The sequence below is a fragment of the Dyella solisilvae genome, assembly GCF_003351225.1.
GTDB classification, from domain to species: domain Bacteria; phylum Pseudomonadota; class Gammaproteobacteria; order Xanthomonadales; family Rhodanobacteraceae; genus Dyella; species Dyella solisilvae.
Map to the genome: position 1 here is coordinate 336253 of NZ_QQSY01000003.1, position 56345 is coordinate 392597.

The window sequence follows — 56345 nt, forward strand, 5'->3', positions numbered from 1 at the left end:
TTGCCACGCCTTGACGGCGACATGCCCGTTGGTCTCAGGGGCGAAGGTGAGGATCATCTCGGCCGCATCGATGGCGGTATCGAGTCGTGGTCGTCCCTTGGCTACGCCGTCCTCGGCCACTACGCGGGTGAGCCCGGCGAGGTCGCGCACCTCGTGGCGCGTGTCCCAGCTGATGCCCTTGCCGCCGTTGCCCAACGTATCGAGCAGGGGACCGACCGCGGTGAACTTGCGGTGGATGTCGGCATAGTTGCGCTCGACGATGGTCATGGATGGCGCCGTCTTGCCGGGGATCAGCTCGCATTCGCCAAGACGCCAATCCTTGGGCTCGAAGGCTTGGCCCAGTTCGCCAGGCGTGTCATGCAGCAGCGGCGTGCACACGAGATCCTTGCGCGTGCCGAGATAGGGACCCGCCAGTTCGCTGAACTTGTGCGCGATGGACTTGTAGATCTCCCAGTCCGTGCGACTCTCCCACAGCGGTTGCACCGCTTCGCTCAGCGGATGGATGAACGGGTGCATGTCCGAGGTGTTGAGGTCGTCCTTCTCGTACCAGGTGGCGGTCGGCAGCACGATGTCGGCGTAGAGGCAGGTGGTGCTCATGCGGAAGTCCAGCACCGTCAACAGGTCGAGTTTGCCCTCTGCCGCCTCGCGCACTTGCACCTCCGCGGGCTTGATGGCGGTGTTCTCGTCGCTGAAGACAGCGTTCTGCGTGCCGAGCAGGTATTTCAGGAAGTATTCGTGTCCCTTGCCGGAGCTGCCGAGGACGTTGGAGCGCCACACGAACATGTTGCGTGGGAAGTTTGCCGGGTTGTCCGGGTCGTCGCAGGCGAATTTGAGGGCGCCCGTTTTCAGGCTTTCCACGACATGGGCGATCGGATCCTCGCCCAGTGCTTCGGCCTGGCTCACTACGTCCAGGGGATTGGCGCCCAACTGTGGCGCTGACGGGAGCCAACCCATGCGTTCGGATTTTGCGTTGAGGTCGAGCAGCGAGAGCCCGTTGTAGCGGGCGCGATCCGCCGTAGGGGCGAGTATTTCGTCAAGCGACAGCTTCTCGTGTCGCCACTGGCTGGTGTGGTTGTAGAAGAACGACGTGCCGTTCATCTGTCGGGGCGGGCGCGACCAGTCGAGTGCGAAGGCGAGCGGCGCCCAGCCAAATTGCGGCCTGAGCTTCTCCTGGCCCACGTAGTGCGCCCAACCGCCGCCGCTCTGGCCCACGCAGCCGCACATCACCAGCAGATTGATGATGCCGCGGTAGATCATGTCGTTGTGGTACCAGTGATTGAGCGCGGCGCCCACGATCACCATGCTCTTGCCCCGCGTGCGGTCTGCGTTGTCGGCGAACTCGCGGGCGACCTGGATGACCAGATGCCGGGGAACGCCGGTGTGCTTTTCCTGCCAGGCCGGCGTGCAGGGCAGGTCATCGTCGTAGGACGTGGCCACGTTCGGCCCGCCCAATCCCTGGTCGACGCCATAGTTCGCCATTTGCAGGTCGTAGACCGTGGCCACGGGCGCCACGTAGCCGTCGGCGAGCGTCACATACCTGATGGGGACGTGGCGCACGAGCAGATCCCTATGGTCGGCGCCGAAGTAGGGGAAGCCGACCTCCGCGATGGCGTCCTGCCGTCCCACCAGCGAGAGCCGGGGATCCACGTCCTTGCCGCTGGCGCCGTCCTTGAGTTCCAGGTTCCAGCGACCCGCATGGCCGTCCTGCCCGCGTTCCCAGCGGAAGCCCACGGTACCGTTGGGCGCGACGATGGCTCCGCTGGCATCGTCGATCAGTAGCGTCTTCCAGTCGGCGTGGCCGTGGTCCGGCGCCGAGGTCAGCTGAGATGCCCGCAAAAACTGGCCTGGCGCAAGGCAGTTGCCGTGTGGCTTGAGCACGACAAGCATCGGCATGTCGGTGTAGCGCTTGATGTACTCGCGGAAATAGCTGGACTTGCCGGTGGCGTGGAACTCCTTGAGCACTACGTGGCCCATGGCCAGTGCAAGCGCCGCATCGGTCCCTTGCTTGGGCGCCAGCCAGATGTCGCCAAACTTCACCATCTCGCCGAAGTCGCTGGAGATGGCCACCGTCTTGGCGCCCTTGTAGCGCACCTCCGTGTAGAAATGCGCGTCCGGCGTGCGCGTCTGCGGCACGTTGGAACCCCAGACCATGAGGTAGGTGGAGTTGTACCAGTCGGCCGACTCGGGTACGTCGGTCTGTTCGCCCCATATCTGCGGGCTGGCTGGCGGCAAGTCGCAGTACCAGTCGTAGAACGACAGGCAGGCGCCGCCGATCAGGCTGAGGTAACGCGCGCCGGCGGCATACGACACCATGGACATGGCAGGAATCGGTGAGAAGCCGATAACCCGGTCGGGGCCATAGCGCTTGATGGTGTAAGCATTCGCGGCGGCGATCATTTCCGTGGCCGTGTCCCAATCAGCACGCACGAAGCCACCTTGTCCGCGGATGCTCTTGTAACGACGCGCCTTCTCCGGATCCTGACTGATCGACTCCCAGGCGGCGATCGGATCCAACGTCTTTCGCGCCTCTCGCCACATCTGCATCAGGCGGCTGCGCACGAGCGGATGCTTCACGCGCTGAGCCGAATACACGTACCAGCTATACGAGGCGCCGCGCGCGCATCCGCGCGGTTCGTGGTTGGGAAGGTCGGGTCGGGTGCGGGGATAGTCGGTCTGCTGGGTTTCCCATGTGATCAGGCCGTTCTTGACGTAGACCTTCCACGAGCACGATCCCGTGCAGTTCACGCCGTGCGTCGAGCGGACGACCTTGTCGTGCTGCCAGCGTTGGCGATAGGCGTTCTCCCAGCGACGATCTTCGTTGACGACGGCGCCATGCCCGTCGGCGAAGGTCGATGTCACGCGGGAAAGGAATCTCAGGCGGTCCAGGAAATGACTCATGCTTGTCTCCGATAAGCGTCGGCCGCCTTGCGCGCGGCGCCGGTATCGCTGCGATGAAACTGTAGGCAGGCGGGCAAAGCCGCTCCATTCGCCGAATGAAGGCTTGTGGCTGGGTGGATCGGCGTAGCCGGCCCTGTACGGCGCTCCGCCACCAGGACTAGTCCCGCCGGCGGACGAGAACCTGCCGCCGTGGCCCCGACCGTTCTCACCTACGAGCAGCCGGAGCCATGGACCACCATCAGCAAGGCATATCCGCCCTCTTGCGCGAGTAACACCACCAGGTGATGACCAGGCAGCTAAGGTAGAAGGCGATGAAACAGTAGAGCGCGGCGTCCGGCGCTCCCGTCAGACTGAGCGAGGTGCCGAAACTCTTGGGGATGAAGAATCCTCCGTACGCCCCGATGGCGCCGGAGAACCCAAGCACCGCAGCCGACTCCTTGCCGGCATCGAGCGCGGCCTGCTTCAATGCCGCCTCGCCTTGGCCCCTGGCGGCGCGTTGGCGATCGGTGAGGAAAATGATCGGAATCATGCGGAAGGTCGACCCGTTTCCGATGCCCGTGAGTGCGAACAACACGATGAACAGGGCGAGGAACCCATCGAAGCTACCGCCTTGCCCTTGGTGGGGCAGGAACGCCAATACGCCAAAGACGGCCAGGATCATGCCCAGGAACGTCCAGAACGTGACGCGGGCGCCGCCGACCTTGTCCGAGATCCAGCCGCCGATCGGGCGCGCCAACGCGCCAGCCAGTGGGCCAAGGAACGCATAGGCGGTCGGGTTGACGCCGGGGAACTGCGATTTGGTCAGGAGTGGCAGACCGGCAGAAAAGCCGATGAATGAACCGAACGTGCCCACGTACAGCCAGCACATCAGCCAGTTGTGCTTGCGGCGGAAGATGATCGCCTGGTCGGCAAATGACGCCTTGGCGTCGTGGATGTCGTTCATGCCGAACCACGCTGCGAGCGCGGCGGCGGCGATGAAGGGCACCCAGATGAAACCGGCGTTCTGCAGCCAGATGCTCTGTGTGTCGCCGTTGGTCAGGAACGTGTGCGGTTCCCCTGCGAGGGCGCCGAAGACGCCAGTGGAGATCGCCAACGGCGTCACGAATTGCACCACCGACACACCGAGATTGCCCAGGCCTGCGTTGAGGCCAGTGGCAACGCCCTTCTTTTCCTTGGGAAAGAAAAAGCTGATGTTCGCCATCGACGATGAGAAATTGCCGCCACCCAGGCCGCACAACACCGAGAGAAGCAGCAGCGTGGGGTAACCCGTGTTGGGGTCACGCAACGCAAAGCCCATGCCCAGGGCGGGAATCAGCAAGCTGGCGGTCGACAGGGCCGTCCATCGGCGGCCGCCGAAGATTGGAACGATGAACGAATAGAACAGGCGCAGCGTGGCGCCGGACAGGGCGGGTAGCGCCGTCAGCCAGAACAACTGGTCCTTGCTGAAGTGGAAGCCTGCCTTGTCCAGGTTGACGACAGTGACGCTCCACAGCGACCAGATGATGAAGGCCAGCATCAGCGCGGGTATCGAAATCCACAGATTGCGATGCGCCACGCGTTCGCCGGAGGACTGCCAGAAGGCCGGATTCTCCGGCTCCCAGCGGGTGAGCAGATACGATGACATACCTAACGGCTCCGGATGGGTGGGCCGGATGCACTCCGGCCCGACGTGAGGAAGGGGAGTGAGCGGGATGGCTAGGAAGCGTGTGCCTTGAGCGCGTGCGCGATGCGTTCCCCGCGGAAGCTGTAGTACATGCTGATCAGGCTGATGCACACCGTGCCGTACATGAGCATGAAGCAGGTGGAGCGCACCCCCGTGGCGTCCGACATCGCGCCGAACATGATCGGCAACAGGAATCCCGCCATGCCGCCAGCGAGTCCGACCACGCCGGACACCGCGCCGATGTTGTCGGTGTAGTCGTCGGAGATGAACTTGAATACCGATGCCTTGCCCACCGCCATGGCAATGCCCACGATGAACATCAGCACTGTGAATACGGTGGGCGAGAGACCGATGTGGAAGTTCCTGGGGCCGCCGATCGCCTGCACCACGAAGGTGGTTTGCGGATAGCTGAGGATGAAGAACACGACCCAGCACGCCCACATGACCCACCAGGTCGTGCGGTAGGCGCCGTAGCGGTCCGAGATCCAGCCGCCAATGGCGCGCAGCACGCCCCCGGGCAGTGAGAAGCAGGCAGCCAGGAACGCGGCCACCTTCATGTCGAAGCCGTATTCGCCGACGTAGTACTTGGTCATCCACAGCGCCAGCGCGACGTAGCCGCCGAACACGACGGAGTAGTACTGCGAGTAGCGCCAGACGCGCGGATCCTTCATCACCGCCAACTGTTCGCGAAGGCTGATGGTGCGACCCGTCAGGTGCGAAGGGTTGGTGGCCGAGGCCAGCCAGAAGAGCACGGCCGTGGCGAGCATGGCCACCGAATACACCTTGGGAACGATGGTCCACGTGCCGGCTGTGGCGATGAGCGCGGGGGCCACGAACTTGGTGAGTGCGGAACCCGAGTTGCCCGCCCCGAACACGCCCATGGCCAGCCCCTGGCGTGACTTGGGGAACCAGCGAGCCACATAGGGTGTACCGACGGAGAAGGACCCGCCGGCAAGGCCAACGAACAAGCCGAGCAGAAGGAACTGCCAGAGCTGCGTGGCGTAGGAGAGAAGCCAGATCGGTACGACCGTGGCCAGCATCAGCAGGAAAAACACGATGCGGCCGCCGTAGCGATCGGTCCAGATGCCTAGTGGCACGCGGATCAGCGAGCCTGTAAGCACCGGCATGGCGGCGATCAGGCCAAACTCGGTGTCGCTGAGGCCGAGCTGGCTCTTCAACGGAATGCCGAGGATGGCGAACATCATCCATACGGCAAAACAGATGGTGAAGGCGAAGGTGCTGGAGATGAGTACCGGGTAGGCACGCCGGTCCAGCGGCGTTTGACGGTCGGAAGCGAGATTCATGGATGCCTGCCTTTCACTGTGGGAGTGCGCAGCCCAATGGCATGGGACAGGCTAGGAAGCGCGCGTGGCCGCGACTATTCGTCCGTCGACGGGCGTGGCCGCCGGGGGCGCGGCGTCGGAACTAGTTCGATGGAACAATGGCAGCTGGCGCGACCGTCAACTTATGCTTGCCTGGGAGCGGATCCCTGTGCATGGATATACGTCGACCGGACCTTCACCGTTGGCCCCCTAGCGTTCATCGCATGATCAATTATTCCCAGGCACTGGAACGGCTTAGCGAGCATGTCCGCCCATTCCGGGGCGAGATGTGTGTGTTGGCCGAAGCCTGCGGGCGGGTGCTTGCGGGGGGCGTGAACAGCCCCATCGACCTGCCTTCCTTCGATCACGCCGCGATGGACGGCTATGCATTGCGCTCGAGCGATTCGCTCGCCCCCGGCTCCGAACATGTGGTCGGTGGTTCGCAGGCGGCCGGCGACGTGGCGGCCGGAGTGATGAGCGTGGCCTGCGAAATCATGACCGGCGCCCAGCTCCCCGAGGGGCTGGATACGGTGGTTCCGGTGGAATGCACGCAGCTGCTGGCTCAGGGCGGTGATGGCAAGCCGGCACGGATCCGCCTGCAGGAGACCGTGATGCCTGGCGCCAATGTGCGCCGCGCCGGCAGCGATGTTGCTGCGGGCGCCCGTGTGTTGGGCGCTGGCCTTCGCATCGAGCCGTCCCACGTGATGCTATTGGCGGCGCTCGGTGTCCCGCGCGTCGAGGTGGCTCGCCAGCCGCGTGTGGCCATCGTGTGCACGGGCAAGGAACTCCAGCCCGATCTCGGCCAACCGTTGGCGCAGGAGCGTATCTACAACTCCAACGGACCTTACCTGTGCGCGGCCGTGGCCGCGATGGGGGGGCTGGTGCTGTCGTGCGATACGGTGGACGACACGGCGGACAGCTATGCAGAGGCCGTGCAGCGCGCGCGTGAGGCGGGCGCTGACCTCATCATGAGCACGGGCGCCGTATCGATGGGGCGCTACGACTTCGTGCCGGATACGCTGCAGAGGCTCGGCGCCGAGCTGCTGTTCCACAAGGTGGCCATGCGCCCGGGCAAGCCGTTGCTCGCGGCGCGCCTGGATGACGGTGCGCTGGTGCTGGCGCTGCCGGGCACGCCGATGGCCGTCGCGGTGGGTTTCCGTTTCTTCGCGGTCCCGGTGCTGCGGGCCATGCTGGGCATGGGCCGCGAAATGACGTGGCATGCCAACCTGGAAACGCCGCAGCAGCCGAGGCCTGGCCTGCGGCACTTCCTGCGCGCCACGCTGGCGCTGGACGCCGAAGGCCGCCTGCATGCCACGGTTGCCGGCCCGCAGCAGCCCTTCCGCATTCAGCCCTTCGCCGACGCCGGCGCCTGGGTGATCCTTCCTGAAGATGCGGGCGAATGTCCGGCCGGCACGAAGGTTGAAATCGCGAGCCTGCATCCTGGCCAGAAGCTGGCCCTGGCTTCCACGGCACTCCTTGGAGCATTGGCATGAAGTTGCAGATCGAAGGACAAAGCCTGCGTGTGCGGATTGGCGAGAGCGAGCTGGCCCAGTTGCTGGCTGGTCAAGCCGTCGAGTTGCGCACCCGCTTCGCCCTGGCATTCACGATAGTCTGCACGCTGCGGCTCGCGCCGATCGGCGAAGCCGGATTCACAGGGCAGCCCGAGGCATGGTTGATTGAATTGCCGGATGCCGCCGTGCGTGAGCACGCGTCGCGACTGCCAACGCGCGAGGGGCTGACCTTTGCCTTGCCCACTACGGAAAGTGGCGAGGTGCTCGAATTGTTGTTCGACGTGGACGTGCGCGACAGCGTCCGGCAGCGACGTTCTTCCTGAGAGACATGGATCGTCTGGTAACCATTCCAACCACGGCCATGCACGATTCCCAAGGAGACATGACGGCATGAAGCGTTTCCTCATTTCCTGCTTATGGATTGGCCTCGCGCTGCTGCACCCCTGGTCGAACGCGTCCGCCGAGGAGCAGCACATCACCGTCGCCGCCGCCGCGGATCTGCACAACGCGATGGACAAGCTGGTCGCGTCCTATCGCGAGAGCCATCCCGGCAGCACGGTGGAGGTGGTGTATGGCGCCTCCGGCATGTTGTTGAACCAGATCGAGCAGGGCGCCCCCTTCGAGCTGTTCTTTTCCGCGGACAGCAGTTATCCCCAGCAACTGGTTGCGCATGGCAAGGCGGGAGGCGCGCCGGTGCCCTATGCCATGGGGCATCTGGTCATGTGGAGCGCGAGCATCGACATGAGCCAGGTGAAGGTCGCCGACCTTAGCCAGCCGCGATTCGGCCGCATCGCGATCGCAAATCCCCAGCACGCGCCCTACGGCAAGCGCGCGGAGCAGGCGTTGCGAGCGGCGGGCGTGTGGGACGCCGTGCAGTCACGGCTGGTGTATGGCGAAAACATTGCCCAGACCGCGCAATTCGCACAAAGCGGCAATGCCACCGTGGGGCTCATCGCCGAATCATTGGCGAAGGCCTCGCCGGTCAAGGGCAGTTATGTACTGGTGCCTTCGTCGATGCACGAGCCACTGCAGCAGAGTTTCGTGCTGACGCAGCGCGGCGCCGGCAATGCACTGGCGAAGGATTTTGCGCAGTACGTGCAGAGTCCTCCGGCGCGAGCGATTCTGGCTGGCTACGGCTTCAGCCTCCCAGATACCGGTCACTGAGAGGGCGACGACCTTGTTCTCCGCGCAAGACCTGCAGGCGCTTTGGCTCACTTTGCGGCTGGCCGCGACGGTGACCGTGTTGCTGCTGGTGCTCGGCATGCCGCTGGCGTGGTGGCTGGCGCACACGCATTCACGCTGGCGGCGACCGGTCGCCGCCGTGGTGGCGCTGCCTCTGGTGCTGCCGCCGACCGTGCTGGGTTTCTACCTGTTGATGCTGCTCGGTCCCGAAGGCGCCGTCGGGCGTCTCATTGCCGCCGCGGGGCTGTCGGCCTTGCCGTTTACCTTCCGCGGACTGGTGGTGGCGTCGATGCTGTATTCGTTGCCGTTCGTGGTGCAGCCACTGCAGAACGCGTTCGAGGCAATCGGCCAGCGTCCACTGGACGTGGCGGCCACGCTGGGGGCGGGGCCGCTGGACCGGTTCTGTTCCATAGCGCTGCCGCTGGCCTTGCCTGGCGTAGTGACGGCGACGGTGCTGGGCTTTGCGCACACCGTTGGCGAGTTTGGCGTGGTGCTGATGATAGGCGGCAATATCCCCGGGCAGACGCGGGTGATGTCGATGCTCATTTACGACCATGTGCAGGCAGGCGAGTACCACCAGGCGCACGTGCTGTCGCTCTGCCTGTTGCTGGTGTCGTTCCTCGCCTTGCTGGCCATGTCCCTGTTGCGCCCCGGCAGGCACCCACATGACTGATTCGCAGCGTGGTCTCGACGCGAAGCTGGCCTGGCGTCGCGGCGCGTTGGCGCTGGATGTGGACTTCGCCTTGCCCCCGCGTGGCATCACCGCGTTGTTTGGTCCGTCCGGCGCCGGCAAAACCACCTGCCTGCGCGCCATCGCGGGCCTGGAGCGTGGCGCGGCGGGGCGAGTTTCGTTCGGCGATACGGTGTGGCAGGACGATGCGCATCGCGCGTTCCTGCCGGCGCACCGACGCCGGATCGGCTATGTGTTCCAGGAAGCGAGCCTGTTCACCCACCGCTCCGTGGCCGGCAACCTGGAATTCGGCTTTCGCCGCGCCGGGCGGCCAGCCCATCTGGACCGCGATGGCCTGATCGACGAGTTCGGCGTGCGCGCCTTGCTGCATCGGCGGGTGGGCGCGCTCTCAGGTGGGGAACGACAACGCGTGGCCATGGTGCGGGCGCTGCTCGCCGATCCGTGCCTGTTGCTGTTTGACGAGCCGCTGTCGGCGCTGGATGCGCTGGCGCGCTCCGAACTGCTCGGCTGTCTGGAACGGCTGCACGCGAAGCTCTCGGTCCCGATGGTCTACGTCAGCCACAACATCGATGAGGTGGCGCGGTTGGCCGATCACCTGGTGCTGATGGATGCCGGACACGTGGTCGCGCAAGGCGCGCTGCAGACCACGCTGACCCGGCTGGACCTGCCGCCGTCGCTTGCCGGGGCGATGGGAGCAGTGATCGAGGGCTCGGTGGTGGGTTACGAAGCGCACGACCAGCTGATCGAGGTGGACTTCCCGGGTGGCCGCCTTTGGTTGCCCTATCGCCATGAAGTGGTGGGGCAGGCGCTGCGCTGCCGCATCGGCGCGCGCGACGTCGTGCTGGCGACGGCTCCCGGGGGCGGCAGCAGCGCCCTGAACGACATTCATTGCCGCGTGGTGGCCATGGCCGACGCGGACCATCCGTCGCAATGCCTGGTGCAGCTCGATGCCGGCGGTTGCCCGCTGCTGGCGCGCATTACCCGGCGATCCTGGCACGCCCTGGCGCTGGCCCCGGGCAAGGAAGTCTGGGCGCAGGTCAAGGCCGTGGCGGTGGGCGCATGAACGGACGGTGGCCTGCTGTTGTACAGCCTCGATACGCTCACCATAATCGTGGCGACGGCCACTGCCACGTTTTGTCATGCCTATGACCGAGCCCATCGGTGTCGCCGAAGCCGACACGCTGATCGCACGCCACATGCCACCTTTCGGCATCGAGCGCGTCGGGCTGGACCAGGCCGCGGGTCGCATCCTCCGCCAGACGGTGCTGGCCGAGCACGATCACCCCCCGTTCGATCGCGTGATGATGGACGGCATCGCCGTGCGCTGGCGCGAGACGCCGGCGCGTGCCTATGCGACAGCCGGTGTGCAGTTGGCGGGCATGGCCCGGCAGACGCTGGCGGGCGAGGACGCCTGCATCGAGGTCACCACCGGCGCCATGTTGCCGGCCGGCTGCGACTGCGTGATTCCGGTGGAGCAGGTCGAGCGCGAAGGCGAGGCCTATCGGCTGGTCAACGGCTACCAGCCCGCGCGTGGCCAGTTCATCCATGTGCGCGGTTCCGATTGCCCGGCCGGCGCCACGTTGCTGGCCAGCGGCATGCTGATCGGCGCGCCCGAGATGGCTTTGCTGGCGGCCAATGGCGTGGCCACGGTCGCCGTCGGCGCCATCCCGTCGATCGCCATCGTCTCTACCGGCGACGAGCTGGTGGCGGTGGACGAGCCGCTGGGCGAAGGGCAGATCCGTCGATCCAACGATGTCGCCATGGCGGCCTCGCTGCGTCGGCATGGTTTCGACCGCGTGGTGCGCGAGCATGTCGTGGATGACGAGGCGCGCATTGGCGACACGCTGGCCCGCCTGCTGGCCACGCACGAGGTGCTGATTCTTTCCGGCGGCGTGTCGATGGGGCAGCGCGACCACGTACCCGCCGCGCTCGAGGCGCAGGGTGTGCGGCGGGTGTTCCATCGCATCGCGCAGAAGCCGGGCAAGCCGATGTGGTTTGGCGTCGGTTCGCAAGGGCAGGCGGTGTTCGCCGTGCCTGGCAACCCGGTGTCGGCCCTGGTGTGCGCCATCCGCTATGTGAGGCCGGCCCTGCTGGCGGCGCTGGGCATGACGCCCGCGCCGGCCGAAATGGTATGTCTGGACGCCGCAGTGGATACCCATTCCATGCTGACCAGTTTCGTTCCCGTGCACGTGCACACCGACGCCCAGGGCATGCTGCGGGCGCATCCGGTGCCTGCACGGACCTCCGGTGACTTTGCCTCGCTGCCGCGTACCCATGGCGTGGTTCAGTTGGCGCCTGGGCTGGGGCCGGCCCTGGCAGGCACGGTCGCCAAGCTCTACCGGTGGTGACATGACCAAGCTGCCAACCCGCCAGGAAGTCTCCGCCATGCACCCGCTCGACCAGCACGGGCGGCCGCTGCACGACCTGCGCATCTCGGTCATGGACCGCTGCAATTTCCGTTGCCCGTATTGCATGCCCGAGGCGACCTACGGCGAGCATTTTGCCTTCCTGCGCAACGAGGAGCGACTGAGCTTCGATGAGATCGAGCGCCTGTGTCGGTTGGCCGCCAGCCTCGGCGTGAGCAAGCTGCGCCTCACCGGCGGCGAGCCGCTGCTGCGCCCGCAACTACCCGAGCTGGTGGCAAGGCTGCGCGGCATCGATGGCATCACCGACCTGGCGCTGACCACCAACGGCGTATTGCTGTCGCGCCATGCGGAAGAATTGCGCGATGCCGGGCTGGACCGGGTGACCATCAGCCTGGACACGCTGGATCCTGCGTTGTTCCATCGCATGAGCGGCGGACGCGGGGCGCTGGATGACGTGCTCGACGGCATCGAGGCGGCGCAGGCCGCGGGCTATCCGCATGACGTGAAGCTCAACACGGTAGTGCAGCGCGGCGTCAACGAGCACACAGTGCTCGAACTGATCGAGCGCTTCCGCGGCACGGGCATCGTGGTGCGTTTCATCGAGTACATGGACGTGGGCAACCGCAACCACTGGAACCCCACCGACGTGGTGCCTTCGCGCGAGCTGGTGGAGCGCATCCATGCACGCTGGCCGTTGCAGGCGCTGCCGCCCAAGTATCCCGGGGAAGTAGCCACGCGTTACCGCTTCCTCGACGGTGCTGGGGAGGTCGGGATGATCTCCTCGATCAGCCAGCCGTTCTGTGGCGGTTGCACGCGGGCCCGGCTGTCGTCCGAGGGCATGCTCTATACCTGCCTGTTCGCCACCCGTGGCGCTGATCTGCGCGGGCCGCTGCGCGATGGCGCCAGCGATGATGCCCTACTGGCTGTGCTGAGGGAGGTATGGCTGCGTCGCACCGACCGTTACAGCGAGGAGCGCGCCAAACACCAGCCGGGGACGCAGCGGAAGATCGAAATGAACTACATCGGTGGGTAGCGGCAACGTGCCGCCGAGCCACTAAAAAGCTGCCGGACGTAGACGGTTTCTTAATGCTGCCGCCGTGTGTCAGGCTGATAATTTACCCGTGACACTGGACCGGAGCCAATCGTGACCCATCCTCCCGCCACTCTTTCGCACGTCGACGAGTCGCAGCAGCCGCGCATGGTCGACGTGGGCGGCAAGCCGGTCACTCATCGCACGGCGCGGGCGCAGGCGCGGGTCCGTTTTCCCGCCGAGGTTGCCCAGTCGCTGCATGCGGCCGGCTACGTCACGCCCAAGGGCGCGGTGCTCACCGTGGCGCAGATCGCCGGGGTCATGGGCGCCAAGGCGACGCCGCAACTGATACCGCTGTGCCATCCCCTGAGCATCGATCGCTGCGATATCGCCATCCACATGGAAGGCCATGACGCGCTGATCGACTGCACCGTGTCCTGCCGCGGCAGCACCGGCGTGGAGATGGAGGCGCTGACCGGCGCCAGCATCGCCGCGTTGACCATCTACGACATGTGCAAGGCGATGTCGCACGACATCGTGATTGGCGAGGTGCGCCTCGTGGGAAAGACCGGCGGCAAGCATGATTTCGGCAAGCAGGAGATGGCATGAACGCGGCGCATCCCCCACTCTACGGCTTGCTGCTCAGCGGCGGCGCGAGCCAGCGCATGCGGCAGGACAAGGCGGCGCTGGCTTATCGCGGCGAGCCCCAGTTGCTGCGGGCCTGGCGCGTGCTGCAGGCCGCCACCGAGCGTGCCTTCGTGTCGGTTCGCGACAGCCAGCGCGAGGATCCGCTGCGCGCCGGCCTGCCGCAGATCGTGGACAGCTACGAGGCGATTGGTCCGGCGGCCGGCATCCTCTCCGCGCAGGAGCGTCATCCCGAGGCGGCGTGGCTGGTCCTGGCCTGCGACTTGCCGCTGCTCGACGCCGGCACGTTGCAGGCGCTGGTTGATGCACGCGACCCCGCGGCCGACGCCACCGCCTTCACCAGCCGGCACGACGGCCTGCCCGAACCGCTGTGCGCCATCTGGGAGCCTTCCAGCCATGCGCTCCTGCTGCAGCGTTACCAGGCGGGCAGCTACTGCCCGCGCAAGGCGCTGATGCAGTCGCGCACGGTGCTGTTGCCGGTACCGGGCGAGGCGCTGGACAACGTCAACACCCCGGAGGAGAGGGAAGTGATGCAGCAACGGCTGGAGTCGATGGCATGACGATGGTGAACTTGCAGTATTACGCGCAGCTTCGCGAGCAGGCCGGCATCGGCGGCGAGCAGGTGGCGACCGCGGCGACCACGCTGGGTCAGTTGTACGAAGAGCTGTGCGCGCGTCACGACTTCTCGCTGGCGGCGGACGTGCTCAAGGTGGCGGTGAATGCACAGTTCTGCGGCTGGGACCATCCGTTGCGCGACGGCGACACCATCGTGTTCATTCCACCAGTGGCGGGTGGCTGATGCATTTCCAACTGGCCAGTGAGGCGGTTGACACCGCACGATTGCGCGACGCCCTGCAGCATCCCGGCAGCGGCGGCTTCTGCGCATTCGAAGGGTGGGTGCGCAACAGCAACGAAGGGCGCGAAGTCGATGGACTGGACTACGAGGCTTATGCCGAGCTGGCCCAGTCGGAAGGCGAGCGCATCGTCGCAGAAGCGATCGCGCGCTACGGCGTCACTGACGCCTGCTGCGTGCATCGCACGGGCGCCCTCAAGGTGGGCGACCTGGCGGTGTGGGTGGGCGCGTCCGCGGCGCATCGCGACGAGGCGTTTCGCGCCTGCCGCTACATCATCGACGAGATCAAGCACCGTCTGCCGATCTGGAAGAAGGAGCACTATCTCAGTGGCGACGCCGAGTGGGTCGCCTGCACGCATGTGCACCGCGAGCATGAACACGAGCATGAGATGCACCATCACGCGCATCCGCCCGCCGCGCCGTTTACACCGGACTATTCGCGACAGCTGCGCCTGCGCGAGGTCGGCGAGGCAGGGCAGGCGAAGCTTGCTGCCTCGCGGGTGCTGGTCATCGGCGCGGGCGGCCTCGGCTGCCCGGTCATCAGCTATCTGGCCGGCGCCGGCGTGGGCACGCTGGGCATCGTCGACGGTGATCGGCTGGAAGCAAGCAACCTGCACCGGCAGACCATGTATGACGCCGCCGATGTCGGCGAGTTGAAGGTGACGCTGGCCGCCCGTCGCGTGGCGGCGCTCAATCCGAGTGTGAAAGTGCGCACCTGGGTGGCGCCGCTGCAGGCGGAGCAGGCGGTGGAGGTGTTTGGTGAATTCGATCTGGTGGTCGAATGCACCGACGACATGCGCAGCCGCTATTCAAGCAGTGATGCAGCCGTGATCAGCGGGACGCCGCTGGTGCTGGCCAGCGTGTACCAGTACGAGGGCCAGTTGCAGGTGGTGGAGGCGCGCCCCGGCATGCCTTGCCTGCGCTGCCTGTGGCCACATGAACCAGCGCCCGAGGCGGTGGGGAGTTGCGCGTTGTCCGGTGTGCTTGGACCCGCGCCGGGGACCTTGGGCGCGATGCAGGCAATGGAGGCGCTCAAGCTGCTGCTCGACCTGCCGCGCCCACGCGATGCTGCGTTGGTGCTGGTGAACCTGCTGGACCACAGCACCACGCGATTGCCCATCGACGCAACGCAGGGCTGCGCTTTGCATGGTGGCTGCGTGAGCGTGGCGCGACAGGCGTTGGCGAAGGCGCGACAGGAGGCGGAGATCGACTTGGCCTTCGGCAATCTGGAAGGTGCGCTGGCCGCCGGGTTCCAACTGGTTGATCTGCGTGATGCCGAGGAGATTGCTGCGGAGCCGCTGGGCGTGGAGGCGTGGCGGCAGATTCCTTCCACGCAGATCGTCGAGCGCGCCAACGAACTGGGCGCGGGCCCGCTGCTGCTGGTGTGCGCCAGTGGCCGGCGCAGTGCGCATGCTGCGCGGCTGTTGCGCGCCGAAGGATGGCAGCACGTGCATTCGCTGGCCGGAGGCGTGCGTGCTTTGCGCGTGATGGGGTAAGCCGGGCGTTCGACGCTCGCTCGGCAACAGTGCGAAGCGGAGGATCGCAGAAACGAAAAAGCCCGCATCGCTGCGGGCTTCTTCTATAATTGGTGCCCAGGAGAGGACTCGAACCTCCACGGTTTTACCCGCTAGTACCTGAAACTAGTGCGTCTACCAATTCCGCCACCTGGGCAGGTGTCACGCTTCGCTAAGTGGTCTGCGTGAGCCGCGTAGATTAGGCATGTGTCGTTGAGTTGTCAACTATTCTTTCACTAAATTTTTTTCGGACCGCGGCGTTCGTGGTCCCCACGCGACAAAAGGCAAGGAAGTGACCAGAAAAAAAGAACCTCGAAAAGGCAGGCAGGACGCCAAATCCGCGCCTCCGGCAAGGTCGGGAAAGGGCGCAGCGCGCGTCCGTCGTTCAGCGATCGATCCGTCGCTTGGCCGGGTCGGACAGGTGGACGATCCGCATGCGGAGCGTGAGGCCCAGCGTTACGAGCGGCCCATCCCCAGCCGCGAAGCCATTCTTGCGTTGCTCGAGCAGCGCGGCGAACTGCTGACCGAGGCGCGCATCGCCGAGGCGCTGTCGCTTAACGACGAATACGAGCTCAATGCCCTGCGCAAGCGCCTGGGCGCGATGGTGCGCGACGGCCAGCTGCTGCTGGGGCGTCGCGCCGGCTATGCGCCCGCGAACAAGCTCGACCTGATCCCCGGCCTGGTGCTGGCGAACGCCGAGGGCTACGGCTTCCTGCGTCCCGACGACGGTAGCGACGACCTCTACCTGTCGCCGCAGCAGATGCGCTCGGTGCTGCATGGCGACCGCGTGCTGGCCAGCGTGGTCGGCATCGACCGGCGCGGCCGCAAGCAGGGCGCCATTGTCGAAGTGCTGCAGCGCCGTTCTCCGCGACTGGTGGGACGCGTGGTGCTGGAGAACGGCGTGATGCTGGTGGCGCCGGACGACCGCCGCCTGCACCAGGACGTGATGATCCAGCCGGGTCAGGACATGGGAGCGCGCTCCGGCCAGATCGTGGTCGCCGAGATCACCGAGCCGCCGACCCCGCATCGTGGCCCGCTGGGCGCGATCCGCGCGGTGCTGGGTGAGCGCCTGCAGCCCTCGCTGCTGGTGGAGATGGCGATCGCCAGCCACGACCTGCCGCACGACTGGCCGGACGCGGTGACTCGCGAAGCCGCGCAGGTCGAACCGCAGGTGACCGCGACCGAGCACGAGGGCAGGGTGGACCTGCGCTCGCTGCCGCTGGTGACCATCGATGGCGCCGACGCCCGTGACTTCGACGATGCCGTCTATGCCGAACCCCGGCGAGGCGGCGGCTACCGGCTGGTGGTGGCGATCGCCGACGTGTCGCACTACGTGAAGGTGGGTTCGGCGCTGGATCGCGAAGCCTACGAGCGCAGCACCTCGACCTATTTCCCCGGTTTCGTGGTGCCGATGCTGCCGGAGACGCTGTCCAACGGTATCTGCTCGCTGAATCCGAAGGTCGAACGCCTGTGCATGGTGTGCGACATGGTGGTCGACGCCGAGGGCGCGGTGGTGCGCTCGAAGTTCTATGACGCGGTGATGCGCTCGCACGCGCGGCTCACCTACGACCGTGTGTGGCAGGCCATTGGCCTCAACGATGCGGATGCACGCCACGAGCTGGCCGACGTGATGCCGCAGATCGAGCACCTGCATGGGCTGTTTAAGCTGATGGCGGCGCAGCGCAAGCAGCGTGGCGCGATCGACTTCGAGACGCCCGAGGTGAAGTTCCGCCTGGACCAGCGTGGCGAAGTCGAAGCCATGGGCGCCACCGAGCGCAACGATGCGCACAAGTTGATCGAGGAATGCATGATCGCCGCCAACGTGCAGGCGGCGCTGTTCCTGGAAAAGAAGAAGATCCCCGCGCTGTTCCGCGCGCACGAGCCGCCGCCGGCGGAGAAGTACGAGGACCTGCAGCAGTTCCTGCGCGAGTTCAAATTACGCATGCCGCCGGTGGAGGACGTGACGCCCGCCGACTTCGCCGACATCCTGCGCCTGGTGCACGACCGACCCGAGCGCGAGCTGATCCAGTCGGTGTTGCTGCGCGCGCAGAGCATGGCCGCCTATCAGCCGGACAACCGCGGCCATTTCGGCCTGGCGCTGGCGGCCTATGCGCACTTCACCTCGCCGATTCGTCGCTACCCGGACCTGCTGGTGCATCGAGCGATCCGCTATGCGATCGGTGGCGGCAAGCCATCCGGCTACAGCTACAGCCCCACGGAGATGGGGGCGATGGCGATCCACTGCTCGCAGCGCGAGCGCCGCGCCGAAGAGGCCGAGCGCGACGTCGACGAGCGCTTCAAGTGCGCCTGGATGTCCAAGCACGTGGGCAGCGAGTTCGAGGGCACCGTCACCGGCGTCACCTCGTTCGGCCTGTTCGTGGAGCTGGAGGAGTCCAAGGTCTCGGGCCTGGTTCACATCAGCCAGTTGTCCAATGACTACTACCACTTCGATCCGGTGCGCCACCTGCTCAAGGGCGAACGTTCCGGCGCCCAGTTCCGGTTGGGCGATCACGTGCGCGTGCAGGTGCTGCGCGCTTCGCTGGAGGATCGCAAGATCGACTTCCGGCTCGTGTCGCCACGCAAGGAGAAGAGCGTGCCGCCGCCGACCACGGAGCGTCGCTACGACTACGCCTCCGCCGGTGAGCGCTATTCGCTGCCGCAGGGACGAAAAGCGACGGAGCGCCCCGCGGCGCGCGATAATGCGCGCCCCGTGCTGCCGCCCTTGCCTCCTGCAAGCGGCAAGTCGACGCCCAAGCCTGCTGGCAAGACTGCCGCTGGCAAGGGCGTGCTAGCCAAGGTGACGTCGGCGGCCAAGGGCAAATTCAAGGCGGTGAAGGACGCCGCGACCAAGGCAACCTCCAAGGCCCGCAAGGCCGGCAAAAAGAAAGGCAAACGATGAGCGAGAGTTGGATCGTCGGGATCAACCCGGTCGAGGGCGCGCTGAGCAATGACGCCGCGCGCGTGCGCGAGCTGCTGGTGGAGCAGGGGCAGCGCAATGCGCGTGTGCAGGAATTGGCCACGCGCGCCAAGGCGCTGAATATCCCGGTGCACCATCGTCCGCGCGAGCAACTCGACCGCCTTGCCGGCGAAGCGCGTCATCAGGGCGTGGTGGCGCGCTACGAGGCGCCGCCGATGGGCAGCGAGAACGACATCGAGCGGCTGCTGGAAGCGGCCGGCCAGGAGGCGCTGGTGGTGGTGCTCGACGGCGTCACCGACCCGCACAACCTCGGCGCCTGCCTGCGCAGCGCCGCGGCGGCCAACGCCACCATGGTGATCGTGCCCAAGGACCGCGCTGTCGGCCTCACCCCGGTGGTGCGCCGCGCGTCGGCGGGGGGCGCGGATCGCGTGCCGCTGATCGCCGCCACCAACCTGGCGCGCGCGCTGCGCACGCTGAAGGATGCAGGGGTATGGATCACCGGCCTGGCCGGCGACACCGAGACCAGCGTGTACAGCATCGACATGCGCGGTCCCGTGGCGCTGGTGCTGGGCAGCGAGGGCGAGGGTATGCGTCGCCTCACCCGCGAAACATGCGATTTCGTAGCGAAGATCCCGATGCCGGGCGTGATGGAGAGCCTCAACGTCTCCGTCGCCACCGGCGTGGTGTTGTTCGAGGCCTTGCGGCAAAGGAGTGAAAAGCGATGACGTTCCTATGGCACGACTGGGCAGGCTACATCGGCGTCGCTTTGGTATTGCTGGCCTTCCTGGGGTTGCAGACCCGCAAACTGCGCGGCAACGGCCTGATCTATCAGCTGATGAACGTGCTCGGTGCGGTCGGCGTGGCCGTGTCGCTGATTTTTGGCGCATCCCCGTTGAACTGGCCCGCACTCCTGATGCAGCTGGCGTGGATTGGCATCGGCGTGTACGGCATCCTGCATTCGGCGAAGATGCGTCGCGTGTACGGCTCCTGAGGAGCGTTCAGCTCACCTCTGTAGAATGATTTCACCGGCCCCGCAACGGGGCCGGTCTGCGGGGACGACCCCGCACGCACGCGTCACGCGGGGACGACCCTGCTCTTTCCAGAGGAGCGGTCTAATGCCCTGGATCTATCTTGCCCTCGCCGGCCTGTTCGAAGTGGTCTGGGCGGTGGGACTCAAATACACCGAAGGCTTCAGTCGTTTGTGGCCGAGCGTGGTCACCGTGTCGGCAATGCTGGCCAGCATCATCCTGCTGGCGATGGCGGTGAAAACGTTGCCGATTGGTACGGCCTACGCGATCTGGACCGGCATCGGCGCCGTGGGCGCGGTGCTGCTCGGCATCGTGCTGTTCGGCGATGCGGCCTCGCCGCTGCGGCTGGCCTGCGTGGCGCTGGTGGTGATTGGCATGGTGGGCTTGAAGCTCACGGGCGGGGCGCACTAGTTGCCGACAGAACGATGGTGATGGTTGCGCAAGCGCTGCACCCTCACCCCAATCATTCTCTCCCACAGGAACTACCTTCGGGCGCCCATGGAAGAGGGGCTATTGGAGCGCTCCACGAAATAGCCCTTCTCCCTCCGGGAGAAGGTGCCGGCAGGCAGAAGAGGGTGCGCTCGGAGCGACGATGAGGAGCGCTGCGCGAGGCCCGTACCCTCACTACCGTAAAGGTGACAATGCCCCAACCCCTCTCCCGAAGGGAGAGGGGCGGAAGCATCAATCCGGCTTGTTACCGAGCTTGGTCAGCTCCGGGTTGGAGGTGAAGTCGCGCTTGGCGCGCTGGGCGTTGAGCGGCTCACCGTTGACCTGGTACCAGATGCTCTCGGCGATGTTGGTGGCGTGGTCGCCGATGCGCTCGATGTTCTTGGCCATGAACAGCAGGTGCGTGCACGGCGTGATGTTGCGCGGGTCTTCCATCATGTAGGTGAGCAACTGGCGGAAGTAGCCGGTATAGGCCTCATCCAGCTCGGCGTCGTCCTTCCATACCTGGTAGGCGCGCTCGGCGTCGCGGTCGCGGTAGGCGATCAGCACATCGCGCACTTCCTGCGCGGCCAGCTCAGCCAGGTAGCCCAGGCCGCTGGTCGGGGCGATCGGGGCCACCATCGACAGCGGGATCGAGCGCTTGGCCACGTTGGCGGCGTAGTCGCCGATGCGCTCGATGTCGGCCGCGATGCGCAGCGCGGCGAACACGTTGCGCAGGTCGCCGGCGATCGGGGCGCGCAGCGCCAGCAGGCGCACCACGTCGTGGCTGATTTCCTGTTCAAGCTGGTCGATGGCGTCGTCGTTGTTGACCACGTGCTGGGCAGCGCGTTCATCGCGGCGGTCGACCACGTCGATGGCCGCCTCCAGCTGGCTCACGGCGAGCTCGCCCATGCGCACGATTTCGCCGGTCAGGCGGGTCAGCTCGTCGTCGTAGCTCTTGATGATGTGTTCTTTGCTGCTGCCGCTCATGGTCAGGTTCCGTAGACGTCCGGTAGGGAAGGGTGTCGCGGGGTGGCCCCTCACCCTAGCCCTCTCCCCACAGGGGAGAGGGGACAAAGTTAGCCGAAGCGACCGGTGATGTAGTCTTCCGTCTGCTTCTTGTTGGGCTTGGTGAAAATCTGCTCGGTGCGGTCGAACTCGATCAGCTCGCCCAGGTACATGAAGGCGGTGAGGTCCGAACAGCGGGCCGCCTGCTGCATGTTGTGGGTTACGATCACGATGGTGTATTGGCTCTTGAGCTCTTCCACCAGCTGCTCGATGCGGCCGGTGGCGATCGGGTCCAGCGCCGAGGTCGGCTCGTCGAGCAGCAGCACCTCGGGCTTGAGCGCGATGCCGCGGGCAATGCACAGGCGCTGCTGCTGGCCGCCGGAGAGGCCCAGCGCGCTCTGCTTGAGCTTGTCCTTCACTTCGTCCCACAGGGCGGCGCTGCGCAGCGCCTGTTCCACGCGGATCTCCATGTCGGCGCGCGAGAGCTTCTCGTGATGGCGGATGCCGTAGGCGACGTTCTCGAAGATGGTCATCGGGAACGGCACGGGCTTCTGGAACACCATGCCCACCTTGCTGCGCAGGCGGTTCATCGAATAGCTGGTGTCGAGGATGTTCTCGCCGTCCAGCACGATCTCGCCCTTGGCTTCCAGCTTGGGGTAGATCGCATAGATGCGGTTGAAGATGCGAAGCAGGGTGGACTTGCCGCAACCGGAGGGGCCGATGATGGCCGTCACCTTCTTCTCCGGGATGTCCATGTTGATGCCTTTCAGCGCATGGAACCCGTTGTAGTAGAAGTGCAGGTCACGCACCTTCAGCTTGGTCGGCGCGATCGGCGAGGGGGTGGCCGCGGACTGCGGGTGGATGCCGGCGGCGGCGGACTCAGTCATGGGACACCTTGTTGCGTGAAAGGACCAGACGGGAAGAGAGGCTCAGCAGCAGCACGAACATGGTGACCACGAACGCGCCGGCCCAGGCGATGGCGTGCATGCCTTCGCCCGGATCGTTGGCGTACTGGTAGATCACCTGGGGCAGGCTGGACATCTTGTCCGACGGGTTGAAGGTCAGGTAGTTGTTGCCGAAGGCGGTGAACAGCAGCGGCGCGGTTTCGCCGCTGATGCGCGCCAGCGCCAGCAGCACGCCGGTGATGATGCCCGAGCGCGCGGCGCGGACCAGGATCTGCATGGTCAGCTTCCACTGCGGAATGCCGAGCGACAGCGCGGCCTCGCGCAGGGTGGAGGGCACCAGGCGCAGCATCTCGTCCGAGGTGCGCACGATCACCGGCAGCGCGATGAGCGCCAGCGCCAGGCCACCGGCCCAGCCGGAGAACGTGGTCGAGCCGCTGGTCAGGGCCGTGGTCGGCAGCACGACGATGGTGTACACGAACAGGCCAAGCACGATCGACGGCGCCGACAACAGGATGTCGTTGAGGAAGCGGATCGACTCGCCCAGCCTGGTGCCGTTGGCGTACTCGGCCAGCCAGGTGCCCGCCAGCACGCCGATCGGCGTGGCGATCAGGATGCCGATCAGGTTGACGATCAGGCTGCCCACCATGGCGTTGAGCAAGCCGCCGTCCTCGCCGTAGGCAGTGATCTTGGTGAACAGCTGCGGGTGCAGCGCGCCGATGCCCTGGCGCAGGGTTTCCCACAGGATCCAGGCCAGGAACAGCAGGCCGAGCAGGGTGGCGAACAGACTCATCGCCAGCGCCACGATGTTCTTGATGCGGCGGTGCGTGTAGAGGTAGCTGTTGGTGGCCATCAGCGACCCTCCTTATGGGCCAGCTGGCGTAGCATCCAGCGGGCAATCAGCAGCACGAAGAAAGTCACCACGAACAGCAGGAAGGCCAGCGCCATCAGGGTCGACTTCTGCAGGCCTGCCGCCTCGCTGAACTGGTTGGCGATGGTCGAGGCGATCGATGCGCCCGGATCGAGGATCGACGGCGACAACGTCATGGCGTTGCCGAGCACGAAGGTCACCGCCATGGTCTCGCCGAGCGCGCGGCCTAGCCCTAAGAAGATGCCGCCGATCACTGCCGAGCGGGTATAGGGCAGCACGATGTCCCAAACCACTTCCCAGGTGCTCGAGCCCAACGCATAGGCCGATTCCTTCAGGCGCGTGGGCACGGTCTGGAACACCTCGCGCATCACCGAGGAGATGAACGGAATGATCATCACCGCCAGCACGATGCCCGCGGTGAGGATGCTGGCGCCAAAGGGGTAATCACTGCCAAACAGGCTGCCGACGAACGGCACGTGCTGGGCCACCCACGACAGCTTGCCGTCGTCGGGCTTGTTGCCCAGGTAGTTGGTCAGCCACGGCTTGATGTGGTCGGCGAAGAACGGGGCGAAGATGAAGAGACCCCACATGCCGTAGATGATCGACGGAATGCCGGCCAGCAGTTCGATGGCCGACGCCACCGGTGTGCGCAGCCACGGCGGGGCCACTTCGGAAAGGTAGAGGGCGATGCCGAAACTCACCGGCACTGCGATCAGCAGGGCGATCAGCGACGTGGCGATGGTGCCGTAGACCGGCACGAGCGCGCCGTAGGTATCGCTGCCCGGGTCCCAGGTGGAACTGACCAGGAAGTGCCAGCCAAACGTGCCGAAAGCATGGCGGCCGCCCCACAAGGTGGCGCCGGCGGCGCCGAGCAGGCAGGCCAGCACCAGCAGGGCGCAGCCCTTGAGCAGCCAGCTGAACAGATAATCGTGCCGCGCATCGCGATGCGCACGTGCTTCCTGGGCCACTGTGGAGGCGGGAATGGCGCCTACGTTCGCTTGCATGTGCAGAGGATTCCTCAGCAATCAGGCCCGGTTGGCGCGAGGGCCTGCCCGGTCGGTGGACGATGCGCCGAATACCGGCGCCTTTCAACAACAGGCCGCCCGAGGTTAATCGGGCGGCCGTAGTCGTGCAGTCAAGCCAAATAAGCTAAGGCTCGCCGGTTGCGGTTGCGTGACCGGCGAGACGCTTGTCTTAGTGCTTGTACTCGGAAGCCCAGTAGGCTTCGATCTTCTTGACCAGCGTGTCGGGCAGGGCGACGTAGTCGAGCGAGGCGGCGTCCTTCTGGCCGTTCTCCAGCGCCCACTTGAAGAAGTCGAACGCGACCTTGGTGTGCTCGGCGTTCTTCGGCTTCTTGTACATCACCACCCAGGTCGTCGCGGTGATCGGCCATGCCTGCGCGCCCGAGGCGTTGGTCATGATCACGTTGAAGTCCTTGGCGCTGCCCCAGTCGGCGGTAGCGGCGGCGGCGGCGAAAGCCTCGGCGCTCGGAGCAACGACATTGCCGGCGGCATTCTTCAGGTTCACCCAGCTGATCTTGTTCTTCACCGCATAGGCGTATTCGACGTAGCCGATCGAACCGGTGATCTGCTTGACGTACTGCGAAACGCCTTCATTGCCCTTGCCACCCACGCCGGTCGGCCACTCGACGGCCGTGCCGTACTTGACCTTGCTCGCCCACTCCGGGCTCACCTTGGACAGGTAGTTGGTGAAGTTGAACGAGGTGCCCGAACCGTCCGAGCGGTGCACGACGGTGATCTTCTTGGCCGGCAGGTTCACGCCGGCGTTCATCGCGGCGATGCGCGGGTCGTTCCACTGGGTGATCTTGCCGAGGAAGATGTCGGCGAGGGTCGGGCCGTCGAGTTTGATCTGGCCGGCCTGGATGCCCGGGATGTTGACCACCGGCACGATGCCGCCCACCACGACCGGGAACTGGCCCAGGCCGTACTGTGCGAGGTCTTCCGCCTTCACCGGCGCGTCAGTGGCGCCGAAGTCGATGGTGCCTTCCTTGATCTGCGCCACGCCGGCGCCCGAACCGACGGACTGGTAGTTGAGCTTGTTCCCGGTCTTCTCGGCGTAAGCCGCAGACCACTTCGAGAGCACCGGATAGACGAAGCTCGAGCCCGCACCGGTGATGTCGGTGGCGTGCGCGGACATGCCGAACAGCGAGGCCGCGGCGATCACGGCCGTCGCGCCGATGCGAGACAGGTATTTGGTAGAGGTCAACACGGTGGCTCCTTAAGCGTAAGGGTCTCGGGGGATTCCCGCCCGCCGTTATTTCATGCGTGCCGTGTTGCAATGAAATGAGTTCAATGTTTCAGCGATATGACAGTCGCGGGTGGACTGTCATATGGCGCTGATAAAAAAGGAATTAAGGCGGGCCCGAAAACTGACATCGGGCCGTCGCGCCATTTCACATTGACTCAACACCAATCTGCTCGCGCTCGAAGGTTTCGAGCTGACGCCACCGGTTGACGATGGTGCAGAAGAGCTCGGCGGTGCGCTCGGCATCGTAGATCGCCGAATGCGCCTCGCGCGTGTCGAACGACATGCCGGCCGCCTGCACGGCCTTGCTGAGCACGGTCTGGCCAAAGGCCAGGCCACTAAGCGTGGCGGTGTCGAAGCAGCTGAAGGGATGGAACGGGTTGCGCTTATGGTTGCAGCGGCGCACCGCGGCATTGAGGAAACCCAGATCGAAGGCCGCATTGTGGCCGACCAGGATGGCGCGCTGGCAGTCCATATCCCGCATGGCGTCGCGGATGGGCTTGAATACGTGGTCCAGCGCCAGGCGCTCGTCCAGGGCGCCGCGCAGCGGATTGTCCGGGTCGATGCCGGTGATCTCCAGCGCGCGCGGGTCGATGTTGGCGCCGGGGAACGGCTCCACGTGGGCGGCGACGGCCGGCATCGGCTGCAGGAAGCCTTCCGGCGTCATGCGCAGGACCACGGCGGCAATCTCCAGCAGCGCGTCGCGTTCGGCATCGAAGCCGCCGGTTTCCACGTCCACGATCACCGGCAGGAAGCCGCGAAAGCGCTCGGCCATGCGGCCGGCCATGCTGTTGCAGAGGTTCTCCATCTCATAAGCATAACAGTCGGAAGCCGGTCGAGACCCGGCCCGGACGGGGGCTGGAGGCCGATGTCGGTTCGGGGACGTACGTGGACGCATGTCTTCGTTCTGTCACATAACGGGCACATAACGGTAAACGCGCGAGCCCATTCTGCGCAGCGTGCTTGGACGGCCGGAGATCGATAGGGGGCGGTCCAGGTGATTCCTACCAAAATGCGGAGAACAACCATGCGTTCCAAGTTGCTCGCGGTAGCGATTGCTGCCGGTTTGGGCGTTACCAGCCTTCATGTCATGGCCGACCCGGCTCCTGCCCAGTCGTCCAAGAGCACCACCCAGTCGGCTCAGGCCGCAGAGATCGAGGCGCTGAAGGCCCAGTTGCAGGCCCTTCAGGCCAAGGTGAACGAACTCGAGCAGCGCTCGGACGCGCAGTCTGACATCAATGTCTCCCAGGGCCAGGCCGTGGAGCAGGTGCAGAAGCAGGTCGCCGCGACCGACGCGCAGGTCAAGAAGGGTTCCGACAAGATCGCCTACAAGGGCGTGAACATCACGCTCGGCGGCTTCCTGGCAGCTGAAACGATCTACCGTTCGGCCAACCAGGGCGCGGATATCGCCTCGAACTACCAGGCGATCCCGTACAACAATGTGCAGACCGCGCACATGAACGAATTCCGCATGAGCGCCCGTCAGAGCCGCCTGTCGGCCCTGGCCCAGGGTGACGTGAGCCCGGACACCCATCTGGCTGGCTACATCGAAATGGACTTCCTGGGCGGCGCCCAGACCGCGAACTCGAACGAGTCCAACTCGTTCAACCCGCGCATGCGTAACGTCTACCTGACCTCCGACTGGGACAACTCGGGCCTGCACCTGCTGGCCGGCCAGAACTGGTCGCTGCTCACGCTCAACGCCAAGGGCATCACCCCGCGCACCGAGCTGACCCCGCCGCAGATCGACGCACAGTACATCCCGGGCTTCACCTGGGCACGTCAGGCGCAGATCCGCCTGGTCAAGGATTGGGACAAGAAGTACTGGCTGGGTATCTCGATCGAGAACCCGCAGACCACCTTCTACACCAGCCCGAACCAGGCCAAGGCTCCGGTGCAGCAGACCGCCTACAACATCGGTGCTGGCTCGGGCTTCGACTCGGCCAACACGCTGTCGCTCAACCACATCCCCGACGTGGTCGTGAAGTTCGCGGCTGACCCGGGTTACGGTCACTACGAACTGTTCGGTCTTGGCCGCGCCTTCTACAACCGCTACGCCGTCAACGGTTCGTACCAGAACCACGACACCTACGGCGGTGGCTGGGGCTTCGGCGCCGTCCTACCGCTCATCGAGAAGACCCTCGACTGGCAGCTGTCCGGCATGGAAGGCAAGGGCATCGGCCGTTACGGCAGCGCCCAGTTCTCTGACGTGACCTTCAGCCCGAACGGCAACCTGGCTCCGATCAAGGAGAACATGTTCCTGACCGGCCTGACCTGGCACGCCAACTCCGACGTCGACGTCTACCTGTTCGGCGGCCGCGAGTCGGCTTCCAAGAAGGACTTCCAGTACGGCACCGTCGCCCTCGGCTACGGCAACCCGGCCTACAACAACAGCGGCTGCGACACCGCCGGCGCTGCTGCGGCCACCTGCGTGGGCAACCCGAAGGACATCTGGCAGGGCACCGCCGGCTTCTGGTGGAAGTTCTACCAGGGCAAGTTCGGCAAGATGCAGTTCGGCGCCCAGTACTCGCACACCGAGAAGGAAGCGTTCGCCGGCCAGGGTTATGTCAACGGCGTGCTGACCAACGGCTCGTTCTCGCCGAAGGCCAAGGAAGACATGTTCTTCACCTCCTTCCGTTACTACCCGTTCTAATCGGCGGTACGGTACGGCTATCGCAAGGGAGTTCGACCCAAGGATGGAGAGACGGCGGGCCTAGGCCCGCCGTTTCTGTTTTTGCAGGGTGCTGAGTGCGCGAGATGGATGGCCAAACGCCACCCGGCCCCGATCGAGGCCGGCACGCATGCGCCATCGCACACACGGGTGGTGCGTGCCGGATTTCCATCGTTTCCTGGCGAGGCCTCGCGTCTTCGCCGTTCACCGCGTGCGGTGTGCCTCGCTGCGTGCCGCTGGCGCGTAGATGCGCTTGGTAAGGGTTGGTGTGGCCAACAAGACAGTGGCGAGCATCGTGTTGGCCGTGGACGTGGCCAGCTCCGGCGCCGACTGGCGGGCACAATTTATATGCGCGCATGTGGTCGCAGCTTTGCGTCCCTCTCTGCATCGTCGCGCGTTGGCTGATGCGCACGTCGTTCGCGTGCTGTCGATCACGCGTCTGCAGCTGGCGACGGGTCGGCGGAGTTACGTCGATCTGATCTGTCTGGAACGGTTGCGCGGATGAAGACGCATGGTCTCATCGCGCAGTGGCGAGCTGCTATTGGAGTGGCGGCAGCGCCACCCGCGCATCGAAGACAGTCGGCGGGCGGCCAGGCGCCGACCCGTGTTTGGAAGCCTGTTCGATTCGCCTCCCTTCCCTCCGGACGGACAGGCTTCCCCAGACCCCGGGCGGGCGTGACGAAGTAGGAAGCGTCGCGTCAGCGGGCCCGGGACATGCTGCCGGTCGCCGCCATGTCGGCGGCCGGCAGCTGGGCGGCATCCCAACCACCGCCCAGCGCGCGGATCAGGTCAACGCTCGCCTGCAGGCGACGGGTACGCACCAGCTCGGCGCTGCGCTCGGCCTGCAGGGTGGCCGTCTGTGCGGTGACCACGTCGAGATAGTTCACCGCGCCTTCGCGATAGCGGTTGGTGGCGATGGTCTGCGAATCGCGGGCAGAGCTGGCGGCTTCGTCCTGCTGCTTCGCTTCCTTGCCCAGTTGTTGCAGCAGGGTGAGGTTGTCTTCCACCTGCTGGAACGCGCCGAGCACCACTTCCCGGTATTGGCCGGCGGCTGCATCCAGGTTCGCCTGCGCGGCCTGCACCTTGGCGTGGCGCAGGCCGCCGTCGAACAGCGACATCGCCAGCTCAGGCCCAAGCGCCCAGTAGCGGTTGCCGGCGCTGAGCAGGCTGCCCATGCCGGTGTCCTGCCAGCCGAACGCGGCGGACAGGCTCAGGCGCGGAAAGAACGCCGCGCGCGCCACGCCGATCTCCGCATTCGCCGCAAACATGCGCCGCTCGGCGGCGGCGATGTCGGGACGACGTTCGAGCAGCAGCGACGGCACGCCCAGCGGGATCGCCGGCACGCTGAGCGCCGCGCCACCCGGCGGCAGCGAGAAGTTGCTCGCCGGTACGCCGACCAGGCTGGCGATGGCGTGCTCGGTCAGCGCGCGTTGGCCCTCCACTTCGGAAACCTGGGCCTCGGCGTCGGCAAGCTGGGTCTTGGCGCGCGACACATCCAGGCCGGAAGCGATGCCGCCTTCGAAGCGGCGCTGGGTGAGGGCGAGGCCCTGCTGATAGGCGTCCAGCGTGTCCTTGAGGATGCGGTCCTGCACATCGAAACCGCGCAGGCGCACGTAGAGATCGGCCAGCTGCGCTTCCAGGCTGAGCTTCACCGAGGCGAGGTCGCCAGCCGCAGCCGTCGCTTCGGCCTTGCCGGCAGCGACTTCATTGCGTACGCGGCCCCACAGGTCCAGCTCATAGCTCGCGCCGAAACCCAGCGTGTTGGCGCTGTATTCGTTGGGCTGGTTGCTGCCGCGCAACGGACGATTGTCGGACTGGCGGTTGCGAGTTGCGCTGGCGCCCACGCCGAGCTGCGGATACATGTCCGAGCGCAGCTCGCCGACGATGGCGCGCGCCGCGTCATAGCGGGCCAGCGCGACGGACAGCGAGGGATTGTTGTTGTCGAGCTGCTGTTCCAGGTGATCCAGCTGGTCGTCGCCATACACCGACCACCAGGGGCCGCGCGTGGCCGTGTCGGCCGGATGCGCCGGCGACCACAGGCCTTCGGAGGTCTGTCCCGCGTAGGCCGTCGGCAAGGGACCAACATCGGGCTTCTGGTAGGCGGGGGCCAGTGAACAGGCCGGCAGCACCGCGACCGCGGCAAGCGGCAGCAGTCGGCGCAGCATCGAGAGCGGGCGCGTCATGGGGCTACTCCTTCTTCGCCTGGCCGGCAGGGGCTTCGGTGGACGTGGCCACCTGCACGCGGTCGCCGCGCGCCAGGGAATCGGGCGGGTGATTGATGATGCGATCGCCGGGCTGGATGCCCTGGTCGACCTGCAGGTGGTCGCCGAGATCGCGCGCGATGTGCACGTTGCGCAGCTCGACCCGACCGTCGGCGCCGAGCACGGCCACCTGCGGCCCCTGCGCGCGGAAGATCAGCACGGTGGAAGGCACCGTCATGGTGTGGCTGTTGGCCGCCATCGGCAGGTGCACCTCGGCATAAGCGCCCGGCAGCAGTTCGCCCTTGGGATTGTCCACTTCGAACTGCGCCAGCAGCGCGCCCGAAGCCTGGTTCACCGCGCCGGAGTTGCCGATCAGGTGACCGGCGAACTGCTCGCCCGGATGGTCGGGCACGTCCAGCTTCACGCTCATGCCGGCACGGATCGCGTCGGCATAACCCTGCGGCACTTGCACGTACAGGCGCATGCGGCTGGTGTCGGAGACGGTGAACAGCGGCTGGCCGCTTTCGCTGTTGGCGCTGATCAGGTCGCCGATGTCGGTGTTGCGTGCGGTCACCGTGCCGGCGAACGGCGCAGTGACGTGCTTGAACGCTTCCAGCGCCGCGATGCGATCCACGTTGGCCTGTGCGGAGAGCACGTTGGCCTGCGCGGCTTCGGCTTCGCCAGCCTTCTCGTCGGCTTCCTGCTTGGATACCGAATTGGAGGCGAGCAGGTTCTTCCAGCGCTTGTCGGTGAGCGTGGCGAGCTTGGCCGTGGCCCTGGCGCGCGCGAGGTCAGCCTTGGCCTGTTCGAACTGCTGGTCGAGTTCGGGTGTGTCGATTTCCGCCAGCGATTCGCCGGCGTTGACCTGGCTGCCGATGTCGCGACTCCAGCTCTTCAGGTAGCCGCTGACGCGCGCGTGGATGGGCGCGCTGATCCAGGCATCCAGATGGCCGGGCAGGGTCATGGCCTGCTGGTCCGCGCCGTTCTCCGGCGTCACCACCTGCACGCTGGGAACCATTTGCGCGTCGGTCCACTTCACCGCGCTGTGGTAGTCGTAGGCGCGTACCGAGATGCCGGCGATGACGGCGAACACAGCCACCGCGAGCCCCAGCCGCACCACCCGGCCGAGATTCGGCGGGCGCACTGGCGTAGTGGGGTGGGCGTCATGCGACATGGACGGGTTCTCCAAGCAGGGATTCGGAAGGGGCTGGCGCCTGCTCGCGGCCGTGCACAATGCTGAAGATCACCGGCACGAACAGCAGGGTGGCGAAAGTGGCGAACAGCAGGCCGCCGATCACGGCGCGGCCCAGCGGCGAGTTCTGTTCCTGGCTCAGCGCCATCGGCAGCATGCCGATGATCATCGCCAGCGCGGTCATGCAGACCGGGCGGAAGCGGGTGAAGCCGGCCTCGAGCGCCGCCTTCATCGCGTCGCCATGCTCGGCCAGGCGCTCGCGGCAGAAGCTCACCACCAGGATCGAGTTGGCGGTGGCCACGCCCATGCACATGATGGCGCCGGTGAGCGCGGGGACCGACAGCGTGGTGTGCGTGAGGAACAGCATCCACACGATGCCGGCCAGCGCTGCAGGCAGTGCGGTGATGATCACGAACGGATCCAGCCACGACTGGAAGTTCACCACGATCAGCAGGTAGATCAGCACGATCGCGCCGGCCAGGCCGAACAGCAGGCCGCCAAAGGCCTCGTTCATGGTGCCGACCTGGCCATGCAGGGCCACCAGGGTGCCGCGCGGACGCGTCTTGGCGAAATCGTTGAGCACCTTCTGCACGTCGCTGGCGACAGCGCCCAGGTCGCGATCCTGCACCGAAGCGTAGATGTCGAACGAGGGCATGATGTTGTAGTGCGAGACCACCGCGGCGCTGGGCACGCGGGTGAAGGAGGCCAGGCCACCGAGCACCTGGCTGGCGCCCTTGCCGGCAGGCGTCACCGGCAGGCTGGCGATGTCGGCCATGCTGTCCATCTTGTATTGCGGCGTCGCCGCCACGATCGGATAGGACACGCCGTTCTTCGGATTCAGCCAGAAGGTGGGCGCCACCTGCGAGCTGCCGGCCAGCGAGGCCACCATGCTGTTGGTGACGTCGCGCTCGGTCACGCCCAGCTCGTCGGCACGCGTGCGGTTCACGGTGACATTGAGCTGCGGGTAGCTGGTGCTCTGCTGCAGGCGAACGTCGGCGATGCCTGGCACTTCGCGCAGGCGCTTCATGATCTGCGTGGCGTAGTCTTCGTTCGCCTTGAGGTCACGGCCGCTGATGGTCACGTCCAGCGGCGCCGGCGAGCCGAAGTTGAGGATCTGCGAGCTCATGTCGGCGGGCAGGAAGGCGAACTGGGTGCCCGGAAATTCGCGGGGCAGCAGCGCGCGCAGCTTCTTCACGTAGTCCGCCGTGGGCGCGTGGCCTTCCTTCAGCTCCACCTGGATGTCGCCATCCTGCGGGCCGATGGTGCCGCTTGCGTTGTAGACCATGTTCACGCCCGACAGCGGCAGGCCGATGTTGTCGATGACGGTGTCCAGCTCATCCGGTGGCACAACCTTGCGGATGGCCGCCTCGATGTGGTCGAACTCCGCCGCCGTTTCCTCCACGCGCGTGCCCATCGGGGCGCGTACGTGCAGCGCGATCGCGCCAGCGTCCACGTCGGGAAAGAAGTCACGCCCGAGGAACGGCACCAGCGCGAAGGACGCCAGCACGAAAGCGAGGAAACCGATCACGAACTTGCGGCGGTGGTTGAGCGCGACGGTCAGCGTGGCGTGGTAGACGTCGCGCACCTGCGAGAACCGATGCTCGAAGCGCTGCTGGAACCTCACCATGGCGCCAAGCAACGCGCTGCGCTTGCGCGGCAACGGCTGGTCGCCCTCGTGGTGGTTGATGTACGCATCTTCCGGATGGTCGCCTTCGCCCGTCTCGGTGTGGTGGGGCTTGAGCAGGTACATCGCCATGGTCGGCACCAGGGTGCGCGACAGGACGAACGAGGACACCATGGCGAAGATCACCGCCAGCGCCATCGGGCGGAACAGGAAGCCCGCGATGCCGTTGAGCATGAACATCGGCACGAACACGATGCAGATGCACAGCAGCGACACGAAGGCCGGGGTCACGATCTGCTTGGCGCCATCCATGATGGCGGTGATGACGTCCTTGCCCTGTTCCAGGTGCCAGTTGATGTTTTCGATGGTCACCGTGGCGTCGTCCACCAGGATGCCGACCGCCAGCGCGAGGCCGCCCAGCGTCATCACGTTGAGCGTCTGGCCGGTGGCCGAAAGCAGGGCGATGGCCGACAGGATCGCCAGCGGGATCGACACCGCAATGATCACGGTGGAACGCCAGCTGCCCAGGAACACCAGGATCATCACCGAGGTGAGCAGGGCCGCGATGATGCCTTCGCGCGCCACTGAAGAGATCGCGCCCTTCACGAAGGTCGACTGGTCGCTCAGCAGCGAAACCTTGAGCGTATCGGGCACGGATTCCTTCACCAGCGGCATCAGGTTCTTGATGCCCGAGACCACGGCGAGCGTGGAGGCGTCGCCGACCTTCAGCTCCGGCATCAGCACGGCGCGATGGCCATCCACGCGCACGATGTTGGTTTGCGGCGCGGCGCCGTCGCGCACATGCGCCACGTCACCGAGGGTGATGGTGGCGCCGCGCACCGTCTTCACCGGCAGCTGGTTCAGTTCGGCAATGGCGTCGGGGCTGTTGTTGAGCTGGACGTGGTACTCGTAGGTACCGATCTTGGCGGTGCCGACCGGAATGATCTGGTTCTGTGCGGCCAGGGCGTTGCTGACGTCCTGCGCGGACAGCCCGTTGGCGGCAAGGGCGCGCGGGTCGAGATCCAGCGTCACCTGGCGCGCGGCGCCGCCGTACGGTGTCGGCACGGCGACGCCGGGCACGGAGGTCAGCATGGGCCGCATGATGTTCAGGCCCAGGTCGAGGATTTTCGACTCCGACAGCTCCTTGCTCGACAGCGCCATCTGCAGGATCGGCACGGTCGAGGCGTTGTAGTTGAGGATCAGCGGCGGCGTGATGCCTGGCGGCATCTGCTTGAGCACGGTCTGCGAGATCGAGGTGACCTGCGCGGTGGCGGTGCGGATGTCCACGCCGGGCTGGAAGAAGATCTTCACGATGCCCATGCCCGGCAGCGACTGCGACTCGATGTGCTCGATGTTGTTGACCGAGGTGCTGAGCTGGCGCTCGTAGTAGTACACGACGCGGCCGGACATCTGGTCGGGCGGCAGGCCGTTGTAGGTCCACACCACGCTGATCACCGGGATGCCGATGTTCGGGAAGATGTCGGTGGGCGTGCGCAGCGCCGCCAGCGGGCCGGCAATCAGGATGAGCACCGCCAGCACGATGAACGTGAGCGGTCGCGACAGGGCAATGCGGACGAGGCCAAGCATGGGACGGTTCCAGCGGTGCAATCGGCGCGCCATGCGCCGCGGCGTGACGGCGGCGCCGTCACAACGGTGATGCTTACGGGAAGGTGGAACTCAGCGAGGCGGTCCGGAGCGGGGCAGGGTGCGGCGGCAGATCGTCATGGCTTGGCTCGATGCGGGGCGGGGCCCGATGGCGGCATCTTCGCAAGGCAATCTTGTGGAAACCTTTTGGGTGGCTGAAAGGTGGCTGTGCGGGAGGCTGGCGGCCGCGATGCCGGCTGACCCGCCCCCCGCTGCGCCGGGTAGGGAGGGGTGGCGGACCCAGCGCCCGGGTGAGTTGGAGGGTGGCGGAGCGCCCCGGCGGACGCTGTCGCTCAGTCCGGCTCGGCCAGCATGCGGATGCGCACCAGCAGGCCACGCCCCAGTGGCGATTCCAGCAGTTCGATCGAGGCCCCATGCAGCTCGATCGCGCGCTGGACGATGCTCAGGCCCAGGCCGAAGCCCCGGGTGGCGCTCTCCACCTCGCGGTGGAAACGCTGGAACACCGCTTGGCGCCGGTCTTCGGGGATGCCGGGCCCGTTGTCGCAGATGTCGATGAGCGCGTGGTCGCCGTCCCGCCGCAGGGCCACTTCCACCTGGCCGCCGTTCTCGGTGTAGCGCAACGCGTTTTCGATCAGGTTGCGGAACATCGCGGTCAACGCGACCTCGTGGCCCAGCACGTGGATGGGGGCATCGTCGTGGTTGAGACTGAACGCGATGTCCTTTTCGGCGATCAGCGGCGCCAGTTCCTCGATAACCTCGGTCGCCAGCCGGGAGAGTTCCAGCCGCGTGCGCTGCTGGGACGCCGCGCCGGCTTCCAGGCGCGCCATCGCCAGGATCTGCTCGATGCGCCGACCTAGTCGCGCCATGCTTTGCTGCGCGTGGCGCACCGTGTATTCCACCTCGCCGGGATCGTCGGCGATCATCGCGCTTTCGAGATGGATCATGGTGGCGGCGAGCGGCGTGCGCAGTTCGTGCGCCACATCGGTGGCGAACCGGTGCTCACGGTCCAGCGCGTCTTCCAGTCGTTCCAACTGCTGGTTCAGTGCGGCGATCAACGGCTTGATCTCGGCCGGCGCCAGATTGGCCGGCATCGGCTTGCGGCTGCCGGGCGTGCGCCGGTCCAGCATCTCGGTCAGCACGGCGACCGGTCGCAGGCCCCGCTTCACCGCCAGACTCACCAGCAGGGCCAGCAGGGGCAGCCCGATCAGCAGCGGCAAGGTGTGCTCGATCACCAGCCCGCGTGCGATGTCGGCGCGATTGTCGGAGCGTTCGCCAATGCGGATAACCAGGTTGGTGCGGTTCTGCAGGGTGAAGGTGCGCCACTGCCGGCCTTCGTGCTGGATGTCGCGGAAACCGCGTTCGTCCGCCGTCGGAGGCGGCAGGTCAGCGAGGTTGGACGTGGCGGCGATCAGGTCGCCCTGCGGATCGTAGGCCTGGAAGCCCACCTCGGGCTCATAGTTGTGCGGATGCACGGAGACCACCACGCCCTTGTGGTGGCCATCGCCGCTTTGCGCGACGTTGGGCAGGTCTGGCTCGCGCATGGGCAGTTGGCCATGCGCGATCAGCGTCCCCAGCGTGCGGCCGGCCTGGGCCAGTCGGCCGTCGAGCAGCTCGTTCATCTCGCGCAGCTCGCGACGGTAGCTGATCCAGCCCAGCGGGATCAGCACGGCCACCATCACCGCGATGATCAGCCAGGTCAGGCGGGTTCGAAGGCTCGCGGGGTGGGGTGTCATTGGGGGTCACGGGGAATCATGTAGCCGATGCCGCGCACCGTGTGGATTACCTCCGAGCTCAGCTTGCGGCGCAGCCAGTGCACCTGCACCTCGATGGCATTTCGTTCGACCACGGTGTCCAGTCCGTACACGGAATTCTCCAGGGTTTCGCGCCGCACGATGCGCCCCGCGCGCTCCATCAGCACGCGCAGCAGGGCGAATTCGCGACGGGTGAGGCTGACCTTTTCGCCGCGGAACTCCACTTCGGCCGTGGCGAGGTTGAGGCGCAGGCCGCCGACCTCGACCAGGTTGTCCGCCAGGCCCTGGGTGCGCCGGGTCAGCGAGCGGATGCGCGCGGAAAGCTCGCCCAGGTGGAAGGGCTTGACCAGGTAATCGTCCGCGCCGAGGTCGAGGCCGCGGATGCGCATCTCCAGCGCGTCGCGCGCGGTCATCACCAGCACGGGCGTCTTCACGCCGGCGCGCCGCGCCTCGGCCAGCACTTCCAACCCGTCCTTGCCGGGCAGTCCGAGGTCCAGCAACACCAGGTCAACGGGGTCGCCGCGCAGCGCCTCGGTGGCTTCGCGACCATCGCGCAGCCAGGTCACCGCGTACGACTGGTGCTCGAGGGCGTGCTTGATGGCGGCGCCCAGTTCGGCATCGTCTTCTACCAGCAGAATATGCATGCCATGACACCCGTGTCGGCCTCGGGAGAGCGTGGCCCATGCCGTCGCTCACCGGCATGATCCGCGGCCATCCTTTTGTGGATCTTTTGCCCCGGCCTTCGGCACGGGCGCCGTCACGTTGGCGCGCGAGACGCGCGCCGTCAATCGGCTTGCCTGCACATAAAGAAAGACGGCGGGCTCCTGCCCGCCGTCTTCCTCCCTGTGGTGGCGCCCCATGGGGCGCCGGTCAAAAGGTTAAGCCGTGCAACCATTCACGGACTCTTGGCCAGCGCGGCCGCCTCGATGGCGTGGCGAAGCTGAGCGTCATTCATGGCGACGCCCTTGGATCCGTCGATGGCGACAGCCTTGACCGACTGCGGCTTGAGGTCGAGATGGCGTTGCAGTTCCCAACTGTTCGCCTGCTTCTGCGCGAGGGCGAAGTCCTCGGGAGTGTTTCCAACGAAACCCATGATGGCGTAACCGCCAGCCTCGTCGACCGTGTAGGTCTCGACAGCGGCGTAAGCCTGGCTAAAGCAAGTGAAGCCGAGTGCGACGATGGTGGGGATGATCAGGCGTTTCATGGTTTGGCCTCCTAAACGGGGAGCGGTCCGGGGGAGGTATGACCATAGGCCGGCAGCAGGCTATTTGCTTGAGGAAGTTGCTCGGAACGCTGAGGAAAACGTGAGGCTTCGCACGAAGCAACACGTTGTCTATGCCACTCGTCATGGTCGATCAGGCGTCGACGGTCTTTTCCTTGTAACGGCACAGGTCGCGTATGACGCAACGCGGACAATCGGGCTTGCGCGCCTTGCACACGTAACGTCCGTGAAGGATCAGCCAGTGATGCGCGTCCTGCTTGAATTCACCGGGCACGACCTTCTCCAGCTTGTCCTCGACCGCGCGCACGTCTTTGCCGGAGGCGAGACCAGTGCGGTTGGCGACGCGGAAGATGTGCGTGTCCACCGCGATGGTCGGATGGCCGAACGCCGTGTTGAGCACCACGTTCGCGGTCTTGCGGCCGACGCCCGGAAGCGCCTCGAGCGCGTCGCGCGTGCGTGGCACGTCGCCCTGATACTGCTCGACCAGGATGCGACACAGCGAGATCACATTCTTGGCCTTGCTGTTGAACAGGCCGATCGTGCTGATGAACTGCTTGAGCCTCTCCTCGCCCAGGTCGAGGATGGCCTGCGGCGTGTTAGCGACGGGGTAAAGCTTTTTTGTCGCCTTGTTCACGCCCACGTCGGTCGCCTGCGCCGACAGCACCACCGCGACGAGCAGCTCGAAAGGTGTCGTGTAGTTGAGCTCGGTGGTCGGGTGTGGATCCAGTTCGCGCAGTCGGGTGAACAACTCGACGACATCGGCCTTTTTCATCAGGATTCCCTAAGGCTTTCCTTGCTGTTTGGCCCTTGCGCGGGCGAGCGCGGCGAGCACGGGATTGGTTTCGGTGGTAACCGTGACCTCGGCCTTGCGCGCGGCCAGTTCCGATTCGCGCTGCGCCTGCTCTCGCGCCAGTCGCGTCTCGCGCCGCTGGAAATGCGCGCGGGCGGCGTCGGCGTGGGCCGGATCATCGACCTGCGAGAGCGGCATCGGCTCGAGCACGATGCAGTCGACCGGGCAGGCGGGCACGCACAGCTCACATCCGGTGCAGTCGTCGGCGATCACCGTATGCATCAGCTTGGCCGCACCCACGATGGCGTCGACCGGGCAGGCCTGGATGCATTTGGTGCAACCGATGCAATCGGCCTCGACCACGCGCGCCAGCATGCGCGGCTTCTCGACCCCATGTTCGGGATCGAGCGGCAGCTCGGGCACGTCCAGCAAGGCGGCGAGACGGGCGATGCCGGCGGCGCCGCCGGGCGGGCACTGGTTGATCTTCGCCTCGCCGCGCGCGATCGCCTCCGCATAGGGACGGCAACCGTGGTAACCGCATTGCTCGCATTGCGTCTGCGGCAGCAGCGCGTCGATGCGGTCAGCGAGCGTCATGGGATCAGCGAACAGTCGCGCCCGGCTTCGCGCCCTGGTCGGCGTCGAGCAGGAACAGGTCGCTGCCGCCGTCGCCGGCCGACAGGATCATGCCCTCCGAGAGGCCGAAGCGCATCTTGCGCGGCGCCAGGTTGGCGATGAACACCACGTTGCGGCCGACCAGCTTGTCCGGTTCGGCATAGGCGGCGCGGATGCCGGAGAAGATCTGGCGCTTGCCCAGCGGGCCGGCGTCCAGTTCGAAACGCAGCAGCTTGTCCGAGCCGTCCACGAATTCGCACACCAGCACCTTGCCGATGCGCAGGTCGAGCTTGGCGAAGTCGTCGATGCCGATGATGGCGGCGCCGTCGACGGCGGGGTTCGGGGTGGCGCTGGTCTCGCTCATGGTCTTGCTGGAATCCTTGGGCTTCTTGGGGGCAGGCTTGGTTTCGGCGGGGGCGAGGGAGTCCTTGGACATCTCCACCATCGCTTCGACATGCTTGGGATCGATACGTGCGAGCAGGGGCTCGAACACGTTGACGGTATGGTTGTGCAGTTCGGCGCGCGCGTCATCGAAGCCGCTGATCGGAGCGGCCAGGAAGCGCTCGGCGGCTTCCACCGTGACGGGCAGCACCGGCTTGAGCAGGCCCGCCAGCAGGCGGAACGCGGCCAGCGCGAACGAGCACACCTGGTGCAGTTCGGTGCGCAGGCTTTCGTCCTTGGCCATGGCCCACGGCGCCTTGGTGGCGATGTAGCCGTTGACCAGGTCGGCCATGGTCACGAAGCGGCGCGCCACTTCGGCGAAATCGCCGTGGCTGTACAGCGCCGGCACGTCGCCGTAGAGCGACAGCAACTCGCGCCACAGCTCGCGTTCCTCATGGCTGAAGCCCGGCGCAAGGCGTCCGTCGAAATACTTGTGCACGAAGCCTGCGGTGCGGCTGGCGATGTTCACCCACTTGCCGACGAGGTGCGAGTTCACGCGCTCCTCGAAGGCCTTCAGGTCCAGGTCCACGTCCACCGGCGTATCGCCCAGCATGCTGGCGAAGTAGTAGCGCAGGAACTCCGGATGCAGGCCGGCGTCGAGGTAGGTGCGCGCCTTGATGAAGGTGCCGCGCGACTTGGACATCTTCGCGCCGTTGACCGTGAGATAGCCGTTGACGTGCAGCGCGGTCGGCGTACGGAAACCTGCGCCGTGCAGCATCGCCGGCCAGAACAGGCCGTGGAAGTTGATGATGTCCTTGCCGATGAAGTGGTGCATCTCGGCGCGGCTGTCGGCCGCCAGGAAATCCTCGAACTTCAGGTCGGTGCGCTCGCACAGCGCCTTGAAGCTGGCGAGGTAGCCCACCGGCGCGTCCAGCCACACGTAGAAGTACTTGCCCGGCGCATCGGGGATGGGGAAGCCGAAGTAGGGCGCATCGCGCGAGATGTCCCAGTCCTTCAGGCCGCCGTCCAGCCACTCGCGCAGCTTGGCCACCACGCCGCTGTTGGCTACCGGCTGGCCACCGGTGAGCTTGCCGGCGAACCAGTCGCGCAGCAGCGGCTCGAACTTGCCGAGTTCGAAGAAGTAGTGCTCCGAATCGCGCAGCACCGGGGCCGCGCCGGACATCACCGAGTACGGGTTGATCAGGTCGGTGGGCGCATAGGTGGCGCCACAGTGCTCGCAGTTGTCGCCGTACTGGTCCGGCGTGCCGCAGTTGGGGCAGGCGCCCTTGATGTAGCGGTCCGGAAGAAACATTTCCTTTTCCGGATCGAACAACTGCTGGATATCGCGGCGCGCGATATAGCCGCCGTCGCGCAGGCGCGTATAAATCAGCGAGGCCAGCGCGCGGTTTTCTTCCGAATGGGTCGAGTGGTAGTGGTCGAACGCCACGTGGAAGGCGGCGAAATCGGCCTCGTGGCCGACGCGGATGCCTTCGATATAGGTTTCCGGCGAGAGGCCGGCCTTCTCGGCGGCCAGCATGATCGGCGTGCCGTGGGCGTCATCTGCGCAGACATACACCGCCTCGTTGCCCTGCATCCGCTGCGCGCGCACCCAGATGTCGGCCTGGATGTAGCCCAGCAGATGGCCAAGATGGAGCGGGCCATTGGCATAGGGCAGCGCGTTGGTGACGAGAAGGCGTCGGCTCATGGGCAGCGTTGGCGGATGGTGGGGTTGTTGATTATGGCATGGAGGGGCGTTCGGACGGCCGGGGAAGCCGGCGCTGAAGCCCGCGGTGTTCCGGCGCCATGCTTCGCGCGTCATCATCCGGGAAGCCGCGGCACTGTGCATGCTGGCGGAGGCGGGGATCGCGGGTTGTCCGCCGTAGGCCTGCATAAGCCTCGTCGCTTGATTGCACGATGTTGCACGGTTATATACATTCGTGCCTATTGATGCCTGCAGGAGTTTTCGTGGACCGCACTCCCGACATCGCCCTCATCGGCGCCCCACCTGCCTCGCTGGCGGCCGCGCGTCGATCGACACGGCTGATCTTCCTGGTCGCCGGCACCGGCATGTCGACCTGGGCGCCCATGGTGCCGTACGCCAAGGCCCGACTGGGGCTGGATGATGCCCAGCTCGGCCTCGCGCTGCTGGTGTTCGGCGGCGCCTCGATGGTGTCGATGCCGTTCGTCGGCTGGCTGGCCCATCGACTGGGCAATCGCACCCTGATCGTGGCCTCGGGCCTGCTGATGTGCCTGGCGCTACCCGCGCTGGCCTTCGTTACCAGCGTGGCGGCGCTGATCGCCACGCTGTTCTATTTCGGCGTGATGCTGGGCGCGGTCGACGTGGCGATGAACGCACATGCCGTTGATGTGGAACGGATGGATGGCGGCCGCCTGATGTCGGGTTTTCATGGTCTCTTCAGCCTGGGCGGACTGGCTGGCGCGGCCGTGATGAGTGGCTTGTTGGCCCTCGGCATGCCGCTGACGCCGGCCGCGACATTGGTTGCCGTGCTGCTGCTCGCGCTGGTGCTGTGGTTGCGCGCAGGTCTGCTCGACGATGCGCCGACGGCGTCCCACGCGCATCGGCCGAAGTTGGGGATGCCGCATGCGCTGGCGTGGCTGCTGGGATTGCTGTGTTTCGTCAGCTTCCTGGCGGAGGGCGCGATGCTCGACTGGAGCGCGGTGTTCATGCGCGACTTCCGTGGTGTGCCCGAGGCTTCGGCGGGTTTCGGCTACGCCGGTTTCTCGGTGGCGATGGCGGCTGGCCGCTTTGCGGGTGATCGGTTGGTGGGCCGCCACGGGCCGGCCTGGGCGCTGCGCATCGGCGGCTGCCTGGCGGCGGTGGGTTTCTTGATCGTGGCCGGCGTGCCCAGCGCGGCGGCGGCGTTGGGTGGCTTCGTGTTGATCGGCATTGGCGCGTCCAACATCGTGCCGGTGCTGTTCAGCGCGGCAGGGCGGTTGCCCGGCACGCCGCCGGCGATTGCCATCGCCACCGCGACCACCCTCGGTTATGTGGGCCTGCTGATCGGGCCGGCCCTGATCGGTTTCGTCGCGCATGCGAGCAGCCTGCCGATCGCGTTCGGAGGCGTGGCGGCCTTGTTGGTGTTGGTGAGCCTGTCGGCGAGGATCGTGCAGCGATGAGCAGGATGGTGAATACGGTCATCTTCGACCTGGGCAACGTGCTGATCGGCTGGGATCCGCGGCGTCTGTATCGGCAACTGATCGATGACGAGTCGCAGGTGGAGTGGTTCCTGCGCGAGGTCTGCAATAGCGCGTGGAACGAGCAGCAGGATGCGGGGCGTCCCTGGGTCGAGGCCACCGCCGTGCTGCGCCGGCAATTCCCCGAGCACGCGGCGCTGATCGACGCCTACCACCTGCGCTGGGAGGAAACCCTGGTGGGTCCCATCGAAGGGAGCGTGGCCGTGCTGGCGGCGCTGAAGCAACGCGGCGTGCGCCTGCTGGCGCTTACCAACTGGTCGCAGGAGACCTTCCCGATCGCGCGCCAGCTCTATCCCTTCCTCGGCTGGTTCGAGGGCATCGTGGTGTCGGGCGAGGAGCGGCTGGTCAAACCCGACCTGCGCATCTACCAGCGTTTGCTGGATCGCTATGCGGTCGATCCACGCACGGCGCTGTATATCGACGACTCGGCGCGCAACGTGATCGCCGCCGAAGCGCTGGGCATGCACGGTTGGTTGTTCCGCGATGCCGATGGCTTGCGCGAGCACCTGTTGGAACTCGGTTTGCTGGGAGAGCTTCCGCGCGAGGTCGCCGATGGCTAAGGCGACGACCGCGCCGTTGCAGTCCGGCGCGCTGCCGGAGGAGCGCCAGCAGCGCATCCTGGACCGCCTGCGCGGCGACGGACGCGTGGTCGCGGCGGAGCTGGCGCAGCTGTTCGAGGTGTCCGAGGACTCCATTCGCCGCGACCTGCGCGAACTGGCGGCGCAGGGCCTGTGCAAGCGCGTGTACGGCGGCGCGCTGCTGCCCGCCGCCACGCTCACCCCACTCAAGCAGCGCCGCATGGAACATTCCGCGCGCAAACAGGCGCTCGCGCGCAAGGCCGTGAGCCTGGTGCAGACCGGGCAAACCTTGCTGATCGACGCGGGCACCACCAACGCCGCGATCGCCGCGGCGCTGCCGCGGGACGCGGGCCTGACCGTCATCACCAATGCGCCGCACATCGCGCAGCTGCTGCTCGATCGCGAAGGTTTCGAGGTGTTGCTGATCGGTGGCCGGGTGGATCCCGCCATTGGCGGCACGATAGGCGCACAGGCGGTGGAGCAGGTGCGGCGTGTGCGGGCAGACCTGTGCTTTCCGGGCGCTTGCGCGATCGACGCGGCGCACGGACTGTGGGGATTCGACGGCGAGGAGGCGCTGTTCAAGCGCGCGATGATCGAGGCCAGCGATGAGACCGTGGTGGTGGCCACCGACGACAAGCTCGAAGCCGTGGCCCTGCATCAGGTGGCGGAGCTGTCGCGAGTGCAGCACCTGGTGGTGGAGCATTCGGCCGATCGCGCCACCCGCTCAGCCTTCGCCGCGCGCGGCGTGGCCGTGCACCGCGCCGAAGCGGGTCAATAATTCCTCATGGGCAGGCGCGCACTTGGTGCGAGGCCTGTCGATGCGCCGGATGTTTTCCACAGCGAATGTGGATGCACGCAGGAAAAGCCTGTGAAACATTCACTGCATCTTGCTGCGCTAACTTGCGCTACGTTGCACTAACTTCGCCTAACTTTTAGCGCAATTTTAGCGTTCTAAGCGATTGTATTTATCGAGATTTCTCGTACACAGATTTCGACGCCTCGCAATGCGCGCTGTGCTTGGGTTCAGCGCTTTGCAGCGGTAGCGCGCCGCGCTGTTGTGAGTCCGTTGTGAGTTTCCGAGTGCGAAATAAAGTTGTGAGTTAATGTTGTGAGTATGGTCGGAAAGCCGCACCAGATAAGGGTTCGTGCGGGTGGCCTGTGCGCATGCGAGGCAGAGACGTGGACCGTCATGCGGAATGTTTTCCACCGCCTATATGAATGCGCCGTGGGCAGGCCTGTGGAAAAGTCGGGTTCTGTGTTTTGCCGCCAGCGACTTGCTACGCGCTGCCGAATTTTTGCCCGGCGCGGCGGGTAGACAGTGTGTTTTCCACAGCGCTTGTGGATGGCGCGCGAACAAAGCTGTGGAAAAGTGACTTAACGTATAGTTGTCACAGGTTATGCGGACAGTCTGGTAAAGAATTGCGCATTGAGCGACCTGACCCTGCGCATCGCTGGTCAGGGCGGCACGAAGATCTGCGCAGTGTCTTGCGTTCATGGCAACCAATACCGTTTCGTAATTTCGAGAGAGCTTGCCGCTGCCATTTACGCAAAGCCGGCTCCGAGAGCCGCCTTTTGATCAACATTCGATCAGATCGCTGATGTCTGCATTGGGTCGGCAGCGTACGGTTTGATCCTTGGAACCCAGAACGATCACCGCCTTGGGACGGCCAGGCCCGACCCCGATCGATCAGCGCCTAGACGACTTCCCAGTTGCGAGGGGCTCTCGCGCAAATGGTCACCCGAGACTGGCCAGCACGTCATTCAGGGAATCCAAGGCCATATCTGCGTCACAGTCGAATAGCTCGGTGCACTCGGCTCCATAGCCCGGGGCGAGATACCCACCCACCGCCCGGTATTCCGCCAGGCTCTGATGCACCGCCGACTCAACTCTGCCGGCGTGATCTACCTCAACCTCCCAGCAGGCTACCCAATCCGTGGCGTAGCCATAGCCGATCCGATTGAGCATTGAAATGCGGGCCTGCACGTCCTTGGCGGTGCCTACCTTGCATAGCCCTGATTCTTCGGAAGTTGCAATGTAGACCCAGCCAGGCTCATCGTGCCGCCTCAAGAACGCTAATGCCGCCGGATTGCACTGGGCGCAGTGCCCGCTGCGGGTGCGCAGGGTGTGGCCGCCCTCTCGACAGGGGGAAACGCCGTACGCAACCCAAAGACCTTCGCTGGACATGAAGGCCTGGTAATCCTTTTTACGAATGCCCGTGGCGTCCATAACCTTGTCCCAAGGAACCTTGTGATGAAGCAGGAAGCTCGATTGTTCAATCGTGAGCATGGTTTCCCTCAGAAGGCGCAGGCTGTGGCGAAGTATGCGCGCGCCGCGTACCCACAATGACTGTCCGTAATGTGCGTGTTTTGGGTCGTAGGCGGACCTAAGCAGCTTGCTGGGATTTCGGCCCGACAGCAACGTCTGTGACGGCAAAGGCACCAGCCTCCCCCGAACAACCCTAACGGCATGGCCGGCCAGGCCGAGGTAGATCACTGGCAGTCCCCGCAGCGGGACTCGGAGAGCAAATCCTTTAGGAGCCGGGATGGGTGTATCTGCTTTCACGATAGCAAGTGGGCGGATCAGTAGGAGTCTCATCCCTACACAACCATGCGCGCTGCTAGTGCGACGGACGCCATTCGGTAAACCGCGACTTCACGACCAATCTCGTTGGCATTGCGGGCTTGGACTCCAAACGGTCGTGCTACTCAAAAGCGGGGAGTGTTGACGCCTAGCTGACCCTTGTCATGACCCGCAGTGCGCTCATTATGGGCACCGGGTTGGCGCTATCCTCCCCAACGAGCCACCGCACGAATCGATGCCACTTCGATGAGGTACCTGCCGAACATGGCCATTCCCGATTTCCAGACCCTCATGCTTCCTGTTCTGCGCTCCTCTGAATTGGGCGAGGTGAAGATTTCCGACGTAGTTCAATTGCTCGCTGACAAATTCCAGCTGACTGACGAGGAGAGGTCCGAACTTTTGCCATCCGGAAAACAGACCACCTTTGCTAATCGTGTTCATTGGGCAAAGAGCTATCTTGGCAAGGCAGGACTGGTCGAGCTGACCAAGCGGGCACATTTCAAGATAACCGACCGGGGGCGTGACGTACTGGCCATTCCACCCGAAAGGATCGACATTCGCTTTTTGGAAAAATTTCCAGAATTCGTTCAGTTCCGAGAAGCTAGTAACAGTATCGACAGCGTCGGTAAGGATTCGCCGGTGGCAGAAGCAGTTCAAGCAAGCCACATGACACCGGACGAAATTATTCGAAAAGCTCATGCAGAGCTGGATGATGACCTGAGTATCGATCTGCTTACTCGCGTCATTGCCGCTCCGCCCGAGTTCTTTGAACGCCTAGTTGTCCAATTGCTGCTGGCGATGGGCTACGGGGGATCTGCCGGCGAGGCAGGGCGAGCGCTTGGTAAGAGTGGTGATGGCGGTGTGGATGGCGTAATCGACCAGGATGCCTTGGGCTTGGATCGTATTTACGTACAGGCAAAGCGCTACTCGGACGGGAACAAAGTTGGGTCAGGAGCGATTCGAGACTTCTTCGGTTCGCTGGATCGCTTTAAGGCAGCAAAGGGGCTTTTCGTTACCACTTCCACCTTTTCACCCTCCGCGAGAGAAACTGCTGATTTCCTCAGCAAGCGTATCGTTCTGATCGATGGCCGGCAGCTAGCTAAGCTGATGATCAGGTACAACGTTGGCTGCCGCGTAGAAGAAACCATTCAGCTAAAGAAAGTCGACGAAGAATATTTTGAGTAGGCGTTGAATGGTTGGCTCGAGGATCAGTCGCGGCACGCTGATTCCGCCACATAACTCGAAAAGGGGCCCCATCTGGCTACACCCGGTAGCGCCTGGCTCTAGCCGATTGCTGCTCGCTGGTCAGTACCAACTGGGCGTTTTGCGCTCACTGGAGTCACGGTCCAGCGTGACCGGGATCCGCATCGGTGAGCACTGGCTCACGCGTCGTGGGGTAAAAGGGCTCCGGTGCGCGCTCCCTCTTATGCCCGACTGGCTGCTCCACCGCACTCCCGTTAGCCCAGCAACCCTTAAGGGGGTTGTTTTAGGCTGACCCACGGTGATCACGAAATTCGCGCGCGAATTTCGTGATCACGCAAAACCGCATCAGAGAGCCATTTCCGCGCCAGAGCTGGCGACGGCGGTCTGCGACAGGCAATGCGCCGAGGAAGGTCGTGACTTAGTTGTGAGTGGCCCTTCGCCACCTCGCTGGAAAACCGTTAGCCATCAAACAATTGGAGAGGCCGTCCACGGAAAGCCTGTGGATAGATGCGCTATCCGTTTGATCGCAAAGACGTCGTCACGCATTGGCGCGTGAATGCGCAGCGATAAGGGCAACTTGCTTCGTGCGAGGGGCGCCACCTTGCCGGGGGCGCGCCGGATGCGCCATCTCCCGCGCGGGGAGATGGCGGCAGCATGGACTTACTGCTGGCGCTGCCATTCCTGGCTGCGGCCGATCAGCGAAAAGCCGATATAACCGCGCACGGTGAGCTTGCTGCCGTCTTCGCTGGGCTGCAGCTTCACCTTGTAGACCTTGCCGGTCTTCGGGTCGAGGATCTTGCCGCCATCCCAGATGTCGCCGTCCTTGTGCACGCCCCACATGATGTTCATGCCCTCGATCGGCTTGTTCTTGCGCTCGCCGTCGCAGTTCTTGCAGATCGGGTGCGGGCCTTCCTCGGACTGCAGCACTTCCACCACCGTGGCCTTCAGTTCGCCGCCTTCGTCGGTGATCTTGACGATGGACTTGGGCTTGCCGGTTTCATCGTCGATGGTTTTCCAGGTGCCGACCGGGGTGTTCTCGGCGGCGAAAACGGCGCCGGCGCCCAGCATCAGGGCGGTGGCGACAGCAAGGCGGAGCAGGGACTTCATGGGTGGTCTCCCGTACGAGTCAGTATGGCCGGAGCCTGACCGAGACCGCGCAAGGCCGTCAAGCGGCAGTGCGAAAGCGTCACAGTCGGCCGGCTGGGGGCCTCGCGCTGGCATAATGGGCCATCCCCAAAACAGCCCCAGACCCGATATGACGCAGGCGAGTGAAGCCCTGGTACGCCGCATTCTTGGCGAGCTTGTAGACACCCACACCGGCGCGCCGATGGCCGACGCCGTGCGCGCCGTGGGCGTGGACGGCGATCGCGTTTCGGTGGACATCCAGCTCGGCTATCCCGCCGCTGACGCCATCGATGCCATCGCCGCCCGGGTGAAACAGGCGCTCGAAGCTGATCCGGCCATCGCCAGCGCCGCCGTGTCGATCGGCTCGCGCATTTATCCGCACAAGGTTCAGGGCACGCTGGCTCCGCTGCCGGGCGTGAAGAACATCATCGTGGTGGCCTCAGGCAAGGGCGGCGTGGGCAAGTCCACGGTGTCGGCCAACCTGGCGCTGGCGCTCGCCGCCGAAGGCGCCAAGGTCGGCGTGCTGGATGCGGACATCTACGGCCCCAGCCAGCCGCGCATGCTGGGCATCAGCGGCAAGCCGCAGTCGCCGGACGGCAAGACCATCGTGCCGATGGAGGCGCATGGCCTGCAGGCGATGTCGATCGGTTTCCTGGTCGATGAGGAAACCCCGATGATCTGGCGCGGCCCGATGGTCACCCAGGCCATGATGCAGCTGCTCAACGACAGCCGCTGGGAACAGCTGGACTACCTGGTGGTCGACCTGCCGCCGGGCACGGGCGACATCCAGCTCACGCTGTCGCAGAAGGTGCCGGTGGCCGGCGCGGTCATCGTCACCACGCCGCAGGACATCGCATTGCTGGACGCCCGCAAGGCGCTGAAGATGTTCGAGAAGGTCGAGGTGCCGGTGCTCGGCGTGGTGGAAAACATGGCCACCCACGTGTGCTCGAACTGCGGCCACGAGGAACACATCTTCGGCGAGGGCGGCGGCGAGCGCATGGCTGCGCAGTACGGCGTGGCCTACCTGGGTTCGCTGCCGCTGGACATTCGCATCCGCGAGCAGGCCGATGGAGGCACGCCGACGGTGGTGGCGATACCCGACTCCGATCTCGCCGCGCGCTACCGCGAGATCGCGCGCAATACCGCCGGGCGATTGGCCAGACAGCCGCGCAACAAGTCGCTCGGTCTGGGCAAGATCATGGTGCAGGGCACGCCGTGAGTCCGGATGCCGGACGGGGCAGGGCGCATCACGTGCTGTGCCTGTCCGGCAGTCTGCGGCGGCAATCGGGCAACACCGCCCTGTTGCGCGCAGCTGCTCAGTTGGCGCCGCCGTCGCTGCATTTTAGCCTCCATGACGGGCTGGCCAGCTTGCCGCCGTTCAATCCTGATGAGGAAATGGCCGCGTTGCCAACATCGGCAGCCGCCTTGCGCCATGCGGTGGGCCGTAGCGACGCGCTGTTGATCGCCTGTCCCGAATACGCCCATGGCGTGCCCGGCGCGTTCAAGAACCTGCTCGACTGGCTGGTCGGCAGCCTGGAATTTCCGGGCAAGCCGGTGGTGCTGTGGAACGCCTCGGCGCGCGATTCGCACCATGCGCAGGATGCCCTGCGCGAAATCCTCGTCACGATGTCGGCTTGCCTGGTCGAGCCCGCTTCCATCACCGTCCCGTTGCCCGGCTCCGGCTGCGATGTGGCGACCATCCTTGGCGACCCGGTGCAGCCGATGCGAATCCGCGCCGCGCTGGATGCCCTGGCTGGCGTGCTCGCCGCGACGCCTCGCTGAGCGGCAAGGCGCCTCGGCTCGGCCCCGGCGGGACGGGGCAGCGCTCCCCGTCCCATGTCCGGATGAAACGACTGTTGCTTACCGGCCCTGCCACTTGTTGCGGTGGATGGCCCGGCTGTTGCGGTTCTCGGCCTGCTGGACGTGGCGCTGCTCGTTGCGGTTGACGTAGCCGTTGGCGCCGGCGCGACGCTCCATGTGATCCACCCGGGCCTCGCGTCCTTCCAGTCGGGCGGTTTGCGCGTTGTTGAGCGAGCCCTTGCGCACGCCGTTATCGATGCGACGCTGCTGGTTGATGTCGCGCTGGACATCGGCCTGCATGCGGCGGGACGAAGCGGAGTTGGGGTTGCCTTCGTTGCTGTTGTGGGCGTCGCGATAGATGTCGCGACTCTGCACGTTTTCCGCGTGCTGGATCTGCGTCTGCTCCTGGCCGGTCAGCGGTCCCCGGCTCAGGTCGCGCTGTTCCATGCGGTCGACATGGGCCTGGCCCTGCTCCAGTTGCGAAGCCTCGCGCGTGGTGAGTTGACCGTCGCGCATGCCGTTGTCGATGCGCTGCTCCTGGTTCACGTTGCGCTGCAGATCCTGGTTCACGGGTACTTCCTGCGCGCCGGCGATGGCGGACAGGCCGAGGGTCGTTGCGGCAAAACCGATCAAAGCGATGCGACGGACACGATTGCGGTGCTGCATGGCGCTCTCCTCGTTGGCTGATGGTTGTTGACGTACCCGGGTGCTAGCGAAGAACGAGGCGTGCGGGGGCATGTTGACCATGGAGGAGAGGCAGGATTTAGCGGGCGCTCAGCCAAGGGCTTGCGGCAACCTGATCGATTCACTCGTGTTTTCAATGGGTTGGCCTTCAAGGCTTGCGCGCATCTTGCGAAATATTGCGATGAAACGGGCGCACGCCGGGGCGGTCGGCGGGCCTGTCCCCGGCGACGGTCAACCGCTCGGCTGGCGACCGGGCGGTCGATCCGCTATTTTTTCCCCCTTATGCCTAGCCCTGATCGGGCAACCGGCACGGAGTTAACGGGGAGTCTGAGTGAGCATCAAATCCGACAAGTGGATCCGCCGCATGGCCGAGCAGCACGGCATGATCGAGCCGTTCGAGCCGGGCCAGATCAAGACGCGTGGCGGCGACAAGCTGGTGTCCTATGGCACCTCGAGCTACGGCTACGACGTCCGCTGCGCGCGCGAGTTCAAGATCTTCACCAACATCAACTCCACCATCGTCGACCCGAAGTCGTTCGACCCGACCAGCTTCGTCGACGTGGAGGCGGACGTCTGCATCATTCCGCCCAACTCGTTTGCGCTGGCGCGCACGGTCGAGTACTTCCGCATCCCGCGCAAGGTGTTGACCATCTGCCTGGGCAAGAGCACCTATGCGCGCTGCGGCATCATCGTCAACGTGACGCCGCTGGAGCCGGAGTGGGAAGGCCACGTGACGCTGGAGTTCTCCAACACCACGCCGCTGCCCGCAAAAATCTACGCCAACGAGGGCGTGGCCCAGATGTTGTTCCTTGAGTCCGACGAGGAATGCGAGACCAGCTACAAGGATCGTGGCGGCAAGTACCAGGGCCAGCAGGGCGTGACCTTGCCCCGCACCTGACTCTGTGCGCCCCGAGACGCGAAGGCGGTCACGGGGCGCCTGAACGATTGCCGTCCGGGGCCGCTGCACGGGCCCGGGGCGGCGCTACACTTCGATATGTTCACACCAATGCATTGCAGGAGATCCCGCATGACCCGTTTTTCCACGCTGCTGACCCGTGGGGCCGCAGCCATCCTGCTGGGCAGCATGCTGGTGCTGACCGGTTGCCATCGCGGCAGCGCCAAGGACGAAGTGCGCACCGCCGACATGAGGAGCCAGTTCGACGCCGTGATCCAGGCGTACAAGAGCGGCCAGTTCATCGTCGATGGCGCCGTGCTTTCGGCGCTGGATACCGGCAGCCACTTCGCCTACCTCAAGGATCAGGGCAAGTTGCCGAAGACCGTGCTGCTCGAGCCCAGTGACGACTCCAAGGTGCGCAAGCAGCACCTGCAGTACATGGCGCGCCTGCAGATCGACTACGGCTTCACCGTCTACTACGACGACGGTGGCGTGCTGAAGAAGATCAGCGTCGTCGATACCAAGGCCCGCGACCTGGAAGACTACAAGGCGCCGGTGAAGGCCGATACGCCGCCCCCGCAGCAGCACATGTAATCGCTGCATACGGAACACCGAAGCCCGCGGAGCGATCCGCGGGCTTTTTTTGTGGGGTTTGCGGTGACGTTGGTTGCACGCGCGACGCCCTCCCGCAGCGCGGCTCTTGTGAAGGAGGGCGCCCTGCGTGCGATCTGTCGCCAGCTCGAATGTTTTCCACAGCGAATGTGGATGCGCGCGAGGAAAGCCTGTGGATAGATGCGCTATGTGACTGATGGCAATGAAGCTGCGACGCGGTGATGCGCGATTGCGCAGCGGCAGGGCGAGGTTGGATCGCGCACAGGGCGCGCTCTTTCAGAGGCAGGGCTTTTTCAGGAAACGCGCCTCGTGCGCGTCAGGCCCGTCTTATCGCGCCAATGCCTTGCGCAGCGCTTCCAGCATCCGCGCCAGCGCCTCGGCTTCGTACGCCACGGCCTTGCCGCTGCCCCACACCGGGCCTGGCCACGCCGCATCGCCTTCGCGGCGGCCGACCACATGCACGTGCAACTGGCGGACGATGTTGCCGAGCGCGCCGAGATTGAGCTTGTCGTGGGGGGCCGTTTCGCGAAGCGCCTGGGACGCCAGCTTGACCTCCCGCCACAGCACGCATTGCTCATCGTCGGCGAGGTCGCATATCTCGACGAGCCCGGCGCGACGTGGCGTCAGCACCAGCCAGGGAAAGCGTGTGTCGTTCATCAGCCGCACGTCGCACAGGGCGAGCGAGGCCACCAGCACGGTGTCAGCGGCGAGGCGCGGGTCAAGCTCGAAGGTCGTCTCGCTCATGCGCCGTGCGCCAGGTGCTGCTCGAAGAAGGAAAGGGTGCGCTGGTAGGCCAGTCTGGCGCTTGAGGGGTCGTACTGGGCGCCCACGTCGCGATTGAAGGCATGGTCGGCCGGGTAAGTGAACACTTCCATTTGTGGCAGCATCTGGCGGTGCTTCTCCACCATCTCCGGCGGGATGCTCTTGTCCTTCTCGCCGAAGTGGAACATGACTGGCGCCTTCGGCTTCTCACCGAGGAAAGGCACGTTGCGCGCGCCGTAGTAGCTCACCGAGGGCAGGCCCAGGCGCATAGCCGCGAGCATCGCCACCGTGCCGCCCCAGCAGTAGCCCACCGTGCCGATGCGCCCGGCGGAGGAGATCGCCTCGGCGGCGCTGGCCACGTCTTCCACCGCGCGTTCCAGCCCCAGTTCCGTCACCAGTTCGCGGCCGCGTGCGTATCCGGTTTCGTTGTAGCCCAGCTCCACGCCGGTCTCGAGATGGTCGAAGAAGCTCGGCGCGACAGCGGTGTAGCCGGCCTCGGCGTAGCCATCGGCGACGCGGCGGATGTGCTCATTCACCCCGAAAATCTCCTGGATCACCACGACGCCGCCCTTGGGCTTGCCCGCAGGCGTGGCCAGATAGGCGCCGATGCACTGCATGCGCGTGGTGTTGAGGTTGATGGTCTGGCCCATGGCGACGCTCCCTCGGTAGTGAGACAGTCATTGTAGTCGTTCAGGGATTGGGACCGACCTGAGCTATAATCGTCCGTTTTCCGCATAGTTACGGTTGCCCCTTCATGTCGCAGGCCTCGCCCAAAGTCGGTTTCGTCAGTCTTGGCTGTCCCAAGGCCCTGGTCGATTCCGAGCGCATCCTCACCCAGCTGAAGGTCGAGGGTTACGAGATCGTGCCCAGCTACGGCGCGGCCGACGCGGTGGTGGTCAACACCTGCGGCTTCATTGATGCGGCTGTGCAGGAATCGCTGGACGCGATCGGCGAAGCGCTGCACGAGAACGGCAAGGTGATCGTCACCGGTTGCCTGGGCAAGCGCTCGGAGCTGATCCGCGAGGCCTATCCGGACGTGCTCGCCATCACCGGCCCGCAGGACTACGCCAGCGTGATGAGCGCGGTGCACTCGGCGCTGCCGCCCCAGCGCAATCCGCTGCTGGACATCATTCCGGACACCGGCATCAAGCTCACGCCCAAGCACTACGCGTACCTGAAGATTTCCGAGGGCTGCAACCATCGCTGCAGCTTCTGCATCATCCCGTCGATGCGCGGCGACCTCGTGTCGCGTCCGGTCGATGAAGTGCTGGTGGAAGCCGAGCGCCTGGTGAAGGGCGGCGTGAAGGAACTGCTGGTGATCTCGCAGGACACCAGTGCTTACGGCGTGGACGTGAAGTACGCCGAGCGCCAGTGGCGCGACAAGAGCTACCGCACGCGTATGACCGAGCTGTGCGATGGCCTGTCCGAGCTGGGCGTGTGGACGCGACTGCACTACGTCTACCCGTACCCGCACGTGGACGAGGTGATGCCGTTGATGGCGGAGGGCAAGATCCTTCCGTACCTCGACATTCCGTTCCAGCACGCCAGCCCGCGCATCCTCAAGCTGATGAAGCGCCCGGGCAACATCGACAAGACGCTCGAGCGCATTCGCAACTGGCGCAAGGCGGTGCCGGATCTCACCATCCGCAGCACCTTCATCGTGGGTTTCCCGGGCGAAACGGACGCGGAGTTCGAGGAGCTGCTTGACTTCCTGCGCGAGGCGGAGCTCGACCGCGTCGGCGCGTTCGCCTATTCGCCGGTGGAGGGCGCCAAGGCCAACGAGTTGCCCAATCCGGTCTCGGAAGAACTCAAGGAAGATCGCCTCGAGCAGTTCATGGCGGTGCAGGCGGAAATCTCCGCCGCCAAGCTGCAGCGCAAGATTGGTCGCACGCTGAAGGTGCTTGTCGATGAAGCAGGCGCCCATGGCGCGGTCGCGCGTTCCGCGTCCGACGCGCCGGAAATCGACGGCGTGGTGCATATCGCCAACGGGCAGCTGCTGAAGCCCGGCCAGTTCGTCGACGTGGTGGTCGAAGACGCCGACGAGCACGACCTGCACGCCCGCCTGGCGGGCTGATGCGCGGCGCGGCGTGATGCGCTACATCGCGCCGCAGCGGGGCACGGTCGATCCCGCGGCCTTTTCACGGTGGCCGCTGTCGGGCTGGCGTGAGTACGCCGCGTGGCTGGAATCGGAGTCGTGGCCGCTCATCGCCCAGCTCAATGCCGCGCGCCCGGTCGACATGGCCGAGCGCTTCGAGGCCCAGACGCCGTCCCTGCTCGGGGACGGCCTGCATTACGAGCAGCGCATCGCGCAGCGTGGAGTGATCGCCACGCGCGAAGCGAACTGGCATGACCTGTTCAACGCCATGGTCTGGCTGCGTCACGGCGCCCTCAAGCGCGCGCTCAACGCACAACAGGTAGCCGAGATCGGTCACATGGGCCCGCGCGAGCGCTCGCGTCCGCAATACGCCATGACCCACTTCGACGAGGCCGGAGTGATCGTGATGCTGCGCGACCATGCCCTGCTGGAGCTATGGGATGCCCACGACTGGCATGGGCTGTTCTGGCGTCAGCGCGAGGCCTGGCTCGATGGGCGCGCCCGCTTGGAAGTATTCGGGCACGCCTTGCTGGAGCATGCGCTGACGCCAGACAAGCTGCTCGTCGGCAAGGCCCTGGTGGTCGTCGGCGATGCTCCGCTGGACCATGCTGTCGCCCACTGCGCCCGCGCCATTGGCGCAGGGCAGTTGCTGCGTGACCCGTTGGAGTTGCGGCCCTTGCCACTGTCCGGACTGCCGGGTTGGCATCCCGCCAATGGCTGCGAGGACTTCCATCGCGAAGCCGCCTGCTACCAGCCGCGCCGCGCCGGGCGCAGCTATCCACAGCCGCTGCAGATCTGGAAAACACTCGAAGAACGCCACTGAGGAGCGCCATCAGTGCTCCGTTGCGAAAGGGTGCCGTTTGCGCGACTCACTGACGTGGGTGTCAGCGTCGTGCCCGCGCATGGAGTGCGCTCCTGCATGGGCATCGAGTGTTACCCAAACGATACAGAAAACCGGGTATTCCAGCCGCCAAAGGCCCGCCAGGGCGCGAAAAATTGCGAGGGGCCCGCAATCGCGCTACAACGCTGGTGCAGCGGAGCGCGGGGAGAAGTCCGATGGACACGGCTCATCGATGGCGCAGGGGAGCACGCTGGGCTGGCCGATGGCAGGCCGGCCTGTTGGCCTGGCTGGTGGTCCTGGCAGCGCCCGTGTGGGCGGGCGATGTCGTGCCTGCGCCTACGCCGGCGATCCGCTTTGGCATCCTGCCGATCGGCAGTGCGGCCGAATCCCGTCAGCAATGGCAGCCGCTGTTGCAGGATCTCGAAAAGAAGCTGGGGCATCCGGTGACGGCGGTGTCGGTGAGCAGCTATGCCGGCCTGTCCGGCGCGATCAGCGAGCAGCGCGTGGATATCGCCTTCCTCTCCGGGCGCCTCGCCATCGAAGCGGTGCAGCACCAGCGCATGGGCGTGATCGCGCAATTCGTGCGCAGCGACGGGGCCAAGGGCAACGTGGCCTTGCTGATCGTGCGCAGCGACAGCCCGATACATTCGCTGAAGGACCTGCTGGCCAAGCCGCGGTATTGGCGCTATGCGCGTGGCGAGACGCTGTCGGTCACCGGGTACGTGGCGCCCGAGGCGGAAGTGTTCGCCCCGAGGGGGCTGAACTCGGACACCTTCTTCGCCAGCGTCCGCGTCGGCAACCACCAGAACAAT

51 protein-coding genes, 1 tRNA gene and 2 pseudogenes (2 of these 54 only partly in view) are annotated in these 56345 nt (G+C 65.5%); 30 read left to right on the forward strand and 24 right to left on the reverse strand.

Annotation, left to right across the window (positions count from 1 at the left end; translation table 11 throughout):
* The 3 genes from DVT68_RS13645 to DVT68_RS13655 form a co-directional block, all read right to left on the reverse strand.
* Positions 1 to 2898, reverse strand: partial view of a nitrate reductase subunit alpha gene (locus DVT68_RS13645; protein WP_114825641.1) — the 5' portion only. It extends 816 nt beyond the left edge of the window; only the first 2898 of its 3714 coding nucleotides appear in the window; the start codon lies at positions 2896 to 2898; the stop codon falls past the left edge of the window.
* 238 nt (positions 2899 to 3136) lie between these two features.
* Entirely contained in the window at positions 3137 to 4522 is a 1386-nt protein-coding gene (locus DVT68_RS13650) for a NarK family nitrate/nitrite MFS transporter (RefSeq protein WP_114825642.1), read from the reverse strand.
* 71 nt (positions 4523 to 4593) lie between these two features.
* Positions 4594 to 5865: an MFS transporter gene (locus tag DVT68_RS13655; protein ID WP_114825643.1), complete on the reverse strand. Its 1272-nt coding sequence runs from the start codon at positions 5863 to 5865 to the stop codon at positions 4594 to 4596.
* A 242-nt stretch (positions 5866 to 6107) separates the two neighbouring features.
* On the opposite strand from DVT68_RS13655, the gene DVT68_RS13660 reads away from it, so the two are divergent.
* From DVT68_RS13660 to DVT68_RS20840, 13 genes and pseudogenes are all read left to right on the forward strand, one after another.
* Positions 6108 to 7376, forward strand: coding sequence for a molybdopterin molybdotransferase MoeA (locus DVT68_RS13660; RefSeq protein ID WP_114825644.1), 1269 nt, complete (start codon positions 6108 to 6110; stop codon positions 7374 to 7376).
* The gene (locus DVT68_RS13665; RefSeq protein WP_114825645.1) at positions 7373 to 7717 is read left to right on the forward strand and encodes a hypothetical protein; all 345 of its coding nucleotides are present in this window, start codon (positions 7373 to 7375) and stop codon (positions 7715 to 7717) included. The genes DVT68_RS13660 and DVT68_RS13665 overlap by 4 nt, the downstream gene beginning before the upstream one ends.
* Positions 7718 to 7784: 67 nt before the next feature.
* Positions 7785 to 8558 carry a molybdate ABC transporter substrate-binding protein gene (modA, locus tag DVT68_RS13670; RefSeq protein WP_114825646.1) on the forward strand — a complete coding sequence of 258 codons (774 nt, stop codon included), beginning with the start codon at positions 7785 to 7787 and terminating at the stop codon, positions 8556 to 8558.
* 13 nt (positions 8559 to 8571) lie between these two features.
* Complete coding sequence (modB, locus tag DVT68_RS13675) at positions 8572 to 9249, forward strand: molybdate ABC transporter permease subunit (RefSeq protein ID WP_233523467.1); 678 nt, start codon at positions 8572 to 8574, stop codon at positions 9247 to 9249.
* Positions 9242 to 10330: a molybdenum ABC transporter ATP-binding protein gene (modC, locus tag DVT68_RS13680; protein WP_114825648.1), complete on the forward strand. Its 1089-nt coding sequence runs from the start codon at positions 9242 to 9244 to the stop codon at positions 10328 to 10330. The genes modB and modC overlap by 8 nt, the downstream gene beginning before the upstream one ends.
* A gap of 76 nt (positions 10331 to 10406) precedes the next feature.
* A complete protein-coding gene (locus tag DVT68_RS13685) occupies positions 10407 to 11615 on the forward strand; it encodes a molybdopterin molybdotransferase MoeA (RefSeq protein ID WP_233523468.1) in 1209 nt (402 codons plus the stop codon).
* Between the two features lies 1 nt (position 11616).
* Positions 11617 to 12666: a GTP 3',8-cyclase MoaA gene (gene moaA, locus DVT68_RS13690; protein ID WP_114825650.1), complete on the forward strand. Its 1050-nt coding sequence runs from the start codon at positions 11617 to 11619 to the stop codon at positions 12664 to 12666.
* A gap of 111 nt (positions 12667 to 12777) precedes the next feature.
* Positions 12778 to 13272, forward strand: a complete 495-nt coding sequence (gene moaC, locus DVT68_RS13695; protein ID WP_267897417.1) for a cyclic pyranopterin monophosphate synthase MoaC — start codon at positions 12778 to 12780, stop codon at positions 13270 to 13272.
* Positions 13269 to 13868, forward strand: coding sequence for an NTP transferase domain-containing protein (locus DVT68_RS13700; protein ID WP_114825651.1), 600 nt, complete (start codon positions 13269 to 13271; stop codon positions 13866 to 13868). The genes moaC and DVT68_RS13700 overlap by 4 nt, the downstream gene beginning before the upstream one ends.
* Positions 13865 to 14107 (forward strand): MoaD/ThiS family protein, encoded by a 243-nt coding sequence (locus tag DVT68_RS13705; protein ID WP_114825652.1) that lies wholly within the window; start codon positions 13865 to 13867, stop codon positions 14105 to 14107. The genes DVT68_RS13700 and DVT68_RS13705 overlap by 4 nt, the downstream gene beginning before the upstream one ends.
* Positions 14107 to 14508 (forward strand): annotated as a pseudogene (locus DVT68_RS20830) (molybdenum cofactor biosynthesis protein MoaE); the annotation flags it as partial. The gene DVT68_RS13705 and the pseudogene DVT68_RS20830, both read left to right, overlap by 1 nt.
* Before the next feature lie 99 nt (positions 14509 to 14607).
* Positions 14608 to 15270 (forward strand): annotated as a pseudogene (locus tag DVT68_RS20835) (HesA/MoeB/ThiF family protein); the annotation flags it as partial.
* Between the two features lie 54 nt (positions 15271 to 15324).
* Positions 15325 to 15657 carry a rhodanese-like domain-containing protein gene (locus tag DVT68_RS20840; RefSeq protein WP_343126349.1) on the forward strand — a complete coding sequence of 111 codons (333 nt, stop codon included), beginning with the start codon at positions 15325 to 15327 and terminating at the stop codon, positions 15655 to 15657.
* 90 nt (positions 15658 to 15747) lie between these two features.
* Here DVT68_RS20840 and DVT68_RS13715 read toward each other — a convergent pair.
* Positions 15748 to 15832: transfer RNA gene (locus DVT68_RS13715), tRNA-Leu, on the reverse strand.
* A 264-nt stretch (positions 15833 to 16096) separates the two neighbouring features.
* Between DVT68_RS13715 and rnr the strand changes: the two genes are divergently transcribed.
* From rnr to sugE, 4 genes are all read left to right on the forward strand, one after another.
* On the forward strand, positions 16097 to 18574 hold the full coding sequence (gene rnr, locus DVT68_RS13720; RefSeq protein ID WP_233523469.1) for a ribonuclease R: 2478 nt from the start codon (positions 16097 to 16099) through the stop codon (positions 18572 to 18574).
* Positions 18571 to 19317: a 23S rRNA (guanosine(2251)-2'-O)-methyltransferase RlmB gene (rlmB, locus tag DVT68_RS13725; protein WP_114825655.1), complete on the forward strand. Its 747-nt coding sequence runs from the start codon at positions 18571 to 18573 to the stop codon at positions 19315 to 19317. Before rnr ends, rlmB begins: the two co-directional genes overlap by 4 nt.
* Positions 19314 to 19583 (forward strand): CBU_0592 family membrane protein, encoded by a 270-nt coding sequence (locus tag DVT68_RS13730; protein WP_114825656.1) that lies wholly within the window; start codon positions 19314 to 19316, stop codon positions 19581 to 19583. The genes rlmB and DVT68_RS13730 overlap by 4 nt, the downstream gene beginning before the upstream one ends.
* Before the next feature lie 124 nt (positions 19584 to 19707).
* The gene (sugE, locus tag DVT68_RS13735; RefSeq protein ID WP_114825657.1) at positions 19708 to 20031 is read left to right on the forward strand and encodes a quaternary ammonium compound efflux SMR transporter SugE; all 324 of its coding nucleotides are present in this window, start codon (positions 19708 to 19710) and stop codon (positions 20029 to 20031) included.
* Positions 20032 to 20301: 270 nt separating this feature from the next.
* Here sugE and phoU read toward each other — a convergent pair whose 3' ends face one another.
* The 6 genes from phoU to rnt form a co-directional block, all read right to left on the reverse strand.
* The gene (phoU, locus tag DVT68_RS13740; protein WP_114825658.1) at positions 20302 to 21036 is read right to left on the reverse strand and encodes a phosphate signaling complex protein PhoU; all 735 of its coding nucleotides are present in this window, start codon (positions 21034 to 21036) and stop codon (positions 20302 to 20304) included.
* A gap of 89 nt (positions 21037 to 21125) precedes the next feature.
* Positions 21126 to 21941: a phosphate ABC transporter ATP-binding protein PstB gene (pstB, locus tag DVT68_RS13745; protein WP_114825659.1), complete on the reverse strand. Its 816-nt coding sequence runs from the start codon at positions 21939 to 21941 to the stop codon at positions 21126 to 21128.
* On the reverse strand, positions 21934 to 22809 hold the full coding sequence (gene pstA, locus DVT68_RS13750; protein WP_114825660.1) for a phosphate ABC transporter permease PstA: 876 nt from the start codon (positions 22807 to 22809) through the stop codon (positions 21934 to 21936). The genes pstB and pstA overlap by 8 nt, the downstream gene beginning before the upstream one ends.
* Positions 22809 to 23831, reverse strand: coding sequence for a phosphate ABC transporter permease subunit PstC (gene pstC / locus DVT68_RS13755; RefSeq protein WP_114825661.1), 1023 nt, complete (start codon positions 23829 to 23831; stop codon positions 22809 to 22811). Before pstC ends, pstA begins: the two co-directional genes overlap by 1 nt.
* 190 nt (positions 23832 to 24021) lie before the next feature.
* Positions 24022 to 25053 carry a phosphate ABC transporter substrate-binding protein PstS gene (gene pstS / locus DVT68_RS13760; protein ID WP_114825851.1) on the reverse strand — a complete coding sequence of 344 codons (1032 nt, stop codon included), beginning with the start codon at positions 25051 to 25053 and terminating at the stop codon, positions 24022 to 24024.
* Between the two features lie 187 nt (positions 25054 to 25240).
* Positions 25241 to 25900, reverse strand: a complete 660-nt coding sequence (rnt, locus tag DVT68_RS13765; RefSeq protein ID WP_114825662.1) for a ribonuclease T — start codon at positions 25898 to 25900, stop codon at positions 25241 to 25243.
* 219 nt (positions 25901 to 26119) lie between these two features.
* Between rnt and DVT68_RS20725 the strand changes: the two genes are divergently transcribed.
* Together DVT68_RS20725 and DVT68_RS13775 are read left to right on the forward strand one after the other, a co-directional pair.
* On the forward strand, positions 26120 to 27745 hold the full coding sequence (locus DVT68_RS20725; RefSeq protein ID WP_114825663.1) for a coiled-coil domain-containing protein: 1626 nt from the start codon (positions 26120 to 26122) through the stop codon (positions 27743 to 27745).
* Between the two features lie 265 nt (positions 27746 to 28010).
* Complete coding sequence (locus DVT68_RS13775) at positions 28011 to 28268, forward strand: hypothetical protein (protein ID WP_114825664.1); 258 nt, start codon at positions 28011 to 28013, stop codon at positions 28266 to 28268.
* 193 nt (positions 28269 to 28461) lie between these two features.
* Here the strand turns inward: DVT68_RS13775 and DVT68_RS13780 are convergent, their stop codons facing one another.
* The 9 genes from DVT68_RS13780 to metG all read right to left on the reverse strand — a co-directional run bounded on the left by DVT68_RS13780 (position 28462) and on the right by metG (position 40846).
* Positions 28462 to 29946, reverse strand: a complete 1485-nt coding sequence (locus tag DVT68_RS13780) for an efflux transporter outer membrane subunit (protein WP_199536065.1) — start codon at positions 29944 to 29946, stop codon at positions 28462 to 28464.
* A 4-nt stretch (positions 29947 to 29950) separates the two neighbouring features.
* Positions 29951 to 31138 (reverse strand): efflux RND transporter periplasmic adaptor subunit, encoded by a 1188-nt coding sequence (locus tag DVT68_RS13785; RefSeq protein ID WP_114825665.1) that lies wholly within the window; start codon positions 31136 to 31138, stop codon positions 29951 to 29953.
* Complete coding sequence (locus tag DVT68_RS13790; protein WP_114825666.1) at positions 31128 to 34367, reverse strand: efflux RND transporter permease subunit; 3240 nt, start codon at positions 34365 to 34367, stop codon at positions 31128 to 31130. The genes DVT68_RS13785 and DVT68_RS13790 overlap by 11 nt, the downstream gene beginning before the upstream one ends.
* A gap of 350 nt (positions 34368 to 34717) precedes the next feature.
* On the reverse strand, positions 34718 to 36118 hold the full coding sequence (locus DVT68_RS13795) for a sensor histidine kinase (RefSeq protein WP_114825667.1): 1401 nt from the start codon (positions 36116 to 36118) through the stop codon (positions 34718 to 34720).
* Positions 36115 to 36780 (reverse strand): response regulator, encoded by a 666-nt coding sequence (locus DVT68_RS13800; RefSeq protein ID WP_114825668.1) that lies wholly within the window; start codon positions 36778 to 36780, stop codon positions 36115 to 36117. Before DVT68_RS13800 ends, DVT68_RS13795 begins: the two co-directional genes overlap by 4 nt.
* A 251-nt stretch (positions 36781 to 37031) precedes the next feature.
* Positions 37032 to 37340 (reverse strand): hypothetical protein, encoded by a 309-nt coding sequence (locus DVT68_RS13805; RefSeq protein WP_114825669.1) that lies wholly within the window; start codon positions 37338 to 37340, stop codon positions 37032 to 37034.
* Positions 37341 to 37491: 151 nt separating this feature from the next.
* On the reverse strand, positions 37492 to 38130 hold the full coding sequence (nth, locus tag DVT68_RS13810; protein WP_114825670.1) for an endonuclease III: 639 nt from the start codon (positions 38128 to 38130) through the stop codon (positions 37492 to 37494).
* A 9-nt stretch (positions 38131 to 38139) separates the two neighbouring features.
* Positions 38140 to 38742 carry an RnfABCDGE type electron transport complex subunit B gene (locus tag DVT68_RS13815; protein ID WP_114825671.1) on the reverse strand — a complete coding sequence of 201 codons (603 nt, stop codon included), beginning with the start codon at positions 38740 to 38742 and terminating at the stop codon, positions 38140 to 38142.
* A gap of 4 nt (positions 38743 to 38746) precedes the next feature.
* The gene (gene metG, locus DVT68_RS13820) at positions 38747 to 40846 is read right to left on the reverse strand and encodes a methionine--tRNA ligase (protein ID WP_114825672.1); all 2100 of its coding nucleotides are present in this window, start codon (positions 40844 to 40846) and stop codon (positions 38747 to 38749) included.
* A 260-nt stretch (positions 40847 to 41106) separates the two neighbouring features.
* Between metG and DVT68_RS13825 the strand changes: the two genes are divergently transcribed.
* The 3 genes from DVT68_RS13825 to DVT68_RS13835 are packed head-to-tail and all read left to right on the forward strand — an operon-like array spanning position 41107 to position 43713.
* The gene (locus DVT68_RS13825) at positions 41107 to 42279 is read left to right on the forward strand and encodes an MFS transporter (protein WP_233523470.1); all 1173 of its coding nucleotides are present in this window, start codon (positions 41107 to 41109) and stop codon (positions 42277 to 42279) included.
* The gene (locus DVT68_RS13830; RefSeq protein WP_114825674.1) at positions 42276 to 42917 is read left to right on the forward strand and encodes an HAD family hydrolase; all 642 of its coding nucleotides are present in this window, start codon (positions 42276 to 42278) and stop codon (positions 42915 to 42917) included. Before DVT68_RS13825 ends, DVT68_RS13830 begins: the two co-directional genes overlap by 4 nt.
* Positions 42910 to 43713, forward strand: coding sequence for a DeoR/GlpR family DNA-binding transcription regulator (locus DVT68_RS13835; protein WP_114825675.1), 804 nt, complete (start codon positions 42910 to 42912; stop codon positions 43711 to 43713). The genes DVT68_RS13830 and DVT68_RS13835 overlap by 8 nt, the downstream gene beginning before the upstream one ends.
* Positions 43714 to 44670: 957 nt before the next feature.
* Here the strand turns inward: DVT68_RS13835 and DVT68_RS20455 are convergent.
* Positions 44671 to 45222, reverse strand: coding sequence for a GIY-YIG nuclease family protein (locus tag DVT68_RS20455; RefSeq protein ID WP_158543508.1), 552 nt, complete (start codon positions 45220 to 45222; stop codon positions 44671 to 44673).
* Between the two features lie 558 nt (positions 45223 to 45780).
* On the opposite strand from DVT68_RS20455, the gene DVT68_RS13845 reads away from it, so the two are divergent.
* The gene (locus DVT68_RS13845) at positions 45781 to 46701 is read left to right on the forward strand and encodes a restriction endonuclease (RefSeq protein ID WP_114825853.1); all 921 of its coding nucleotides are present in this window, start codon (positions 45781 to 45783) and stop codon (positions 46699 to 46701) included.
* Between the two features lie 678 nt (positions 46702 to 47379).
* Here the strand turns inward: DVT68_RS13845 and DVT68_RS13850 are convergent.
* Positions 47380 to 47826 carry a DUF2147 domain-containing protein gene (locus tag DVT68_RS13850; protein WP_114825677.1) on the reverse strand — a complete coding sequence of 149 codons (447 nt, stop codon included), beginning with the start codon at positions 47824 to 47826 and terminating at the stop codon, positions 47380 to 47382.
* A 148-nt stretch (positions 47827 to 47974) separates the two neighbouring features.
* Here DVT68_RS13850 and apbC point away from each other — a divergent pair, with 148 nt between their 5' ends.
* Together apbC and DVT68_RS13860 are read left to right on the forward strand one after the other, a co-directional pair.
* The gene (gene apbC, locus DVT68_RS13855) at positions 47975 to 49063 is read left to right on the forward strand and encodes an iron-sulfur cluster carrier protein ApbC (RefSeq protein ID WP_114825678.1); all 1089 of its coding nucleotides are present in this window, start codon (positions 47975 to 47977) and stop codon (positions 49061 to 49063) included.
* Positions 49060 to 49626: an NADPH-dependent FMN reductase gene (locus DVT68_RS13860; RefSeq protein ID WP_233523471.1), complete on the forward strand. Its 567-nt coding sequence runs from the start codon at positions 49060 to 49062 to the stop codon at positions 49624 to 49626. Before apbC ends, DVT68_RS13860 begins: the two co-directional genes overlap by 4 nt.
* A 78-nt stretch (positions 49627 to 49704) precedes the next feature.
* Here the strand turns inward: DVT68_RS13860 and DVT68_RS13865 are convergent, their stop codons facing one another.
* Positions 49705 to 50310, reverse strand: a complete 606-nt coding sequence (locus tag DVT68_RS13865) for a hypothetical protein (protein WP_199536066.1) — start codon at positions 50308 to 50310, stop codon at positions 49705 to 49707.
* A 349-nt stretch (positions 50311 to 50659) separates the two neighbouring features.
* Here DVT68_RS13865 and dcd point away from each other — a divergent pair, with 349 nt between their 5' ends.
* Together dcd and DVT68_RS13875 are read left to right on the forward strand one after the other, a co-directional pair.
* Positions 50660 to 51226: a dCTP deaminase gene (dcd, locus tag DVT68_RS13870; RefSeq protein ID WP_114825680.1), complete on the forward strand. Its 567-nt coding sequence runs from the start codon at positions 50660 to 50662 to the stop codon at positions 51224 to 51226.
* Positions 51227 to 51355: 129 nt separating this feature from the next.
* Positions 51356 to 51817 (forward strand): hypothetical protein, encoded by a 462-nt coding sequence (locus tag DVT68_RS13875; RefSeq protein ID WP_114825681.1) that lies wholly within the window; start codon positions 51356 to 51358, stop codon positions 51815 to 51817.
* Between the two features lie 345 nt (positions 51818 to 52162).
* Here DVT68_RS13875 and DVT68_RS13880 read toward each other — a convergent pair whose 3' ends face one another.
* Together DVT68_RS13880 and DVT68_RS13885 are read right to left on the reverse strand one after the other, a co-directional pair.
* Entirely contained in the window at positions 52163 to 52579 is a 417-nt protein-coding gene (locus tag DVT68_RS13880) for an HIT domain-containing protein (protein WP_114825682.1), read from the reverse strand.
* Positions 52576 to 53247, reverse strand: a complete 672-nt coding sequence (locus DVT68_RS13885; protein WP_114825683.1) for a dienelactone hydrolase family protein — start codon at positions 53245 to 53247, stop codon at positions 52576 to 52578. The genes DVT68_RS13880 and DVT68_RS13885 overlap by 4 nt, the downstream gene beginning before the upstream one ends.
* Positions 53248 to 53351: 104 nt before the next feature.
* Here DVT68_RS13885 and rimO point away from each other — a divergent pair, with 104 nt between their 5' ends.
* The 3 genes from rimO to phnD form a co-directional block, all read left to right on the forward strand.
* The gene (gene rimO, locus DVT68_RS13890) at positions 53352 to 54671 is read left to right on the forward strand and encodes a 30S ribosomal protein S12 methylthiotransferase RimO (RefSeq protein WP_114825684.1); all 1320 of its coding nucleotides are present in this window, start codon (positions 53352 to 53354) and stop codon (positions 54669 to 54671) included.
* Positions 54672 to 54687: 16 nt separating this feature from the next.
* Complete coding sequence (locus DVT68_RS13895) at positions 54688 to 55515, forward strand: DUF3025 domain-containing protein (protein ID WP_114825685.1); 828 nt, start codon at positions 54688 to 54690, stop codon at positions 55513 to 55515.
* Positions 55516 to 55748: 233 nt separating this feature from the next.
* Positions 55749 to 56345, forward strand: partial view of a phosphate/phosphite/phosphonate ABC transporter substrate-binding protein gene (gene phnD / locus DVT68_RS13900; RefSeq protein ID WP_114825686.1) — the 5' portion only. 444 nt of this gene lie beyond the right edge of the window; 597 of the gene's 1041 nt are visible here — the first part of the coding sequence; it begins with the start codon at positions 55749 to 55751; its stop codon lies off the right edge, out of view.

Bases quoted from the DNA above. Each gene is read 5' to 3' on its own strand.
- DVT68_RS13650 (WP_114825642.1), bottom strand. From the start codon at position 4,522: ATGTCATCGTATCTGCTCACCCGCTGGGAGCCGGAGAATCCGGCCTTC.
- DVT68_RS13655 (WP_114825643.1), bottom strand. From the start codon at position 5,865: ATGAATCTCGCTTCCGACCGTCAAACGCCGCTGGACCGGCGTGCCTAC.
- DVT68_RS13660 (WP_114825644.1), top strand. From the start codon at position 6,108: ATGATCAATTATTCCCAGGCACTGGAACGGCTTAGCGAGCATGTCCGC.
- DVT68_RS13665 (WP_114825645.1), top strand. From the start codon at position 7,373: ATGAAGTTGCAGATCGAAGGACAAAGCCTGCGTGTGCGGATTGGCGAG.
- modA (WP_114825646.1), top strand. From the start codon at position 7,785: ATGAAGCGTTTCCTCATTTCCTGCTTATGGATTGGCCTCGCGCTGCTG.
- modC (WP_114825648.1), top strand. From the start codon at position 9,242: ATGACTGATTCGCAGCGTGGTCTCGACGCGAAGCTGGCCTGGCGTCGC.
- DVT68_RS13685 (WP_233523468.1), top strand. From the start codon at position 10,407: ATGCCTATGACCGAGCCCATCGGTGTCGCCGAAGCCGACACGCTGATC.
- moaA (WP_114825650.1), top strand. From the start codon at position 11,617: ATGACCAAGCTGCCAACCCGCCAGGAAGTCTCCGCCATGCACCCGCTC.
- DVT68_RS13700 (WP_114825651.1), top strand. From the start codon at position 13,269: ATGAACGCGGCGCATCCCCCACTCTACGGCTTGCTGCTCAGCGGCGGC.
- DVT68_RS13705 (WP_114825652.1), top strand. From the start codon at position 13,865: ATGACGATGGTGAACTTGCAGTATTACGCGCAGCTTCGCGAGCAGGCC.
- rlmB (WP_114825655.1), top strand. From the start codon at position 18,571: ATGAGCGAGAGTTGGATCGTCGGGATCAACCCGGTCGAGGGCGCGCTG.
- DVT68_RS13730 (WP_114825656.1), top strand. From the start codon at position 19,314: ATGACGTTCCTATGGCACGACTGGGCAGGCTACATCGGCGTCGCTTTG.
- sugE (WP_114825657.1), top strand. From the start codon at position 19,708: ATGCCCTGGATCTATCTTGCCCTCGCCGGCCTGTTCGAAGTGGTCTGG.
- phoU (WP_114825658.1), bottom strand. From the start codon at position 21,036: ATGAGCGGCAGCAGCAAAGAACACATCATCAAGAGCTACGACGACGAG.
- pstB (WP_114825659.1), bottom strand. From the start codon at position 21,941: ATGACTGAGTCCGCCGCCGCCGGCATCCACCCGCAGTCCGCGGCCACC.
- pstA (WP_114825660.1), bottom strand. From the start codon at position 22,809: ATGGCCACCAACAGCTACCTCTACACGCACCGCCGCATCAAGAACATC.
- pstC (WP_114825661.1), bottom strand. From the start codon at position 23,831: ATGCAAGCGAACGTAGGCGCCATTCCCGCCTCCACAGTGGCCCAGGAA.
- rnt (WP_114825662.1), bottom strand. From the start codon at position 25,900: ATGGAGAACCTCTGCAACAGCATGGCCGGCCGCATGGCCGAGCGCTTT.
- DVT68_RS20725 (WP_114825663.1), top strand. From the start codon at position 26,120: ATGCGTTCCAAGTTGCTCGCGGTAGCGATTGCTGCCGGTTTGGGCGTT.
- DVT68_RS13775 (WP_114825664.1), top strand. From the start codon at position 28,011: ATGCGCTTGGTAAGGGTTGGTGTGGCCAACAAGACAGTGGCGAGCATC.
- DVT68_RS13780 (WP_199536065.1), bottom strand. From the start codon at position 29,946: ATGACGCGCCCGCTCTCGATGCTGCGCCGACTGCTGCCGCTTGCCGCG.
- DVT68_RS13785 (WP_114825665.1), bottom strand. From the start codon at position 31,138: ATGTCGCATGACGCCCACCCCACTACGCCAGTGCGCCCGCCGAATCTC.
- DVT68_RS13790 (WP_114825666.1), bottom strand. From the start codon at position 34,367: ATGCTTGGCCTCGTCCGCATTGCCCTGTCGCGACCGCTCACGTTCATC.
- DVT68_RS13795 (WP_114825667.1), bottom strand. From the start codon at position 36,118: ATGACACCCCACCCCGCGAGCCTTCGAACCCGCCTGACCTGGCTGATC.
- DVT68_RS13800 (WP_114825668.1), bottom strand. From the start codon at position 36,780: ATGCATATTCTGCTGGTAGAAGACGATGCCGAACTGGGCGCCGCCATC.
- DVT68_RS13805 (WP_114825669.1), bottom strand. From the start codon at position 37,340: ATGAAACGCCTGATCATCCCCACCATCGTCGCACTCGGCTTCACTTGC.
- nth (WP_114825670.1), bottom strand. From the start codon at position 38,130: ATGAAAAAGGCCGATGTCGTCGAGTTGTTCACCCGACTGCGCGAACTG.
- DVT68_RS13815 (WP_114825671.1), bottom strand. From the start codon at position 38,742: ATGACGCTCGCTGACCGCATCGACGCGCTGCTGCCGCAGACGCAATGC.
- metG (WP_114825672.1), bottom strand. From the start codon at position 40,846: ATGAGCCGACGCCTTCTCGTCACCAACGCGCTGCCCTATGCCAATGGC.
- DVT68_RS13830 (WP_114825674.1), top strand. From the start codon at position 42,276: ATGAGCAGGATGGTGAATACGGTCATCTTCGACCTGGGCAACGTGCTG.
- DVT68_RS13835 (WP_114825675.1), top strand. From the start codon at position 42,910: ATGGCTAAGGCGACGACCGCGCCGTTGCAGTCCGGCGCGCTGCCGGAG.
- DVT68_RS20455 (WP_158543508.1), bottom strand. From the start codon at position 45,222: ATGCTCACGATTGAACAATCGAGCTTCCTGCTTCATCACAAGGTTCCT.
- DVT68_RS13845 (WP_114825853.1), top strand. From the start codon at position 45,781: ATGGCCATTCCCGATTTCCAGACCCTCATGCTTCCTGTTCTGCGCTCC.
- DVT68_RS13850 (WP_114825677.1), bottom strand. From the start codon at position 47,826: ATGAAGTCCCTGCTCCGCCTTGCTGTCGCCACCGCCCTGATGCTGGGC.
- apbC (WP_114825678.1), top strand. From the start codon at position 47,975: ATGACGCAGGCGAGTGAAGCCCTGGTACGCCGCATTCTTGGCGAGCTT.
- DVT68_RS13865 (WP_199536066.1), bottom strand. From the start codon at position 50,310: ATGCAGCACCGCAATCGTGTCCGTCGCATCGCTTTGATCGGTTTTGCC.
- DVT68_RS13875 (WP_114825681.1), top strand. From the start codon at position 51,356: ATGACCCGTTTTTCCACGCTGCTGACCCGTGGGGCCGCAGCCATCCTG.
- DVT68_RS13880 (WP_114825682.1), bottom strand. From the start codon at position 52,579: ATGAGCGAGACGACCTTCGAGCTTGACCCGCGCCTCGCCGCTGACACC.
- DVT68_RS13885 (WP_114825683.1), bottom strand. From the start codon at position 53,247: ATGGGCCAGACCATCAACCTCAACACCACGCGCATGCAGTGCATCGGC.
- rimO (WP_114825684.1), top strand. From the start codon at position 53,352: ATGTCGCAGGCCTCGCCCAAAGTCGGTTTCGTCAGTCTTGGCTGTCCC.
- DVT68_RS13895 (WP_114825685.1), top strand. From the start codon at position 54,688: ATGCGCTACATCGCGCCGCAGCGGGGCACGGTCGATCCCGCGGCCTTT.